This window comes from Antarctobacter sediminis (genome assembly GCF_019218285.1).
Classification (GTDB): domain Bacteria; phylum Pseudomonadota; class Alphaproteobacteria; order Rhodobacterales; family Rhodobacteraceae; genus Antarctobacter; species Antarctobacter sediminis.
On sequence record NZ_JAHUZG010000001.1, the window covers coordinates 1465037 to 1522253 of the forward strand.

Annotated in this window: 48 protein-coding genes, 1 tRNA gene and 1 riboswitch (2 of these 50 cut by a window edge); of the genes, 20 read left to right on the forward strand and 29 right to left on the reverse strand. The window is 65.8% G+C overall.

Annotated elements, in window-relative coordinates; all coding sequences use genetic code 11:
- The 4 genes from KJP30_RS07115 to KJP30_RS07130 all read left to right on the forward strand — a co-directional run.
- Positions 1-135 carry the 3' end of a sugar ABC transporter substrate-binding protein gene (locus tag KJP30_RS07115; RefSeq protein WP_218448272.1) on the forward strand. The gene continues 777 nt to the left of window position 1, outside the view, so 135 of the gene's 912 nt are visible here — the last part of the coding sequence; the start codon falls outside the window, past its left edge; the stop codon is at positions 133-135.
- 84 nt (positions 136-219) lie between these two features.
- Positions 220-1332: an ABC transporter permease gene (locus KJP30_RS07120; protein WP_218448273.1), complete on the forward strand. Its 1113-nt coding sequence runs from the start codon at positions 220-222 to the stop codon at positions 1330-1332.
- 94 nt (positions 1333-1426) lie between these two features.
- Entirely contained in the window at positions 1427-2200 is a 774-nt protein-coding gene (locus tag KJP30_RS07125; protein ID WP_218448274.1) for an ATP-binding cassette domain-containing protein, read from the forward strand.
- Between the two features lie 136 nt (positions 2201-2336).
- Positions 2337-3032, forward strand: a complete 696-nt coding sequence (locus KJP30_RS07130; protein ID WP_218448275.1) for a DUF4336 domain-containing protein — start codon at positions 2337-2339, stop codon at positions 3030-3032.
- Positions 3033-3384: 352 nt separating this feature from the next.
- Here KJP30_RS07130 and KJP30_RS07135 read toward each other — a convergent pair whose 3' ends face one another.
- From KJP30_RS07135 to KJP30_RS25045, 10 genes are all read right to left on the reverse strand, one after another.
- Positions 3385-7446 (reverse strand): translocation/assembly module TamB domain-containing protein, encoded by a 4062-nt coding sequence (locus tag KJP30_RS07135; protein WP_218448276.1) that lies wholly within the window; start codon positions 7444-7446, stop codon positions 3385-3387.
- On the reverse strand, positions 7446-9317 hold the full coding sequence (locus KJP30_RS07140; RefSeq protein WP_218448277.1) for an autotransporter assembly complex protein TamA: 1872 nt from the start codon (positions 9315-9317) through the stop codon (positions 7446-7448). The genes KJP30_RS07135 and KJP30_RS07140 overlap by 1 nt, the downstream gene beginning before the upstream one ends.
- Positions 9318-9437: 120 nt before the next feature.
- Entirely contained in the window at positions 9438-9968 is a 531-nt protein-coding gene (locus KJP30_RS07145; protein ID WP_218448278.1) for a hypothetical protein, read from the reverse strand.
- Entirely contained in the window at positions 9958-12771 is a 2814-nt protein-coding gene (locus KJP30_RS07150) for a 2Fe-2S iron-sulfur cluster-binding protein (protein ID WP_218448279.1), read from the reverse strand. Before KJP30_RS07150 ends, KJP30_RS07145 begins: the two co-directional genes overlap by 11 nt.
- Positions 12768-13043 (reverse strand): sarcosine oxidase subunit delta, encoded by a 276-nt coding sequence (locus tag KJP30_RS07155; RefSeq protein WP_218448280.1) that lies wholly within the window; start codon positions 13041-13043, stop codon positions 12768-12770. Before KJP30_RS07155 ends, KJP30_RS07150 begins: the two co-directional genes overlap by 4 nt.
- Before the next feature lie 138 nt (positions 13044-13181).
- Positions 13182-14432 carry a sarcosine oxidase subunit beta family protein gene (locus KJP30_RS07160; protein ID WP_218448281.1) on the reverse strand — a complete coding sequence of 417 codons (1251 nt, stop codon included), beginning with the start codon at positions 14430-14432 and terminating at the stop codon, positions 13182-13184.
- On the reverse strand, positions 14429-15070 hold the full coding sequence (locus KJP30_RS07165) for a TetR/AcrR family transcriptional regulator (RefSeq protein ID WP_218448282.1): 642 nt from the start codon (positions 15068-15070) through the stop codon (positions 14429-14431). The genes KJP30_RS07160 and KJP30_RS07165 overlap by 4 nt, the downstream gene beginning before the upstream one ends.
- Positions 15071-15131: 61 nt before the next feature.
- Positions 15132-16682, reverse strand: a complete 1551-nt coding sequence (locus tag KJP30_RS07170) for a trimethylamine methyltransferase family protein (RefSeq protein WP_218448283.1) — start codon at positions 16680-16682, stop codon at positions 15132-15134.
- A complete protein-coding gene (locus tag KJP30_RS07175; protein ID WP_218448284.1) occupies positions 16682-19096 on the reverse strand; it encodes a GcvT family protein in 2415 nt (804 codons plus the stop codon). Before KJP30_RS07175 ends, KJP30_RS07170 begins: the two co-directional genes overlap by 1 nt.
- A gap of 186 nt (positions 19097-19282) precedes the next feature.
- Positions 19283-20902, reverse strand: a complete 1620-nt coding sequence (locus tag KJP30_RS25045; RefSeq protein WP_218448285.1) for a PIG-L family deacetylase — start codon at positions 20900-20902, stop codon at positions 19283-19285.
- Between the two features lie 279 nt (positions 20903-21181).
- Between KJP30_RS25045 and KJP30_RS07185 the strand changes: the two genes are divergently transcribed.
- Positions 21182-23503 (forward strand): mechanosensitive ion channel family protein, encoded by a 2322-nt coding sequence (locus KJP30_RS07185; protein ID WP_218448286.1) that lies wholly within the window; start codon positions 21182-21184, stop codon positions 23501-23503.
- 26 nt (positions 23504-23529) lie between these two features.
- Here KJP30_RS07185 and KJP30_RS07190 read toward each other — a convergent pair whose 3' ends face one another.
- Entirely contained in the window at positions 23530-23832 is a 303-nt protein-coding gene (locus KJP30_RS07190) for a hypothetical protein (RefSeq protein WP_218448287.1), read from the reverse strand.
- 119 nt (positions 23833-23951) lie between these two features.
- Positions 23952-24156, reverse strand: a riboswitch (cobalamin riboswitch).
- A gap of 108 nt (positions 24157-24264) precedes the next feature.
- Here KJP30_RS07190 and KJP30_RS07195 point away from each other — a divergent pair.
- The 5 genes from KJP30_RS07195 to KJP30_RS07215 all read left to right on the forward strand — a co-directional run bounded on the left by KJP30_RS07195 (position 24265) and on the right by KJP30_RS07215 (position 31146).
- Positions 24265-25176, forward strand: a complete 912-nt coding sequence (locus KJP30_RS07195; protein ID WP_218448288.1) for a LysR family transcriptional regulator — start codon at positions 24265-24267, stop codon at positions 25174-25176.
- Positions 25177-25266: 90 nt separating this feature from the next.
- Complete coding sequence (locus KJP30_RS07200) at positions 25267-27381, forward strand: hydantoinase/oxoprolinase family protein (protein ID WP_218448289.1); 2115 nt, start codon at positions 25267-25269, stop codon at positions 27379-27381.
- Positions 27374-29071, forward strand: a complete 1698-nt coding sequence (locus KJP30_RS07205) for a hydantoinase B/oxoprolinase family protein (RefSeq protein WP_218448290.1) — start codon at positions 27374-27376, stop codon at positions 29069-29071. Before KJP30_RS07200 ends, KJP30_RS07205 begins: the two co-directional genes overlap by 8 nt.
- Complete coding sequence (locus KJP30_RS07210) at positions 29071-30285, forward strand: NAD(P)/FAD-dependent oxidoreductase (RefSeq protein WP_218448291.1); 1215 nt, start codon at positions 29071-29073, stop codon at positions 30283-30285. The genes KJP30_RS07205 and KJP30_RS07210 overlap by 1 nt, the downstream gene beginning before the upstream one ends.
- Positions 30286-30309: 24 nt before the next feature.
- The gene (locus KJP30_RS07215) at positions 30310-31146 is read left to right on the forward strand and encodes an NAD-dependent epimerase/dehydratase family protein (protein ID WP_218448292.1); all 837 of its coding nucleotides are present in this window, start codon (positions 30310-30312) and stop codon (positions 31144-31146) included.
- A gap of 23 nt (positions 31147-31169) precedes the next feature.
- Here KJP30_RS07215 and KJP30_RS07220 read toward each other — a convergent pair whose 3' ends face one another.
- On the reverse strand, positions 31170-31646 hold the full coding sequence (locus tag KJP30_RS07220; protein WP_218448293.1) for a MarR family winged helix-turn-helix transcriptional regulator: 477 nt from the start codon (positions 31644-31646) through the stop codon (positions 31170-31172).
- A gap of 272 nt (positions 31647-31918) precedes the next feature.
- On the opposite strand from KJP30_RS07220, the gene KJP30_RS07225 reads away from it, so the two are divergent.
- A complete protein-coding gene (locus tag KJP30_RS07225) occupies positions 31919-33505 on the forward strand; it encodes an acyl-CoA dehydrogenase family protein (protein ID WP_218448294.1) in 1587 nt (528 codons plus the stop codon).
- A 309-nt stretch (positions 33506-33814) separates the two neighbouring features.
- Here KJP30_RS07225 and KJP30_RS07230 read toward each other — a convergent pair.
- The 6 genes from KJP30_RS07230 to KJP30_RS07255 form a co-directional block, all read right to left on the reverse strand.
- Positions 33815-33889, reverse strand: a tRNA-Glu gene (locus KJP30_RS07230).
- A gap of 136 nt (positions 33890-34025) precedes the next feature.
- Complete coding sequence (gene recJ / locus KJP30_RS07235) at positions 34026-35780, reverse strand: single-stranded-DNA-specific exonuclease RecJ (RefSeq protein WP_218448295.1); 1755 nt, start codon at positions 35778-35780, stop codon at positions 34026-34028.
- 87 nt (positions 35781-35867) lie between these two features.
- Positions 35868-36842: a class II fructose-bisphosphatase gene (glpX, locus tag KJP30_RS07240; protein ID WP_218448296.1), complete on the reverse strand. Its 975-nt coding sequence runs from the start codon at positions 36840-36842 to the stop codon at positions 35868-35870.
- 118 nt (positions 36843-36960) lie between these two features.
- Positions 36961-38808, reverse strand: coding sequence for a VCBS domain-containing protein (locus tag KJP30_RS07245; RefSeq protein ID WP_218448297.1), 1848 nt, complete (start codon positions 38806-38808; stop codon positions 36961-36963).
- 204 nt (positions 38809-39012) lie between these two features.
- On the reverse strand, positions 39013-40299 hold the full coding sequence (locus KJP30_RS07250; protein WP_218448298.1) for a homoserine dehydrogenase: 1287 nt from the start codon (positions 40297-40299) through the stop codon (positions 39013-39015).
- 106 nt (positions 40300-40405) lie between these two features.
- Positions 40406-40726, reverse strand: a complete 321-nt coding sequence (locus KJP30_RS07255; RefSeq protein ID WP_218448299.1) for a hypothetical protein — start codon at positions 40724-40726, stop codon at positions 40406-40408.
- A gap of 80 nt (positions 40727-40806) precedes the next feature.
- Between KJP30_RS07255 and KJP30_RS07260 the strand changes: the two genes are divergently transcribed.
- Positions 40807-41394 (forward strand): TetR/AcrR family transcriptional regulator, encoded by a 588-nt coding sequence (locus KJP30_RS07260; RefSeq protein WP_218448300.1) that lies wholly within the window; start codon positions 40807-40809, stop codon positions 41392-41394.
- A gap of 373 nt (positions 41395-41767) precedes the next feature.
- On the opposite strand, the gene KJP30_RS07265 is transcribed toward KJP30_RS07260, so the two are convergent.
- Positions 41768-42169 (reverse strand): c-type cytochrome, encoded by a 402-nt coding sequence (locus KJP30_RS07265; RefSeq protein ID WP_224874423.1) that lies wholly within the window; start codon positions 42167-42169, stop codon positions 41768-41770.
- Positions 42170-42254: 85 nt separating this feature from the next.
- Positions 42255-42716, reverse strand: coding sequence for a c-type cytochrome (locus KJP30_RS07270; protein ID WP_218448302.1), 462 nt, complete (start codon positions 42714-42716; stop codon positions 42255-42257).
- Between the two features lie 126 nt (positions 42717-42842).
- Between KJP30_RS07270 and KJP30_RS07275 the strand changes: the two genes are divergently transcribed.
- Both KJP30_RS07275 and KJP30_RS07280 read left to right on the forward strand, forming a co-directional pair.
- Positions 42843-43253, forward strand: coding sequence for a PaaI family thioesterase (locus KJP30_RS07275; protein ID WP_218448303.1), 411 nt, complete (start codon positions 42843-42845; stop codon positions 43251-43253).
- A gap of 11 nt (positions 43254-43264) precedes the next feature.
- Complete coding sequence (locus tag KJP30_RS07280) at positions 43265-43699, forward strand: DMT family transporter (protein ID WP_218448304.1); 435 nt, start codon at positions 43265-43267, stop codon at positions 43697-43699.
- Positions 43700-43783: 84 nt separating this feature from the next.
- On the opposite strand, the gene KJP30_RS07285 is transcribed toward KJP30_RS07280, so the two are convergent.
- The 4 genes from KJP30_RS07285 to KJP30_RS07300 all read right to left on the reverse strand — a co-directional run bounded on the left by KJP30_RS07285 (position 43784) and on the right by KJP30_RS07300 (position 46730).
- Positions 43784-44764, reverse strand: coding sequence for an Ldh family oxidoreductase (locus KJP30_RS07285; protein WP_218448305.1), 981 nt, complete (start codon positions 44762-44764; stop codon positions 43784-43786).
- A 66-nt stretch (positions 44765-44830) separates the two neighbouring features.
- Positions 44831-45037, reverse strand: a complete 207-nt coding sequence (locus tag KJP30_RS07290; RefSeq protein WP_218448306.1) for a histidinol phosphate aminotransferase — start codon at positions 45035-45037, stop codon at positions 44831-44833.
- Positions 45038-45151: 114 nt separating this feature from the next.
- On the reverse strand, positions 45152-46270 hold the full coding sequence (locus KJP30_RS07295; RefSeq protein ID WP_218448307.1) for a pyridoxal phosphate-dependent aminotransferase: 1119 nt from the start codon (positions 46268-46270) through the stop codon (positions 45152-45154).
- Positions 46271-46400: 130 nt separating this feature from the next.
- A complete protein-coding gene (locus tag KJP30_RS07300) occupies positions 46401-46730 on the reverse strand; it encodes a DnaJ family domain-containing protein (RefSeq protein WP_218448308.1) in 330 nt (109 codons plus the stop codon).
- 148 nt (positions 46731-46878) lie between these two features.
- Between KJP30_RS07300 and KJP30_RS07305 the strand changes: the two genes are divergently transcribed.
- A complete protein-coding gene (locus tag KJP30_RS07305; RefSeq protein WP_218448309.1) occupies positions 46879-48165 on the forward strand; it encodes a lipoprotein-releasing ABC transporter permease subunit in 1287 nt (428 codons plus the stop codon).
- On the forward strand, positions 48158-48841 hold the full coding sequence (locus tag KJP30_RS07310; RefSeq protein WP_218448310.1) for an ABC transporter ATP-binding protein: 684 nt from the start codon (positions 48158-48160) through the stop codon (positions 48839-48841). The genes KJP30_RS07305 and KJP30_RS07310 overlap by 8 nt, the downstream gene beginning before the upstream one ends.
- Positions 48842-49135: 294 nt before the next feature.
- Here the strand turns inward: KJP30_RS07310 and KJP30_RS07315 are convergent, their stop codons facing one another.
- Positions 49136-50329 (reverse strand): pyridoxal-phosphate-dependent aminotransferase family protein, encoded by a 1194-nt coding sequence (locus tag KJP30_RS07315; protein WP_218448311.1) that lies wholly within the window; start codon positions 50327-50329, stop codon positions 49136-49138.
- 127 nt (positions 50330-50456) lie between these two features.
- On the opposite strand from KJP30_RS07315, the gene KJP30_RS07320 reads away from it, so the two are divergent.
- Both KJP30_RS07320 and KJP30_RS07325 read left to right on the forward strand, forming a co-directional pair.
- Positions 50457-51170 carry a phosphatase domain-containing protein gene (locus KJP30_RS07320; RefSeq protein WP_218448312.1) on the forward strand — a complete coding sequence of 238 codons (714 nt, stop codon included), beginning with the start codon at positions 50457-50459 and terminating at the stop codon, positions 51168-51170.
- A gap of 79 nt (positions 51171-51249) precedes the next feature.
- Complete coding sequence (locus KJP30_RS07325) at positions 51250-52920, forward strand: ABC transporter ATP-binding protein (RefSeq protein WP_218448461.1); 1671 nt, start codon at positions 51250-51252, stop codon at positions 52918-52920.
- Between the two features lie 13 nt (positions 52921-52933).
- On the opposite strand, the gene KJP30_RS07330 is transcribed toward KJP30_RS07325, so the two are convergent.
- Positions 52934-53611: a TIGR04283 family arsenosugar biosynthesis glycosyltransferase gene (locus KJP30_RS07330; protein ID WP_218448313.1), complete on the reverse strand. Its 678-nt coding sequence runs from the start codon at positions 53609-53611 to the stop codon at positions 52934-52936.
- A 60-nt stretch (positions 53612-53671) separates the two neighbouring features.
- Between KJP30_RS07330 and ygfZ the strand changes: the two genes are divergently transcribed.
- Positions 53672-54409 (forward strand): CAF17-like 4Fe-4S cluster assembly/insertion protein YgfZ, encoded by a 738-nt coding sequence (gene ygfZ, locus KJP30_RS07335; RefSeq protein ID WP_218448314.1) that lies wholly within the window; start codon positions 53672-53674, stop codon positions 54407-54409.
- A gap of 50 nt (positions 54410-54459) precedes the next feature.
- Here ygfZ and KJP30_RS07340 read toward each other — a convergent pair whose 3' ends face one another.
- Entirely contained in the window at positions 54460-54924 is a 465-nt protein-coding gene (locus tag KJP30_RS07340) for a GNAT family N-acetyltransferase (RefSeq protein WP_218448315.1), read from the reverse strand.
- Positions 54925-55018: 94 nt separating this feature from the next.
- Positions 55019-55582, reverse strand: a complete 564-nt coding sequence (gene efp / locus KJP30_RS07345) for an elongation factor P (protein ID WP_218448316.1) — start codon at positions 55580-55582, stop codon at positions 55019-55021.
- A 215-nt stretch (positions 55583-55797) separates the two neighbouring features.
- Between efp and KJP30_RS07350 the strand changes: the two genes are divergently transcribed.
- Complete coding sequence (locus tag KJP30_RS07350) at positions 55798-56118, forward strand: DUF6280 family protein (RefSeq protein ID WP_218448317.1); 321 nt, start codon at positions 55798-55800, stop codon at positions 56116-56118.
- 109 nt (positions 56119-56227) lie between these two features.
- On the opposite strand, the gene KJP30_RS07355 is transcribed toward KJP30_RS07350, so the two are convergent.
- On the reverse strand, positions 56228-57217 hold the 3' portion of the coding sequence (locus KJP30_RS07355; protein ID WP_218448318.1) for a hypothetical protein. The gene runs 300 nt beyond the window's last position; the window shows 990 of its 1290 coding nt (coding positions 301-1290); its start codon lies beyond the right edge, outside the window — the gene reads right to left on this strand; its stop codon occupies positions 56228-56230.

Genomic DNA, 57217 nt, shown 5'->3' on the forward strand with positions numbered 1-57217 from the left:
ATGCCGGTCATCGTCCTGCACCTGTACAACACCAACGCAGGCATGTTGCCGGGCGCAAACGTGACCTCGGGCCCCGGTTTTGTCGATGCTTCGAACGCGGGCGCCGTCAAATCTCAGGCTGGCGTGAACCGCTGATCGCGGATCTCACCGGACCACATCGGGGACAGGCGGAAACACCTGTCCCCTTTTTTGATACATCCACACATATTGGGGGGTCTCATGTCTGACCGCAGCGAAGCGGACCGACTGGTAAAGGAATCCGCCTTCATGCGCCTTGTGCGCCGCCCCGAGGCCGGGGCCTTCATCGTCATGATCGTTGTCGTGACGCTGATCACCTTTGCTTCGGATTTCAAGGCGTTCAACGCGCTTGGTCTCAAGAACAACATCGCCATCATCGCCCAGTTCGGCATCATCGCCACCGGCGCCGCCGTGCTGATGATCGCGGGAGAATTCGACCTGTCCATCGGGTCGATGATCGGTTTTGCCGGCATGTCCATGGCCATGATGCTGAAATGGGGCCTGCCCTTCGGGATGGGCGAGGCAACACCTTTCACCGCCTTTGCCCTGACCATGGTCATGACCCTTGGGCTGGGCTGGCTGATCGGCACTATCGTGGTGCGCTCGGGCCTGTCCAGCTTTATCGTGACACTGGCCTTCCTGTTTTTCCTGCGTGGCATGACAGAGGTCTGTTTCCGCCTCATCAACCAGTCGACGCAGATCTCGGGTTTGCCGGATTTCAAGGAAGAAAGCTGGTTCGCCAATATCCTCGGCGGCGAGGTCTTTGGCTGGTTCTATGATCTGTGGTTTCAGCTGGGCGGCAATATCAACCGCCGCGGCGAACAATGGGTCGACGGTTTCGACGCCCGTTTCCTGTGGTGGCTGCTGATTGCCGGGTTTGCCTATTTCGTGTTGTCGCGCACCCAGCTTGGCAACTGGATCTACGCCACCGGCGACAACAAGGACAGCGCCCGCGCCAACGGCGTTCCGGTCAACCGGGTCAAGATCGGCCTGTTCATGTTCACCGCCTTTTGCGCCACCATGTTCGCCGCCTGTCAGGTCTTTGACACCAACACCGCCGACGCGGCCAAGGGCAACCTGATGGAACTGAACGCCATCGCCATCGCCGTCGTGGGCGGCACGCTGATGACCGGCGGCTTCGGCTCGGTGATCGGGGTGGCCTTTGGCGCCGTGACCTTTGGCCTTGTGGCCAACGCGGTCTTTTACATCCCATGGCTTGACGGGTCGTTCTACCGGGTCTTCGTCGGGGTCGTCCTGCTGGCCGCGGTCTTTGCCAACGAACGCATTCGCAAGCGCATCACGGGGGGGATCTAATGACCTCCCATGTCAGTCGAAAGAATGCATCGGGTTTCGCGTTCGAGGCGAAGCCCGGAGGCAGCGAAAACCGATCCGGAATTTATGGGAGGGCATGATGGCTGAACCGTATCTTCGCGTTGAAAACGTGGTCAAGAAATTCGGCCCCTTCACGGCGCTGAACGGCGTCAACCTGGAGGTCCACCCGGGCGAAGTGCATGCCCTGCTGGGCGACAACGGTGCCGGGAAATCGACCCTGATCAAAACGCTGGCAGGGGTGCATCAACCCACCTCCGGCCAACTCTACATCGAAGGCAAACCGGTCAATTTCCGCTCGCCCCGCGATGCTTCGGACGCCGGGATCGGCACGGTCTATCAGGACCTTGCCGTGAACCAGCTGATGAGCGTCACGCGCAATTTCTTCATGGGGCGCGAACTGAAAGGCCCCCTTGGCACGCTCCGCATGAAGGAAATGGACCAGATCGCCCATGACGAGATGCTCAAGATCGGCATCGACTTCCGCGATCCGACGCAGGCGGTGGGCACCATGTCCGGCGGCCAGCGCCAGACCCTTGCCATCGCCCGCGCCATCTATTTCGGTGCCAAGGTGCTGATCCTTGACGAACCAACCTCGGCTCTGGGTCAGAAACAGCAGATGGAAGTGCTCAAGACCATCAAGCGGGTCAAGAAACGCGGCGACATCGCGATCATCTTTATCACCCATAACGAGATCCACTCGCGCCTCGTGGGCGATCGCTTTACCTTCCTCGCGCTTGGGCAGGTCATCGGCGCGGGCCGGTCCGAAGAGATCAGCGACTCGGAAATGCGCCGCCTGATGTCGGGCGGCACCGAAATGGGCGACCTCGAAGGCGAACTGGCCGCCATCTGATCCGCTCCGCACCACGGAACAGGGGCCGCCGACAATGGCGGCCCTTTGCATTTGCGGACAAGCCGTTGGAATGCCCCGTTGAACTGCCGGCACCGGCGGCCTAGGCTTGGCACAGCCCCGGTCTGCACAGGTTGCCATGCCCCGCCTCATTCCGCTTGGACAGGATCTCTGGACCGTCGAAGGCCCCCCGGTGCAGGGTGCTGCCGGTTTTGCCTTTCCCACACGCATGTGCGTCGCGCGGTTGTCGGACGGCGGGCTGTGGCTGCATTCCCCGATCGAACGAGAGGCCGAGCTGGCCCGCGAACTGGACGCGCTTGGTCCCGTCCGGCACATCGTCGCGCCCAACGACCTGCATCATCTTTATCTCTCTGACTGGTCCTCTGCCCATCCGACCGCACAGGTCCATGCCGCGCCCGGCGTGGCGATGAAATGCCCCGGCGTCGTGGTGGATTTCGAGCTGGAGCCGGCCCCCGCCCCCGATTGGCAGGACTGCATCGAACAACAGGTCTTTTCCGGCAACCGCCTCACGACGGAAACCGTGTTCTTTCACCGCCCCAGCGGCACGGTGATCTTCACCGACATCGTGCAGCAACTGCCCAGCACGATGAATCGCGGCTGGCGCGCGGCGGTGGCCCGGGCCGACCGGATGACAGGGGCCACCCCATCCGTGCCGCGCAAGTTCCGCATCGCCTTTCGGGACCGTCGCGCCCTGCGCGCCGCCATCGCTCGGGTGCGCGGCTGGCCGGTTCGGCAACTTGTCATGGCCCATGGTCCCGTGATCCGCGAAAACGCGGACCGGGTGCTGACACAGGCCTTTTATTGGGCGCGTTGATCCCGGCCCCGCCTTATTCTCCCCCACCGCACGCTGCGCTTATCTTTCGTCAACCCACGGGCGGCATCTTTCCCCGCGCTAGCACTGAAAACCGGATCATCACCCCGTTCGGGGGCCCTTTGATCTGCGCAGACCATGGGGGCGACGCCCCTTGCGGGCCGGGAATGGCACCCCGGCACAGCGATCCGTCCGGCGGCCGCCGTTTTCAGCCTTTACACCAGAAAAGACAGCGCAGACCCGCCCGGCCCAAGGCCATTGGCGGGCGCAGCTGCTGGCGCGCGGTCCCCGCGGGTTGGCGGGCGGGCGCATGTTGCGGCGCAGCCGCAACCAGTCCCGTCCCGACAGCCGCGGTTCAGTAATCGCGTTCAAAAAAGACGCCGATGCCGCTGGACCCGTCCGATCCCAGCCGTCCCCGCACCGTCACGTCCGAGGTCACGTTGAGGTTCAGGTTGATCTCGGTCTTACCCTTCGCATCCACGCTGACATCGCTGTAGATGTTCTTGCCGATATAGGCCCCGACGCGCGCCTGCGCCGTGCCGTCATCTGCCGTGCCGATGTCCAGTTCCGACACGCCCAGCCCGCTGCGCAGGCTTTCGGTCAGGCCCAGACCGCCCTTGCCCGACAACGTCCGGATCGCCGAGGCCAGTTGCACCGCCTGCAAGGCCGACAGGTTCGTCACCGACTTGCCGAACAGGAAAAAGGACAGCGCCTCGTCCTGCGGCAGGTCCGGCACCGATCCCACGGTCAGTTCCGGGGACGAAGCCGGCCCCTCGATGGTGATGGTGATGTCGGTATCCTCCACCCGTGTCGTCGCGACAAAGCGCACCACCGGGTCAAAGCTGCCGCGCAGAAACACGGCGCCCTCGGTCAGGTCCAGCCGCCGGCCCAGCAGGTCCAGCCGCCCCCGGATCAGGTCGAACTGCCCCACCGGTACGATGTCCGAGGTCGACCCGCGCAGCCGCAGGCTGCCGCCCAGTTCCGCGTCCAGCCCCCGACCACGCACAAAGATCCGGTTCGTCGCCCGCACCGTCAGGTCCAGCGGATAGGGCGAGGCCGTCCCGCCGCCCGCATCCGCCGCCTTGTCCATACCCGCATAGGCCAGCGTCAGGGCCACGTCCTGCGGCATCCCCTGATGGCGCAGCCCGTCCAGCGCCGAATAACTGGCACCGATGTTGGGGATGCGCGCCTCGACCGTGCCCAGATCGACGGTGCCGCCGATCCGCGCCCCACCCGCCAGCGGACCGTCGATTCTGATTTCGCCGTTGGCGGTGGTCTCGAACAGGTCAGGTTGGCGCACCACCGTGTTGCGCAGGCGCAGCACCAGATTGCCATTGTAAGGTGCCGACAGCGTCACCGGACCATCCAGCGCGACCGAACCGCCACTGTCCAGCTGGCCGGACATAGACACATCGGCGCGCCCGCCCGACAGGCGAATCTGTCCGCCCAGCCCGCCCAGCACGATGTTTTGCGCCGGTGCGGCAAAGCGGGCACCATTGGTCGACACCACCCCCGACAGCGAGGACAGCGCCGGCGGGCCGCTCAGCCCAAGGTCAAAGGTCACAACCCCGTTGATCACCTGCGGCGCAAGCCGTCGGTTCGCCAACGACAGCGGGGCCGATCCGTTCAGCGCAAGATCGAACCGGCTGAAATCCGCAGCGGCCGAGCCGCGCACCCGCGCCCCGATGCCCGCCGGGCCACTGCCGTCCAGAGACAGTTGCCACGGTCCGCCATCCCGCCGCGCGGTGCCGGTCACCTGCGCCGGTCCGGCCACCTCGGGGACAAGGCTGCCAATATTCGCCAAGGCGACCACCAGGTTCAGATCGGCGGCCTCCGCCGGGCCGTAACTGCCGGTGATCCTTGCGTCGATGCCGCTGGAATCCAGCTTGGCCTCCCCGATCCGGTAGGCCCCGTCGTCCAGCCGCGTCACGTTCAGGTCCAGCCGCGTGCTGCCCGCGATCAGCGGGTCGACACTGGCCTGCCCGATGCCCAGCCCCTGCCCGCGCAGCACCGCTGTCAGGCTCAACGGCCCTTGCAGCACACCGCCGCGCGCCTCGGCCTCGATCTGTGCAGCGCCGCGCAGCGCCTGCCCGCTCAGCCGCGACAGCGGCGTAAGCGAGGCCATGTCCGCCGTCAGCCGTCCGTCCACCTGCGGCCCGTTCACACCGCCCGGGTCCACCGTGCCGGTGAACCGCGCGTCCAGCACCCCGTCCAGCAACAGCGGATCAAAGCGGATCGGCCCGTTGCCGCTGCGCGAGGCGGTGACGCTCAACGCCGTGCGCCCGACCAGAAGCGGGTCGATCTCGGCCATGTCCAGCCGCAGATCGGTGACGCGCCCCTCGGCGCTCAGGCTGAAATCCGCCCCGTCGATCCCCGCCTCGCCGTTCAGGACCAGTTCCGCCGAACCGCCCAGCCGCCGCCCGGCCACGCCGGAAAAGGCCGAAAGCCGGCCCAAGGTCGCCTCCAGCCGCCCGGCCGCAACCGGCACATCGGGGCCAAGATCGACCGTGCCCGCGTAGATCAGCCGCCCGGCTTCGGCCAGCGTGCCATCTGCGTTCAATGTCCAAAGGTCGCCCGCCTGATCCGCGCGCAAGGTCAATGCGGTCGGCCCCGACAGATCCGGCAGCACAAGGGCGGTTTCGCGAATGCGCGCCTCGGCCCGCAGGCTGCTGGCGCCGGTCGCCAGCGTACCGCCGCCTTCGATCCGCGCCTCGGGTGTGACCAGCAAGAGCTTTTCCGCCCGCAGGCCGTTTTCGTCGCGCACCGCCTCGAGTTGCAGGCTGCCCGCGCCCGCAATCAGCGGGTCAAGCTGGGCAATCCCGGTGGCCAGACCGCGCGTCGTGCCATCAAGGACAAGATCGAATCCGCCTGTCACAGGCAGAACCGCGCCGCTGACCGACAGGTCGGCGGCGCCCCGTAGCGCCACGCCCGACAGGGCTGCAAAACGCGACAGATCCTCTGCCGCAAGGCGGATGTCAGGGGTGATGCGCGGGTTCAGATCTTCGGCCCCGGTCACGGTCACCGCACCGGTCAGCCCATAGTCGCTGCCCGACAGGTCCAAACCGCTCAGCGACAGCGGCGCGCCCGGTTGCCAATCCACCGACAGGGCGCCGCGCAACGCGGTGCCTACCGCCTCGGCCAGCGCCGGATCAGCCAGCGCCAGCCCGCCTGCCGCCAGCATCAGGTCGCCTGTCACGCGGGTGCGGTCGCGGTCGATCTCGCCCACGCCGCTCAGGATCAGCCGGTCGGCGCGGCCCGCCTCTGTTGCGATCCCCTGCCCTTGCAGGCTCAACGCCCAGCCATTGCCCTCGGCTGCGTCGAACTTACCCTCCAGCGTCGCGCCTGAAACATAGATTTTTTGCCCCGGCAGCGGCAGCAGCACCTCATTGCCTTCGGGCGGGGTGATCTGCCCTTCCAGCGCCAGCCGCTGCGGCCAGCCATCGCCGCCGATCGCCGCCGACCCGGTCAGCAGCAGCGCCTCGGCGCTGAGCCGCAGGTCCTGCAAGGTCAGCGCCCCGTCCGCTGCGCGCGTCGCTTCGGCCTTAAGCGCGATGTCATCGCCAAGGAACTCGCGGTAGGCGGGGGCCAGCAGCGGCGCAAGATCGCCGCCGATGTCCAGCGAAACGCGCTGTGTCTCGGTATCGCCATCGGCGCGCAGCACCACCTGACCCGCCAACCGCTCGCGCCCGTCGGACGACAGCCGCAGGTCGGCTGCGAAATCATCGACCGGCGCATTGCCTGTCAGGGTCAGCGCCACCGACGGTTCCCCCGGCAGGCCCAGCTTGCGCACGATCAGCCCGCCCGCCGGTTCCTCGAAACTGCTGTCCAGCACCAGCACGCGCGAGGTGTTGCTGTAAGAGCCCGCAAGTTTCAGATCACCGCCCGCATCCAGCCGCTGCACCCGCAGTTCGGCGTTGCCCTCCCCCCCTGACAGTTGCGCATTGCCCGTAACCCGCAGGACCAGGTCCTCGGTCGCAACCGGCGCGCCCAGCGCCACTTCGCGCAGGTCCAGATCCGCCAGCCGCAGCGACACCGGCAATTCCGGCAGCTTGAACGGGCTGCGCGCCTCGGGTGCGGGCGGCGTATCCGAGGCCAGCGGCACCGGCAGGCGCGGCATCTCGATCCGCCCGACCGAGATCTCGTCGATTTCGACCGCGCCGCGCACCAGCGCCGTGCGGGTCCATGTCATCGCGATATCCGATGCGGTCAGCCAGACGCCGTCCTCATCGGCGATGGTGATGCGCTGGATCGTGGCGCGAGAGCTGAGCGCCCCGGCAAAGCCTTCGATCCGCACCTCGCGCCCCGCGTCTGACAGCGCATCCTCCAGCAGACCCTGGATATACCCCCGGTCGTCATCCTGTGCCAAAGCCGCCAGCGGCCAAAGCACCAGCACCACGAAGAACCTGAAAAACCGCATCAGAATGCCTGCCCGATCCCGATATAGATCTGTATGCCGTCGCCGGTGTCACCTGCCACCGGTCCGGCCACGTCAAAGCGGATCGGCCCGACCGGCGTGTCATAGCGCAGGCCGATCCCCGCGCCCGCGTGCCAGTCCCCGGATCCGTCCACGAAGCTTTCCGCGCCGACATAACCCGCGTCGGCAAACCCCACGACACCGATGGTGTCGGTCACATTATAGCGCAGCTCTGTCGAAAGCCCCATGAAGCTGCGCCCGCCAAGGCGGGTGCCGGAATAATCCACGTCCAGCGATTGATAAGGCTGGCCGCGCACGGTGCCGCCGCCGCCGGAATACAGCAGGAAATCAGGCGGCGCATCCGCCGCCCCCGGGCCGAACAGCCCGGCCAGTTGCAACCGCCCCGCCAGAACCAGCGACTCATCCGCGCCAAAGGCCCGATAGCCGCGCAGGTCAAAGGCATACCGCGCCCCGCCATCGCCGCCGCTGATCAGCGTAAAGGGTTCCAGTTCGGCGCGCAGGTACAGCCCTTCGGTCGCGTTCAGCGGATCGTCGCGCCGGTCGATGGTGACCGCCGTCGGCAGCGACAACAGTGTCAGCGTCCGGGTCGGATCGCCCGGCAGATACAGATCGGTGATCTTGGACCGGCTGAAAGCGATGCCGAGTTCGCCGGAGACCTGCTTGGAAAACTCACGGTTGATGCCGATCCCGAACGAGAATTTCTGGTCGATGTAATCGGGTTCGTCGTCGTAGCTCAGCCCGGTGGTGGCATAAAACATCGTGTCCGCGCCATAGACCGCCGATTTCTCGAACCGCGCGTTGATGCCGTAATCGGGTTTCATCCCCGCGCCGCCCAGTTGCGTGGCCTCGCCTTCGATCCGCAGCCGTTCGGCCCCGCCAAACAGGTTGCGATGCAGCCAGAAGCCCGACAGCGTCACCCCATCCGAGGAGGACAGTTCGGCACCAAAGCCAAAACGGCGTGGCTTGCGGTCGGTGACTTCGATCAGAACGTCCAGCGTATCGTCCGGCCCGCCCTCTTCGGCCTCGGTCACGGTCACCGAGCGAAAGGTGCCAGTGGCGCGCAACCGCTGCGCCGCGTCCTCGACCTCGACCGGGTCAAAGACCGCGCCCCGAGGGATACCGGCAATCTGGCGGATGCGCGCGTCGCGCACCGCGCTGTCGGTGGTCACCCGCACGTCGCCAAAACGGAACTGGCGGCCCTTGGCCACGGCCAGCGCCACGTCCAGTTCCGCCGCCGTGTGGCGGGCGGTGATGGATTGGTCGGCAATCGTCGCCTTGGCATAGCCTGCCTCGCGCCAGCCCTGTATCGCCGCCTGTGCCGTGTCACGCACCACGGTGGCGCGCGCCGGTTGACCGGGGGCAAAGCCTTCGGGCACCGCGGTGCGTTTGTTCAGCGGCGCGACATCGGTCCTGCCAAAGCGAAAGACCCGCCCGGGTTCGACACGGACCATGACCTTGTCGATGCGGTCAGGGGCGGAAAACGGCGGAATGGTCGCCGCCTCGCGCCCGTCGATGGTGATGCGCACCACCGCCGAATAATAGCCCTGCGCATAAAGCGCCTCGACGATGCGGGCATAATCGCCCTGCGCGGCGGCAAGGATGTCCTGCGGGAGCTGATCCTGTTCGCCTTCCAGCTGGGCAAGGATCGACACCGAACGCAGCGTTTTCTTCAGCTCGTCCTCCTTGGGACCGGCAATGCTGAAATTGACGCTGTCAAAGCTCTTGGCCGGGAACGGCATGGCCAGAAAGATGCCGGTCAGCGCGGTGAAAGCCACTCCGCGCAGCAGGCCACGGCCCCGTGCCGTGCCCCTGCAAGCGCCCGGTTCGGATCGGCGGTGCCAATTGGCCCGCATTGGAAGATCTAGCCTTTGCCCCATGCCTCTACCCTATAACATGTGACTCTGGCGCAAAGAGGCAAATTGCGCCCCCGAGTCACTTTCACGCGGGGTCGGCAGGGAATTGCGCGTCGGGGGTCAGGACCCGGCGGCGATCAACCGTGACAGGCACAACCAAAGCGCCGCCGCCTCGGGGCGCGGCACCCAGACATCGGCCCCGGTTTCGCGGGCCAGCACCAGACAGGCGTGCCCTCCAAACGGGACCGCCGCCGAAGGGCTGCCGCCAGAGGCAGACAGACAGGCCGACAAAAGCTGCGCGCTGCGCGCCCCTTCGATGGCAAGACAGAGATAGAGATCATCCGCCGGGCTGAGCGCATAGCGCTCATGCCATCCCGGCGCGGCATCCAGCACATCAGGCGTGATCAGCAGCGCCCGGTCACGGGCGATGCGCAGGGCAAAAGGCGCCACCGGGCGCGGTGCCAGCAGACCCAGCAGCGGCGCGCCGGGGGCCAGCGCCGTGATCGCCGCGTCAAGATCCCCCGAAATCAGCGTCGCCCCGGTTGGCGGCAGGCAGGTGATCAACAGACCCTCACCCTCGATCGTGCGCCCCGGCAAAGGCGTGGGTGTCGTCCAGAGATCGCTGTCATCGGGCGGCAGATCAGTCGGCAAGGCGGGTTCCCTCCGGGTCGAAGGCACAAGGCCCGGCGATCCGCGCGCTGCGGGTTTCGCCAAGATGGAAGACGCCCAGCGCCTCGCCCATGAGCGCCTGCCCGCCCTCGACGAGCGCCAACGCCACGGGCCGGTTCAGCACCGGGCTGTGATAGGACGAGGTGACAAAGCCCAGCGACCGGCGCGGCCCTTCCAGCGGCACCAGATGCGCGCCTGTGGGCAGCGGCGGGCCCTCGACCTCCAGCCCGACAAGCTGGCGACGGTCCGGGCGGCTTGCCTCGGGGGTGAACAGCGACCGGCGACCATAATATTCGTCCTGTCGCTTGTTGCGCGGCCCGGCCCAGCCCAGATCCTGCGGCAGGGTGATGCCGTCGGTATCCTTTCCCACGAGGATATAGCCTTTCTCGGCGCGCAGGATCATGACCGCCTCCAGCCCGATCCAATGCCCGCCTGCCCCGGCGCGCGCAGCATCGACCGCCGCCATCAAGGCCGCGCCATGGCGCGCGGGCACCGATAGCTCCCAGCTGGCATCGCCGGTAAAGCTGACCCGCGCGGCGCGCAGAGGCACGCCCTGCCAGCGGGTTTCGACCACCCGCATATGCCCAAGGCCGGTGACCTCTTGGGGAAAATCCGCGGCGGCCAGCGCCTTGCGCGCGGCGGGGCCGGTCACCGACAAGGTCACCCAATGCGCGGTCGTGTCATGCAGATAAACCTGCGAGGGGTCGAAAATATCCTGCCGCGCCTCTTCGAGGATCATCCGCGCGTGGTCCACATGACCGGACGAGGCCGAGAGGATATAGCGGGTTTCGTCCAGCCGCAGCACCACGCCGTCATCGGCCACCACGCCGGTTTCCCCCAGCATGAACCCATAGCGCGCGCGCCCCGGTTGCAGCGTCGACATGCGCATGTAGCCACAGAAATCCAGCAGCGCCGCCGCCCCCGGTCCGGTGACCTCGATCTTGCCCAGCGGCGAGGCATCGTAGATGCCCAGCGTCTCGCGCGCGCCTTTGGCCTCGGCCTGCACGTCGCTGTAAACCGCCGGACGCCGCCAGCCGCCGTAATCTCCGAACCGCGCGCCCAGTGCCGCGTGTTCCGGTTCCAGCGCCAGACGCTTTACCGGGTTGAACAACGCGCCGCGCCGCAGTCCGCCCAGCGCCGTCAGCGGCACCGGGGTAAAGGGCGGGCGATAGGTGGTTGTGCCGGTTTCGGGTATGCTGCGCCCGGTCAGTTCCGACATGGCCGCCAGACCGGCAAAGTTCGACGACCGCCCCTGATCGGTGGCCATGCCCAGCGTGGTATAGCGTTTGAGGTGTTCGACGCTGCGATAGCCCTCTTGCGCGGCGATGCGCACATCCTTGAGCGTGACATCGTTTTGCGGGTCGATCCAGACGCGGCCCTTGCCCTTGGGATCGGGGCGCATGGGCGCCAGCGACCAGACCGCCCCCGCCGCATTGGGTGCCGCCCCCGTGCCGCCGCCCGCCGCATGGCCCTGCGCCAGCGCCTGGGCCAGACCAAAGGCACCGTTGGCCGCCCCTGCCGGAACCAGCGCCGAGCTGCCCGGGCGCGGCAGCAAGGCATCGCGCCGCGCGTCCCAGTCCAGCTTGCCGCCCGCCTGACAATGCAGGTGAACGCTGGGCGTGTAACCGCCCGAGACCAGCGCCGTATCGGCATCGATATGCTGGCCACCGGCCACCACCGCCCCCAGCGATCCAGCCCCCCGGGCCGCTTCGATGGCCACGCCGCGGCGCAGTTCGACCCCTTCGGGCGCGTCCGGGCCTTCGTTCCGGGCGTCCAGAAGGATCACCCGGCAGCCCGCCTGCGCCAATGCCCCGGCCACCGGGTAACTGCCGTCATTGGCGGTGCCCAGAACGATCCGCCGCCCCGCCACCGCGCCATAAAGCATAAGGTGATGCAGCGCCGCCTCGGCTGAGAGGATGCCGGGCAAATCGTTGTTGGCAAACCACAAGGGCCGTTCCAGCGCGCCCGCCGCCAGCACGACCGACTTGGCCCGGATGCGCCAGTGGGTGTCATGAGAGCCGCGTTGCCAAGCGGCGAACATTCCGTGATCGAAGGCGCCCCAAAGCGTCGTGTCGGTCAGTACGCGGCCCCCGGCGGCCTCGATCCGCCGAAGGGTGTCGGCCTGAAACTCCTGCCATGGTCCGCCGTCGATCTGCCCCCCGCGCCAGCGCAGGCTGCCGCCCGGTCGGGCCGCTTCGTCCACCAGCCAGACGGCGCGCCCCTGTGACGCCGCCGCGCGCGCCGCCGCCAGCCCGGCTGGCCCCGCGCCGATCACCAGCAGGTCACAGTCCGCCGTGCGCTGGACCGTCGCTGCGGCGGGCCGGTTGCCCGGATCCAGACGCCCAAGCCCGGCCATGCGCCGGATCATCGGTTCGTAGCGCATCCAGCCGCCGGCGATGAAGGTCTTGTAATAAAACCCCGCAGGCAGGAACCGCTGGGCAAGGTCCAGCAGGCGCAGCGGATCGCGCGCCGCCCCGCCCGGCGCATTGACCGACGCCAGCGCCATGCCGTCGCGCAGGGGCGTCAGCGTCGCGCGGGCATTGGGCGTGGTGACGCCGTCCAGCGTGACATCGAACAGCGCATTGGGTTCTTCGCCCCCCATCCCCCACAGACCGCGCGGGCGGTGGTACTTGAAACTGCGCCCGATCACCCGCCGCCCCGAGGCCAGCAGCGCCGAGGCCAGTGTATCGCCCGCGTAGCCCCCGACCGTCGCGCCATCAAAGCGGAACGAGAGCGGCTGTGCCCGGTCGATCTGTCCCAGTTCAGGATGCCGCCAACCGCTCATGCCACGCCCTCCCCGCGTCCCGGCAGGGCCGCGCTGTCCAGCACTTCGCGCGTGACCGTGTCGCGCGTCATCACGAAAAATTCGCCACAGGTCAGGTGGACCCAGACCTCCCGCGAGGGGCCCTTGGGTGCATCGGCGGCATAGAGGTAATCCGCCCAGCTTGCGTCATCGACCCCGGGCGCCGGTTCGGGGCGGTGCTTGCCCGCCTCGGCGGCAAAGTGAAACTCGGTCTCGTCGCGAAGACCGCAGAAGGGACAGGGGAAGCGTTGCATCGGTTCACTCCTTTGGACGGCGACGGTCCGAGGCGGACCGCCGGGGGCTCTGCCCCCGGACCCCCGGAGGTATTTGCGCCAAGAAGAAACAGGGGCGTTTTACCGGACTTCCGTCGGCGGGTATCGGCGCGGGTCCGGTCAATGTGCGATCCCCGAGCCGGCGGCCTCGTCGATCAGGCGCCCGGTTTCGAACCGGTCCAGATCGAAGGGGCGCGAGATTTCATGGTGGTCGCCGGTGGCCAGCATATGTGCCATCAGCCAGCCGCCGGCCGGGATCGCCTTGAAACCGCCGGTGCCCCAGCCACAGTTGACGAACAGCCCCTCGGGGCCGACCGGGCCGAGGATCGGCGAACTGTCGGGCACCACGTCCACCACGCCGCCCCATTGCCGCAAGAGTTTGAGCTGCCCGAAGGCCGGGAACATTTCGAGCAGGCCCGAAACGATGCTTTCCTGCACCGGCAGGTTGCCTTTCTGGCCATGGGTCGGAACCCGGTCCAGCCCGCCGCCAAAGACCAGTTCGCCCTTGTCGGACTGGCTGACATAGGTTCCGGTGCCCAGATACAGCAGCACCGTGTCCAGAACCGGTTTTACCGGTTCGGACACAAAGGCCTGCAAGGCATAGTCATGGATCGGCAGGCGCACGCCCAGCGGTGCGACAAGCCCCGGCGTGGCCCCCGCCGCCGCGACGCCCAACCGGTCGCAGGCGATGGCGCCGCGGTCGGTTTCGACGCCGGTGACGCGCCCGCCCTGCGTGGTGATCCCGGTGACGGTGATGCCTTCGATGATGTCGACGCCCAGCGCGCTGGCGGCGCGGGCATAGCCCCATGCCACCGCATCGTGGCGCGCGATCCCGGCGCGCCCCTGCCAGACGCCGCCAAGGCAGTGATACCGCGCATCCGGCGCGTGGTTGAGCAAGGGCAGCCGGGCGCGGGCCTCTTCGGGCCCCATCAGGTCACCGTCCACGCCGTTCAGTTTCATGGCATTTGCTATCCGGGCGCAGATTTCCATCTGCATCGGCGTATGCGCTGCGATCAGCATGCCGCGCTGTGACAGCATGACGTTGTAATTCAGCTCTTTGGACAGCCCCTCGTAGAGCCGCAGAGCAAGATCATAAAGCGCCACGCTTTCGGGGTAGAAATAGTTGGACCGGATCACGGTGGTGTTGCGGCCGGTGTTGCCGCCGCCGATCCAGCCCTTTTCCAGCACGGCAACCCGTTTCACGCCATGCATCCGGGCAAGGTAATAGGCGGTGGCCAGCCCGTGACCGCCGCCGCCGATCACCACCGCGTCATAGGCCGCCTGCGGCTGGGCTTTGGGCCAGGCCGGACGCCAGCCGCGGTGGCCGCGCAGCCCTTCGCGGGCCAGTCCAAGGGCGGTGTATCGGGTCATCTGGCAAGGCTCCGTGCGATGCGGGCAAAGGCCTCGACCTCATCCGGGGACGGGTGAACGCCGGTAAAGCAGTAAAGATAGCCCTCGACCCGCGACAGCCGGTCCTCCAGCGTTTCGGCCAGTTCGAGCGCGTAATAGCCGATCTGCTGGTAATAGAGGACACGGGCGCGGATGTCGGCTTCGGCCGGGGCATAGCCGTGGCGCTGGAACATGCGGGCGATGGCCTCTTGCCGGGCGCGGTCCGACCGGTCGACCGCCTGCCGGACGGTGTCATCGCGGCGCGCCCATTCGCGCACCGCGAAATCCAGCCGGTGATTGAAGCCCGCCGGGTCGATCACGCAGCGAAAGAAGTTGTTGAGCGCCGCGGTGATCGTCGGCGCCGCCATTTCGGAATGGCGGATCATCACCCCGGTGTTGGTCTTTTCCCATTCCGTCAGCAGTTGATCCAGCAGGTCCTGACGGCTTTGGAAATACCAGTAGAACGAGGACCGCGACACGCCCAGCCGCGCTCCGACGGTCAGCACCTTGACCGATTGCACGCCATCGCTGATGAGCAGATCCATCGCGGTGTTCAGCCAATCCTCGCGCGTGACCTTGGTGTTTCCGGGCAGGTCGGAAGAGGCCGCATCCGTGGTCATGCTGCCTCTCCCCCTGCGGCGCGCCCCGCTGCCGGGGCCAAGTGGTTGCCCGAACGCCGCATCAGTCGGCCGGCGCGGCGCCACCTTGGGCGGTGCGCTTGTCGATGAAGGCATCCAGCGCGGCCAGCCTGTCGCCGGTGACATTGGCGGGCGCCTTGTGGTCTGCAAGGATCTGCTGCCACAGTTTCTGCGCCCGGTCGTTGGCATCCAGCCCGCCGCGTTCCGTCCATGTGCCAAAGTTCGACCAGTCCGCCACGATCGGTTCGTAAAAGGCGGTAGAATAGCGGTCCATCGTGTGGGCACAGCCGAAGAAATGCCCGCCCGGCTGCACCTCGGCCAAGGCGTCAAAGGCGATTTCCGTGTCTTCCGAAGGGGTTTCGGCGCACAGTTCGGCCATGACCTGAACCATTTCCATGTCGGTGATGAACTTTTCATAGTTCACCGTCAGACCACCTTCGATCCAGCCCGCGGCATGGATAATAATGGTCGCCCCCGACATCAGCGCGCCCCATGTGCTGATCTCGGTCTCATGTGCGGCCTGCGCATCATTGGTATTGGCGGCACAGCCGGCGGCGTTGCGCCACGGCAGACCGACCAGCCGCGCCAACTGGCCCGAGGCAAGGCTGGCCTTGACCTGTTCCGGCGTGCCAAAGGCCGGTGCGCCGCTTTTCATGTCCACGTTCGAGGCAAAGGCCCCGTAACAGACCGGCGCGCCGGGTTTGGTCAACTGGGTCAGCGTGATGCCCGCCATCGCCTCGGCATGAGAGAGCGTCACCGCCCCCGCCACCGTCACCGGCGCCATGGCCCCCATCAGGCAGAAGGGCGTGACCACCGACGGCTGTCCGTTGCGGGCAAAGTCGATCAGCCCCTGCGCCATGGGAATGTCGATCTGGCGCGGCGAGTTGGTGTTGATGATCGTGTAGCAATGCGGGTTCTGGAGGAACTGCTCGTCCGAGAGGCCGCGAAAGCCCGCGATCATCTCGAAGGCGTCCATGACCTGCGGCGTGCCGCGGGAAAAGACAAAGGGCACCTTGTCCGATACCGCCAGTTGCATGCGGGTAAAGGCGTAGTGGCGCAGGTGGACGGGAATGTCCTGCGGTTCGACCCCGGGCGAGAGCATCTGGATGGCGTCGAAATTCTGCACCAGCTTGGTCAGCTCCTCGACGTCGCGCAGGCTGCCGGGGCGGCGTCCGCGCAGCATGTCGGAACAGTTGGGCGCACCCGCGCCCGACTGGAACGCAAGCGTGCCCAGTTGCATGTCCAGCGCCCGTTCCGGCGCACCGCCGTTCAGCGTGAACCGGCGCGGCGCCGTGGTCAGCGCCGCCGCGACGATGTCGCGCCCGATGCGAACCATCTGGCTGTCTTCGTCGACGATACAGCCCGCCTGTTCATAGATGCGCCGCGCCTCGGGCAGCAGCACCTTGATGCCCAGTTCCTCCAGCACGCGCAGGGCGGTTTCATGGATCGCGGCGATGCGGTCCTCGGAGAAAACCACCTGCGGGGTGAAAGGGTTGGTCAACTGGCGATAGTTGACCTGCCGCCTGGAGGTCGGCGCCTCGCCGCCGCGCTTGCCGCGACGGCGGCGGCCGGTGTTCTCGGTCAGGGTGGCCATCACGCGGTCACCTGCTTGCCGCGCATGGCATTGCCCTGCGGATCATAGGGCGAGGCTGCGATCACACGGGCCGGGCGTTCGACGCCGACCACATGCACCGACAGGTCGGTGCCTTCGGCGCAGGCATCGGCGTTGAGCATGGCCAGCGCATAGCTTTTGCCCATGGTGTGCCCATAGCCCCCCGAGGTGATAAAGCCGACCTTTTCGCCGTCCTTCCAGACCGGTTCATAGCCGCTGGCATCCGCATCGGCGGCCTCGACTTCCAGCGTCACGATGCGGCGCTTGGCCCCCGCTTCCTTTTCGGCCAGCGCGGCCTCTTTGCCGATGAAATCCCCCTTGTCCCATGCAATCCAGCGATCCATGCCGGTTTCGCCGGGCGTGTAGCCCTGGGTAAATTCCGCCGACCAGATGCCAAAGCTCTTTTCCAGCCGCAGCGACAGCATGGCGTTGAAACCGTATTCGCGGATCTCCTGATCGGCGCCCGCCTCCAGCAGCAGGTCACGCAGCTTGATGTGGTCGCCGTAGCGCACGTTGATCTCGTACCCCAGCTCACCGGCCACCGACATACGCGCGACCCGTGCCCGGAACAGGCCCACGTCCAGTTGCGCGCAGCCCATGAACGGCAGATCCGCAGCGGCTGGGCAGAGCTTTTCGATCACCGCCTTCGAACGCGGACCGGTCAGGGCAAAGCCGCAGATCTCTTCGCCCATGTCGCGGATCGTCACGCCGTCGTCCATGTGATCCTCGAACCAGCGCATGTGCCATTCGCGCAGGTAGTAGCTGCCCATGATCCACCATGTGCCGTCGCCCCAGTTGAACACGGTCAGGTCGCCCTTGAGCCGCCCGCCCGGTTCCAGCATGGGGGCCAGTCTGGCGCGGCCCGGTGCCGGCAGTTTCGAAGCCATGATACGGTCAAGCCAAGCTTCGGCGTTGGGGCCGGACACTTCGAACCGCGAAAAGCCCGAGATATCGACCATGCCGACCTTGGAACGCACGTGGCGGCATTCTTCGCCCACGATGTCAAAGGCGTTGGAACGTTTGAGCGTCGGCGTTTCCTCGAACCCCTTCGGCGCGAAATACAGCGGCACTTCGAGATCCCAGCTGACCCCCCATTTGCAGCCTGCCTCACTCATGGCGGTATAGGCGGGCGGGGTTTTCAGCTCGCGGCCCGCGGGCAGTTGTTCGTTCGGGTAGGTCATCACGAAACGGCGCGAATAGAACTGGCCGGTGGTTTCCTGAATGTAGCGCTTGTTCTGGGCGTAGTCGCCATAGCGCGCCACATCCATCGACCATGCGTCGGCTTCGGGTTCGCCGTGGATCATCCATTCCGCCAGCGTCTTGCCGACGCCGCCGCCCTGAAGGAAGCCCGCCATGACCGCGCAGGCCGACCAGTAGCCGCGCTTGCCGCGCACCGGCCCCACCAGCGGGTTGCCATCGGGCGAGAAGGTGAAAGCCCCGTTGACCCATGTCTTGATGCCCGCATCCTGCAAGACAGGGTAGCGTTCAAAGCCGCAGATCAGCTCTTTTTCGATCCGGTCGGTCTGTTCCTGGAACAGTTCCATCCCGTAATCCCATGGCGCGCCATCCATGGCCCAATGTTCGTGCTCGATCTCGTAGATGCCCAGCAGAACGCCCTTCTGGTCCTGCCGCAGATAGGTAAAGCCCTCGAGGTCGACGGTCATCGGCACTTCGAAATCCAGTTGTTCGATGGCCGGGATGTTCTCGGTGATCAGATAGTGGTGTTTCAGCGGCGAAACCGGCAGTTCGATGCCCGCCATGCGACCCACCTGCTTTGCCCAGAGACCGGCGGCATTGACCACATGTTCGCAGGTGATGGTGCCCTTGTCGGTGATGACTTTCCAGCCATCCGCGGTCTGTTCCAGACTTTCGACCTTGGTGTGTTCGAAATAGCTGGCACCGCGTTTCTTGGCGGCCTTGGCATAGGCGTGCACGGTGCCGGTGGTGTCAAGATAGCCCTCGCGGTCGGCCCACATGCCGCCAAGGATGCCCTCGGTCGACATGATCGGGCAGCGGCGCTGTGCCTCTTCGGGGGTGACCAGTTCGCAATCCTCGATGCCGATGGACTGGAAGGTGCGATAGGCCGATTGCAGCCATTCCCAGCGGTCGGGCGTGCCTGCCAGCGTCAGACCGCCGGTCATGTGCAACCCGATGTCCTGACCGCTTTCTTCCTGGATCTCGGTCAGGAGGTCGATGGTATAGGCCTGAAGCGCGGCCATGTTCGGATCGGCGTTCAGCGCGTGGAAACCGCCTGCCGCGTGCCATGACGATCCCGCCGTCAGCACCGACCGTTCCAGCAGGCAGACATCTGTCCAGCCGAACTTGGCAAGGTGGTAGAGCACGGAGGTGCCGACCACGCCCCCACCAATGACGACAACGCGATAATGAGTGTTCATGACGGGCTCCCCTGGATTCGTTTTCACCAAGCCTAGGCAGAGCGGGCGCGCGTTTCTAGACAGTATTGTCCAGAGTTTGTCCCGAAAGCGACATCCACGGCCCTGTTGACGGGGCGCAGGTCGGACTTTTTGCGCCATTCGGGCGCGGTCAGCGGCGGGATTTTCGGCGCGGCGCGCGGGGCGCGATCAGATCAGCGCGCTGTCGGAAACGTCATCTTCTTCGGCCTCGTCCAGCGGCTCTGTGCTGTCCCACTTGGTCTGGTTCGACAACATGAACTGTTCATAAAAGCCGCCACCCGCAAAGGGATCGCCGGAAGGCACGGGCGTGGGTGTGGGGGTTGGCTCCGGGGCCGGTGTTGGTGTCGGCGTTGGGGTCGGGCTGGGTGCGGCCGGCTGCCAAGCGCCGGTCAGCCCACCCAGAAGCTGATCATAAAGCCCGCCCGAGCCGAAAGCATCGGCCGCCGTCGCCGGGGGCGGCGCGGGGTCCTCGGGCGGGTCCTCGGGCGGGTCCTCGGGCGGGTCGACCGGTTCGGGATCGACCGGCCCCGGATCAAGCGGTCCGCCGGTGTCCGGCGGTGGCCCATCCACCCGCCCCCCCCCGACGATGCTGTATTGCTCGGTCACATATTCCCGCAGGACCCAATCGGTATAGGGTTCGCGCAAGGCCCCGCTGTCATCGGTCACCAGCGGATCGAAGGCGGCATAGGTTTCAAAGACACTGGTCACCAATGCCGTTTCCGCCGCGGTCAGGTTCTCTTCGCTGCCCCAGCTGTCGTAGCCCGCGAAATGCGTGACATGAACGTCCTGCCCGTAGAGATCCAGCGCCGTCTCGGCAAATTCGGTGGTATGCACGTGGTCGCTGTGTTCGATGGCGCTGCTGTCGTCCTGTAGCATCACCTCGTCCGGGGCGTGGCGATCCATGACCGCCGCCAGCACCTGCGTCAGGTCTTGGGCTGTATAGGTCAGCGCGCCGTCAACGGTGGTCACCTGCGCCACCTCGCCTTCGGCCAGTTGTTCGAGACTGCCAAAACCATAGGGTTCCGTCCCCGCGCCGTCGATCCCGTCGGGGGTACGCAGGAAATACAGCCGCACCTGCGGCGCATCGGCCAGATAACTGCTTTGCACCTCCCAAGCGCTGCCGTCGATGTTCAGCGTCACGGTCTCGTCGATCCAGTTCGCCGGATCGGATCCGGCCATCTGGGCATAGGCCGCCTTGGCCCCGGCTTCGCGCGCTTCCCAATAGGCGGCATCGCGGCCCGCATCCCCTGCCGTCAGATAGACCGTGGTCATCGGGTCGCCCGCTGCGATGGTTTCGGCAATCGACGGGTTCATGAACAGCAGGTCGTCGTCCGTATGGGCGACGATCGCCATGTCGCCGCCCTGCGGTGCCGGGCTGAGCGGTTCGATGGTCAGGTCCAGCACCGCCGCATCATAGGGCGTGGCCGCGCCGGTCAAATCGGTCAGCGGCAGCGCCACCGGCACCTCGGCCTGCATCTGCGCCAGCGGCTGATCCTCTTTCGACAGGGTCATGACCCCGTTGGCATCGATCTCGGCGGTGAAGCTGGCTGTTTCTCCGGGCACCAGCGAATCTTCGGCCACCAGCCGGTAGCTCTGTCCGCCCTGCACCAGTGCAAAGAGCAAATCGTCGCCGGCCCCCAACTGGCCAAAGATCAGCCGCGCGCCGCCCGCCGCATCCCCAAGCGCCACGAAAGGCTGTGCGTTTCCGCCGCCCAGCGCGTCAAAACGCAAGGCGATGTCGATGCGAAGCGGGCCGGTAAAGACGCCGTCGATGGCAGGCAGGGGCATGACCATGGCCTTTCGCTTGCGTGCAGGCCAAACGCACCGGGGGCCTGCATACCCGGCCCGGACAGGTTTCTGCCCGGAGATCGCCACAAAAACGCCACACTCTGAAACGCGGCCAGACTACACGGACTGACGCCAAGTCGCGACAGTTATGTGGAAACAGACTGTTCTCACGCTGGCGATGACTTCGGGCAACGCCAGCGGTGGCAGGAATGACGCGGCGCTTGATGGGGCACCGGTTGAACCTATGCTGTTCCAGACCCTTCCGAAAGGAACAGCCCGATGCCCCTGCCCCGCATCATACTGGCCCTGCTGACCCTCTGCATGCTGAGCCTGCTGCCCCGTATGCTGGCCGCCCAGCCCGACGGGCGCGGTTGGCCCGGCGACTGGCAGACCTATTGGTCCACGGGCGAGGCCTTTGTCCTGCTGCAACAGCGCGGCGGCACGGTCAGCGGCACCTATCAGCCCGGCGACGGGCGGCTGACCGGCACCACGGACAACGGCGTGCTGCGCGGCACATGGACCGAGGGCAACAAAAGCGGCGGATTCATCTTTGTCCTGTCGCAGGACGGACAGAGCTTTGCCGGGCGGTTCGGGACCGGCGACTGGTGGAACGGGCACCGCGCCGAAATCGCACAGTTGCAACGCCCCGACTGGTTCAGCGGCGAAACCCCTCAGGCCACGCTGCGCAGCATCCTGACCGCCGCAAATGACGCCCAGTACCACGGGCGCGAGGGGCAGGTTCGCTGGATTGCGCCCCTGCTGACCTATGAGGCCCCCGAGGGCGACAGTTCCGACCGGGACCGGCGGCGGCGGGCGCTGTGGCATATCCTCGACATCTCGACCTTTCGCCTGTGGGATGCGCCGATCCCGGACCCGGATGCGCAGCCCGGTGCCGAACTGGCGTTCGACATCGGCCCCGAAGGCACCGGCGCCAGCTATCGGTTGCTCTTTCAACTGGCCGAGGATGGCACATGGCAGTTGCTGGTGCCGCCCGCGGCGGTGCTTCAGGCCGATCTGGCGCGGCTGGTGGCGGCGCGCGGGCATGAAACGCTGGAAGAACTGGAAAAGGCCCGCGCTGGCAGTCCGCGCATGGTCATGATGGATTTCCTGCTGGGCACCCGGGACTGGGACGGCGCGGGCGGCGCGCGGGCGATGCGGGCGCTGGATCTGGACCATGTGCCAAGGCAATTGCGCCGCGCCGAAGGTGCGCTGATGGCGGATTACCTGCGCCAGAGCCTTGACCGCATCGGCTTTGTCACGTGGCAGGAACTCCCCGACGATCCGGAACGCCCCCTGCCCTACACCTATTACAGGCACCCGCTGGGCAGCATCACCATCGCCCCGACCGACATCCTTGACGAGGACGGGCGGCTGATCGAACGGCGCTGGCGCTTTTCGCGTGAGACGATGGAGATGCTGCCAGCGCTGTACACCGCGCTGGAGAGGATGCCGCTGGCGCCGGGCCTGCGCGCGCCGGAACCGCTGTCGCAGTTCTTTGCCACCCGCAAGGCGGTGCTGGCCAAAGGCGCATGGCTGCAACAGCGACTGTTCGGTCTGGAACTGTGGCAATGGGCGGGGCTGGCGGGATACCTCGTGCTGATGGGCGGGGCCCTGACGCTGGGCTGGCGGCTGTCGCGGCGTCTGGACGGGGCCACAGGGGCACTGGGCCACGTGGCTGGCCAATTGGCCGGGCCGCTGGGCCTGATGGCCGCGGCCCTTCTGTTTCTTGACGCCAGCGAACGGCTGGGCCTGACACTCAGCGCCTTCGGTCCGGTGTCGGCGCTGTCGGCGGTGCTGCTGATCTTTGCGCTGGCGGCGCTGGCCTATCGCGTGATCTCGGTGGTTTTTGCGGCGTTGATGGCGCGGGCGACGCAGACGCAGGCCTATACGGATGAAATCGTGCTGTCGCTGGCGCAGGGGCTGCTCAAGCTGCTGATTGTCGTGGGGGCGGTGATCGCCTGCGCCGATGTGGCGGGCCTGCCTTACGAAGGCGTGCTGACCGGGCTGGGGATCGGCGGCGTCGCGCTGGCCTTTGCGGCACGGGAAACCGTGTCGAACATCATCGGCGGCGCGATCCTTCTGTCTGACCGCCCGTTCCGCAAGGGCGACCTTGTCGAGGCGGCGGGCACGCTGGCGGTGATCGAAACGGTGGGCCTGCGGTCGACGCGGCTGCGGACGCTGGATGACACCTTGATGATTGTGCCCAATGCGCAACTGTCGGATCAGGTGATTTCCAACTGGGGCAGCCGCCGGAAACGGCGGGTGCTGATGCAGATCGGACTGACCTACCAGACCCCGCGCGACCGGTTGCAGGGGTTTGTCGAACGCCTGCGCGAAGTCTATGCCGCCCAGCCCGAGGCTGACACCGACAGCGTGACCATCGGCGTCAAGACCCTTGGACCCCATAGCATCGACATCGAGCTATGGGGCCATTTCCGCGTCTTCAGTTACGAGGCGCAGATCGCCGCGCAACAGGCGCTGATCCTCGACATCCTCGCCCTTGCCGAAGAGCTTGGCGTCGCGTTCGCCTATCCCACCCAGACCGTCCACCTTGGCAACAACGGGTCGGACGTTCCGGCCGCGCCGGTCGACGGGGTGTAGGCTGCGCATTCACTGCGCAACGTCCTTCAGATCGACAGCCGCCGCTGCCGCGCGCCGCCGCGCCGCTGCGGGCGCGGCAAAGGCAGGTCCAGCGGCTGGCCGGGGCGTTGCAGCGATTGCCGCAACAGCGCGCAAAAGGCCGCCACCGCCGGATCGGTTTGGACGAAAGGCTGCGCCCGCAGCCATGCCCGCACGGCCTGCGACTCGTAACTGCTGTGGCCCGGCAGGCTGCCCAGCCATTGCATATAGGCCATGCTGGCCAGTTCCCGCGCCCGTTCCGGGGTTTCGGTCTGTGCCTGCAATTGAGTCAGCACTTTTTCGATCGTCATCGCGCCCTCCGCGCAAGATGGGGGACGGACACCGGGATCAGCCATCGGGAAGGTGCAGCGCACCCGAAAGATCGACGCCGACACCGGGGCACCCCGCCCGGGTTGAGTGACTTCGGCGCCAAGTGGCACCGGCGATGGCAGGTCTCCTGACTCGCGGGTCAAGGCACGCTCCCGAACCTTCCCGGGCCGATCGGCCCAGTGGTCTTTTCGGGATGGCTCGCCGCTTACAGTTGCGGGGGCAGTCGCGGGATTGGGGCCTTGCCCCGCACCGCGTTCCCTATTCGACCGCGGGCATCCGCGGTCACCATCGACGGGCAGAGTGGCGCAGCACCGCGATCCGGTCAAGCGGTCCCTGCGGTTCCCCGGCGGCATCGGCTTGCGCCGGGATGCCGCAGCAGGGACACTGGCGCATCTATCACCGGAGCCCGCCCCGTGACCCAGATCACGCTCAAGCAACTCGAAGCCTTTGTTCAGGTGGCCGACCTGTCCAGCTTTCGCCGTGCGGCAGAGCGGCTGAACACCACGCAACCCAATATCTCGACCCGGATTTCAGCGCTGGAGTCGCTGCTGCGCCAGCGCCTGTTCGACCGCGATGCCGGGTCGGTGCGGCTGACACCGGCGGGGCGGACGCTGTTGCCGCGCGCCCGCGCAGTGCTGGGGGCGCTGGACGGTTTCCTGGCCGCCGCCGGCGAAGAACAGCTGTACGAAGGCGTGCTGCGGCTGGGCGTGACCGAAATGATCGTGCACAGCTGGCTTGGGCCGTTCCTGCGCGCGCTCAAGGCGCGGCTGCCCGCCATCGAGGTCGAACTGACCGTGGATCTGTCGGCCAACCTGTCCCCGGCGCTGTTCAGCCGCGGGTTGGACCTGACGTTGCAAAGCGGCCCTTTCGGGCGGCAGATTTCCGGCGGCGCGGACCTTGGGGCCTTTCCGTTGATCTGGGTCGCCGCCCCAGGTCTGAAAATGCATGGCCGCCCGCTGACGCTGGACCAGATTGCCCGGCACCCGGTTCTGGCTCATGCCAAGGGCACCCTGCCGCACGAACAACTGCGCGACCATTTCGCCTCGCACCCCGATGTGGACGTGCGGCTGGTGCCTTCGACCAACCTTGCCGCCTGTTTGCAGATGACGCTTGATGGGCTGGGCGTGGCCTGCCTGCCCGAAGTCATGCTGCGCGGCGCGCTGGCCGAGGGCAAACTGATGTCGCTGCGCTATCTATGGGTGCCCGACCCGTTGCGCTTTCGCGCCCGCTATGACGCCGCGACCGCGCCGGGCTTTGTGGTGCTGGCCGCCGATATTGCGCGACAGGTGTCGCAGGACAGCCTGATGCCCGCAGAGGATCAATAATTCTTATCCTCTGGATGTAATCAAATAATTGGATCGCATCGATCCCGCTCGCTAGGCTTCCCGGCATCACCGACAGGAGCACAGTGACAGATGACCGGGATGCCTTGCCGCCTTGGGGTCGATATCGGCGGAACCTTTACCGATGTCGTGCTGGAAACGCCCGCCGGGATGGTATCGACCAAGGTTCTGACCACCTATGCCGCGCCCGAGGATGCCATCGCCCTTGGCATGGCCCGCGTCTGCGCCCAGGCGGGTATCGGGCCGGATGAGATCGCGCAGGTGATCCATGGCACGACGCTGGCCACCAATGCGCTGATTGAACGGCGCGGCGCGCGCACCGCTTTGGTGACCACCGAGGGTTTTCGCGACGTGATCGAAATGCGCACCGAAAGCCGGTTCGAACAATACGACCTGAACCTGACGCTGCCGGAACCGCTGTTGCCGCGCAACCGCCGCTATACGCTGCGCGAACGGCTGGACGCGGATGGCGGTGTGCTGATCCCGCTGGACCGGGCCGAGATCGAGTCGCTGGCGGACACGCTGCGCGCCGGTCGCTATGAAAGCGTCGCGGTGGGCCTGCTGCACGCCTATGCAAATGACGCGCATGAACGCCTTGTGGCCGAGGTGCTGGCCGAGAAACTGCCGGGCGTGGATGTCTCGCTGTCCTCCGAGGTCTCGCCCCAGATGCGGGAATACGAGCGTTTCAACACCACCATCGCCAATGCCTATATCCGCCCTCTGATGGCCTCGTACCTTGGACGGCTCAGGGACCGGCTGGCCGCCGAGGGCGCCGATTGCCCGGTTTTCCTGATGCATTCCGGCGGAGGCATCCTGTCGCTGGACATGGCCGCGCGCTTTCCGGTGCGGCTGGTCGAAAGCGGCCCGGCGGGCGGCGCGATCTTTGCCGCCGAAATCGCCGCACGGCACGGGCTGGACCGGGTGCTGAGTTTCGACATGGGCGGCACCACGGCCAAGATCTGCCTGATCAAGAACCGCGCCCCGCGCACGGCACGGGTGTTCGAGGTGGCGCGCAGCTACCGGTTCAAGAAAGGATCGGGCATGCCGATTTCGATCCCGGTCATCGACATGGTGGAAATCGGCGCGGGCGGCGGATCGCTGGCGCATGTGGACGGCATGAACCAGATCCGCGTCGGCCCCGAAAGCGCCGGGTCCGAACCCGGTCCCGCCTGCTATGGGCGCGGCGGCGAAAGACCTGCCGTGACCGATGCGGACCTTGTGCTGGGCAAGCTGGACCCGGAAAATTTCGCCGGTGGGTCGATCCCCCTGTCGCCCGACCGCGCGCAGGCGGCATTGGCCGCGCATCTGGGCGCCCCCCTGGACATGGGGGCCGAAGAGGCCGCCTATGGACTGGCCGAGGTGGTCGATGAAAACATGGCAAACGCGGCACGGGTTCACGCGGTGGAAAACGGCGAGGACCTGTCGCACTACACCATGATCGCCTTTGGCGGGGCTGCCCCCCTGCATGCCGCGCGCCTGTGCGAAAAGCTGGGCGTGGCGCGGTGCCTTGTGCCGCAGGGGGCGGGTGTCGGCTCGGCCATCGGGTTCCTGCGCGCCCCCTTCAGCTTCGAGGCGACGCGGTCGGTCTTTACCCGGATGCGCGCCTTTGCCCCGGATGAGGTGCGGGCGCTGTTCCGCGACCTGCGCGCCGAGGCGGAAAGTTTTGTCCGCAGCTGTGATGCCAAAGCCCCGATCGCGGCAGAGGCCAAGGTTTTCATGCGCTATGCGGGTCAGGGTTGGGAAATCCCGGTGCCAGTCCCGCCCGAGGATATGGAAGCGCCCGATGCCGCCCGGCTGCAAGCGCGGTTCGAAGCGGAATACACCGCCCTGTTCGGGCGCACCGTCGAAGGGCTGGAGGCCGAGATCACCGTCTGGTCCGTCAATGCCTTCACCACCCGCCCCACCCCGGCCGAGCTGACGCCGCCCGAAACGCTGACCGAGGTCGAGACCAGCGCCACCCGACCGCTGTTCGACCCCGCGCAGGGCCAGCGCCTGACCGCGCGCGTGGTGGCCCGGGCGGAGATGGGCGTGGGCGCTCGGCTGACCGGTCCGGCATTGGTGACAGAGGATGAAACCACGGTGATCGTCCCCGCCAGCCGCGAGGTTGCCGTTCTGGCAGATGGCACGCTGGACGTGCGGCTGCCGCAAACCGCCCCTGCCGAAACAAGGGAGAAGGCTCATGTCTGAACCGTCGCAAGTGGCCTATCAGGTGATGTGGACGCGGCTGATCTCGGTCGTCGAGGAACAGGCGCAGGCGCTGGTGCGCACGGCCTTTTCGCCCTCGGTCCGCGAGGCGGGCGACCTGTCTGCCGGGGTCTATGACGATGCCGGGCAGATGCTGGCGCAGGCGGTGACCGGCACACCCGGCCATGTCAACGCCATGGCCGACGCCGTGGGCCATTTCATCCGCCGCATCGGGCGGCAAAACATGTTTCCCGGCGATGTTTACCTGACCAACGACCCTTGGGAGGGCACCGGCCACAAGCATGACATCACCGTGGTCACGCCGGTCTTTCGCAACGAGACGCTGATCGGCTTTTTCGCCTGCACCGCCCATGTGACCGATATTGGCGGGCGCGGCTTTGGCGCGGATGCCAATGACGTCCACGAAGAGGGCCTGTACCTGCCGGTGATGAAATTTGCCGAACGGGGCGCGGTAGACCGCACGCTGCTGGCGATCATTCGGGGCAACGTGCGCGAACCGGACCAGTTGGTCGGCGACATCCACGCGCTGGCGGCCTGCAACGAGATCGGCATGCGGCGCCTGCTGGAGATGATGGCGGAATTCGCCCTGACCGACCTGTCGGGGATTTCGGACTTCATCCTGACCAACTCGCGCAGCGCAACGCTGGAACGGATCAATGCGCTGGCACCGGGCAAGGCCGAGGGCCACATGAGGATCGACGGCTATGCCACGCCGATCGACCTGCATGTGCATCTGAGCATCGAACGGGACCGCATCCTGTGTGACTGGACCGGCACCAGCGGCGTCGACCCCAAGGGAATCAACGTGCCCATGGTCTATACCAAGGCCTATGCCTGCTACGCGCTGAAATGCGCCGTTGCGCCGGACATTCCGAACAATGCCGCCTCGCTGGCCCCGTTCGAGGTGACAGCCCCCGAGGGCACCATCGTCAACGCCCCCTTTCCCGCGCCGGTGGCGCTGCGCCACGTGATCGGCCACATGGTGCCCGACACGGTTTACGACGCGCTGGACAAGCTGTTGCCCGGCACGGTGCCCGCCGAGGGCGCGGGCTGTCTGTGCAATTTTCAGCTGTCGGTCCGCCCGGCCCCCGGCGCAAAGGGCGCGCGGCGGGCCGAGGTCTTGACCTTCAATTCGGGCGGGTCGGGCGCGCGGCCCGCGCTGGACGGGATGAGCGCCACGGCCTTCCCTTCGGGCGTGATGACCATGCCGGTGGAGGCCACCGAACAGGCCGGGCCTGTCATCATCTGGCGCAAGGAACTGCGCCCCGACAGTGGCGGCGCGGGTCAGCACCGCGGCGGGCTGGGTCAATACATGGAGGTCGGCGCGCGCGATGGCCATGCCTTTGACTTCTCTGCCATGCTGGACCGCCTGGATCATCCGGCGCGCGGGCGGCGCGGCGGCACGTCCGGCGGTGCCACGGTGATCGAACGGTCGGACGGCACCGCCATGCGCGGCAAGGGCCGTCAGGCCGTGCCCGAAGGCCAGCGCGTGCGCATGGCCTTTCCCGGCGGCGGTGGCTATGGCAACCCGGCAGACCGCGACCGGGACCGGCTGATCCGCGACATTGCGCTTGGCTATGTCACGCCGGACCATGCCGCGCGCCGCTATGGCTTTGACCGCGACGAGGCCGAGGCGATCCTCGCCCGTGCCCGGCTGGGAGAGATCCTCTGATGGCAACACCCGGTTTCCCGAAGAACCCCGCCAAATCCAGCTATGACGTGGTCATCGTCGGCGGCGCAATCATGGGGTCGGCCACCGCATGGTTCCTGTCGGACAACCCCGATTTCAACGGCACGGTGCTGGTGGTGGAACGCGACCCCAGCTACGAAAAGTGTTCGACCGCGCATACGAATTCATGCATGCGGCAGCAGTTTTCCGACCCGTTGAACGTGCGGATTTCGCAATACGCCGCCGCGTTCATCAAGGAGTTGCCAGAGCGGATCGGGGATGCCCGCGCGCCCCGTCTGTCCGTGCAGAATTTCGGCTATCTCTACCTTGCCGACGATCCGGGCTTTGCCGATCACCTGCGCAGCATCGTGGACATGCAGCGCGCGGAGGGCGCGGAAACAGAACTGCTGACACCGGCGGACATCGCGGCGCGTTATCCCTTTTACCAGTTGGACGACATCCTGCTGGGGTCGATCAACACCCGGGACGAAGGCTATTGGGACGGCGGCATCCTGTTCGACTGGTTCCGCCGGGCCGCCCGTAACCGGGGCGTGGAATACGTGGCCAACGAGGTCACGGGCATGACGCGCGAAGGCGACCGGATCACCCATGTGACGCTGGCCTCGGGCGAGCAGATCGCCTGCGGCACCGTGGTCAATGCATCCGGCCCGCGCGCGGCCCGCACCGCCGCGATGGCGGGAATCGAAATCCCGGTGGAACCGCGCAAACGCTTTACCTGGGTCTTTTCGGCGGAAACCGCGCTGGACCGGGACCTGCCGCTGACCATCGACCCCTCAGGGGTCCATGTGCGGCAGGACGGGCCGGCCACCTATCTTGCGGGCGCCGCGCCAGAGCTGGACCTGCCGGTGGCGCCGGATGATTTCACCATGGATCACAACCGTTGGCAGGATCACGTCTGGCCGATCCTTGCCACCCGTATCCCGGCCTTTGAATCGATCCGTATCGTCACGGAATGGGCCGGGCATTACGCCTATAACACGCTGGATCAAAACGCGATCCTTGGCCCGCACCCGGCAATCGGCAACCTGCTGTTCCAGAACGGATTTTCCGGCCACGGGTTGCAACAGAGCCCGGCCATGGGCCGCGGCATGTCGGAATGGATCACCTATGGCGGCTACCGCAGTCTTGACCTGACCCCCTTCGGGTTCGAGCGCATCGCGCAGAACCGTCCGATGATCGAACGCGCCGTGATCTGAGGCGCAGACAGAAAGGCTTGTGACATGAAGAAACTGGTACTGACCGGGGCCGCCGGGCGGCTTGGCTCTTACCTGCGCGAACCGCTGTCGCGCATGGCCGGGGAACTGGTCTCGACCGATCTTGCCGAAGGGATCGGCACGCTTTACCCCGGCGAACGCTACATGCGCGCGGATCTTGCCGATCTGGACGCCATGATGGAGGTGCTGGAGGGGGCCGACATGGTGGTGCATTTCGGCGCCATCGGGGACGAGGCCCCGTTCGAGCAGATCCTTGGCCCCAATATCATCGGCGCCTACAACGTCTGGGAGGCCGCGCACCGGCTGGGTCTGCGCCGCGTGGTCTATGCCAGTTCGATCCACGCGGTCGGCATGTACCCCCGGCAGGAAAGGATCGGCACCGACGTGCCGCATCGGCCCGATACGTTCTACGGCCTCGCCAAATGTTTCGCCGAGGATCTGGGCCGGATGTACTGGGAAAAACGCGGGTTGGAATCGGTCTGCCTGCGCATCCTGTCCTGCGCCCAGGTGACCAGCGCGCGCGCCCTTGGCACCTGGCTCAGCTATGATGACCTTGTGCAACTGGTGACGCGCGCCATCGACACGCCGACCACGGGCTTTGCGGTAGTCTATGGCGTTTCGGACAATGACCGTGCGCCGGTAGACAATTCAGCGGCGCGTTTCCTGGGCTACCGCCCCAAGGACAACGCCGAGGTCTTTGCGACCGAGATCCTTGCCGCCGAGGGGCCGGGCGACCCGACCGACCCGGCACAGATGCGCCATGGCGGCGCTTTTGCCGCCGTCGACCTTGGCCAGAGCGGTCAGGCACAAATGAACATTGTCGACGACCGCAAGGAAACCTGACCGTCGGGCGACCGGTGGCGCGGTCAATCCGCGCCGCTTTCCCCGATCGCCAGCATCTTGCGCAAAAGCCGTTTGAGCTCGGCGGTTTCCGCGTCAGTCAAGCCCGAGGCGGCACGCGATTCATGATCCGAGAGGATCGGCCCCAGAACGGCCACCCGCGCCCGCCCGGCCTCTGTCAGGTTCAGTTCCATGGCACGCTTGTCGTCTTCGGGCACGCGGCGGTGGATCAGCCCGTCCTCTTCCATCTGGCGGACCATCTTGGTCATATGCGCGCGCTTGATCGACAGCGCCCGCGCCAGCATACCCTGCCGGATGCCGGGATTTTCGTGCAGCACCATAAGGACGGTCAGCTCTCCGGGGCGAATGTCCTGCCCCTCGAACGACCGGAAGAAATCGGCAAAGCTGCGCAATTGCGCCAGCCGCAGCAGAAAGCCCAGCGCCCCGGCCAACGGGCCATAGCGGACGGTTGTGTCCTCGCTTTCGGGTTTGAGATCATCCAAGGGGGCACCCCCCGCCGGTTTGCGCGGTGCGGACACCGGTCCCGTCACGGCCCATGACCATGCAAATCCTCCCTAGTCTGTCGCTGTTTGCGATATCGTTATTGTTTCCCAGTAGACAATATAATCGATTCGAGTCAACATCGCCACCGGAACTGCGGGGGTGTCCGGCGCCATGAGGGAGGAAACATGGCCGCCCCCAGCCCCCTCCGCCCCGGGCGGAGGGGGCGAACGGGCTGACCGGATGACCTGCCTCCCGTCAGGAAAGTGACCGAATGACCCCAGAGCTTCTTGCCCAGATCCTTGCCCGCACGCCCGGTTGGGCCGAACAGGCCGCCGACAGCGGATTGGACGACACAGCCATAACCCAGATCCTTGGCGAGGCGGCAAAGCTGGCCGAGGACACGCTGTCCCCGTTGGCGGCCCGCGCTGATGAAACCGGTTGCCGGGTGGAAAACGGTCGCGTGCGCACGCCAGACGGATATGCCGCGGCCTATCGCGCCCTTGGCGAAGGCGGCTGGCTGGCTGCCGACCTGCCCGAGGATCTGGGCGGCATGGGCCTGCCTCTGGCGCTGCACGTGGCCGCCGCGCTGCCGATGGAGGGCGCCGCCCTGCCCTTCATGATGCTTCCCGGTTCCAGCCGGGCCGCCGCCTTTTGCCTTGCCGCCAATGCGCCAAAGCTGGCCGCCGAATGGTGCCCGATGCTGGCCACAGGGCAATGGGCCGCAACGATTTGTATCTCGGAACCTGATGCTGGCTCTGACGTGGGACGCATTCGCACAAAGGCCGAAGCGGTCCACGGCACCTGGCGGATCAGCGGCACGAAGTGCTGGATCAGCTTTGGCGATCACGACATGACGGACCGGATCGGCCACCTGCTGCTGGCGCGCACCGGCGCGCCACAGGAGGGCACGCGCGGTCTGTCGCTGTTTCTTGTCCCCGACATCACCGAAGACGGCGCACCAAACGGCATTCATGTCGAACGGATCGAGGAGAAACTGGGCCTGCACGGCTCGCCGACCTGCGTTTTGCGTTTCGAAAATGCGCAGGGCGTGATGATCGGCACGCCGGGTCGCGGCTTGCCTGCCCTTTTCCACATGATCGAACGGATGCGGTTGCAGGTGGGCACACAGGGCGCGGGCGTGGCGGCCACCTGCGCCGAACTGGCGCACCGCTATGCCGAGGACCGGCGTCAGGGCGGCGCACCCGACGCCCCGCCGCTGCCGCTGACCGCGCATCCGGACGTGCAGCGCATGTTGCTGACCATGCGGGCGCGGGCGCTGTTGCTGGCTGCACTGGTGCTGGAAACCGCCTGCACGCTGGACATGGCCCGTGCTGGCGATGCGCAGGCCGAAGCGCTTGCGCCTTGCCTTTTGCCACTGGCCAAGACCTTTGGCGGCGAACTGGGACAGGCCAATGCCAGCGACGCAATCCAACTGCTGGGCGGCGCGGGATACACGCGCGAATGGCCCGCCGAGCGGCATTTCCGCGATGTTCGGATCACCACCATTTACGAAGGCACCACCGGCATGCAGGCGCAGGACCTCGTGTTGCGCCGGTTGCTGAAAGACGAAACCGCGCTGGCCGCCTTTACGGCGCGCGCGGATGCCTGTCCCGAAGTCGCCGACAGGTTCACTGCCGTGGTCGACCGGGTGAAAGCCGCCCCACCGACTGCGCGGCTGATGGCGGCGGACGCCGTCATGCGCGCCGCATGGGTGGCACAAGGCTGCATTCTGGCCCATCGGCTTGCCGGTATGGACGCGCACAGTGACCGCGCGCTGGACCTCTGGCTTGCGCTGGCCCCCGCCCGCATGGCCGAGGCCGAAGCCGCCATAGACTGGGCGCTGACACAACAGGACTGAGCGATCCCGCCCGGCATTCCGATGGATTCGGCCTGCTTTTTCCCAGTGGGACGCGAAATGGTCTGCCAGGCGATTCCGTGCCATTGGTCCCGGTCGCCGCAGGCGCTTTTGGCAACGAAGACCGAAAACGCGGGATGCGCCTTAGACCCGGCGTCGCGATTGCTCTCACCGGCGCGCCAATGCGCAACGACACCGGATTTGCGCCCGCCACTCCGGTTTCAACGCCACCACACCCCGCGAATACAAGCATACAGTCGCAGCCCGCTGAGCGGCATATTTCCTGTCTTATCAGGTATTTATGAGAAGAAGTGGCAGCCCGTAGGGGAATCGAACCCCTCTTTCCAGGTTGAAAACCTGGCGTCCTAACCGATAGACGAACGGGCCACTCTGTTCCGCCGTGGCGCTGTCTGTGTGACCATCGCTGCGGCGTGAGGCGGGTTCTATGGAAAGCGCGCGAAGCTTGCAAGCAGAAAATTCAGTTTTTTTGGCCTTCCGTAGCGGAGCCTTCAAAAACCGGTTTTCAGGCGCTCTCGGCCGCCGGGGCGGCATCGTCCAGACGCAGTTGAACCGTCGACCGGCCCTGCCAGAAGTTGATGTCCAGCTTGCCCGCAAGATGGAATCGCGCGCCCTGATGATCCTCAAGCGCGGGCCCAAGCGGCCCCTCGAAGGCGGAAAAGGCGATCACATCCAGCGTGGTGCCCAACCCGTCGGACACCGACAGCTTGAGGTGCCCCTGCCCGACCCGGCGGACAAAACGGATCTGCATGTCAGGCAGCGCGAAACGCGGCCCGGGGACGGCAGCCCCAAAGGGGCCCGCCCGCTCCAGTTGCTCGACAAGATCCACCGTCGCTGCGGCAGGCATCAGAACGCCATCCACTCGCAGATCCGCAGCCCCCCCCTGCCCTGCGCCCTGACGCGCCAAAAGCTCGGACAGACGCGCCATGGCCGGTTCCAGCTGGTCTCGCATCACGGTCAGACCGGCAGCCATCTTGTGTCCGCCCCCCTTGACCAGCAACCCTTCCGAAGCCAGCCGCTGGATCGCCGCCCCAAGGTCCACGCCCTGCACCGACCGGCCCGAGCCTTTGCCCTCATCCCCATCGAACCCGATCACCACCGAAGGACGATTCGTCTGCTCCTTGAGGCGCGAGGCCACGATACCCACCACGCCGGGATGCCAGCCATCCTCCGCCGCCCAGACCAAGGGCGCATCCAGACCACGAGCCTCGGCCTGCGCCAGCGCCGCCGCCCGCACCGAGGCCTCGATCTCACGCCGTTCGGTGTTCAACTGGTCCAGTCGTTCCGCCATGGCCTGCGCCTCGGCCGGCTGGTCACAGGCCAGAAGGCGCGCGCCAAGATCGGCCTTGCCAATCCGCCCGCCGGCATTGATCCGCGGCCCCATGACATACCCCAGGTGATAGGCCGCCGGCGCCCGCTCCAGCCGCGCCACATCCGACAACGCCACCAGCCCCGGGCGGGCCCGGCCGGCCATGACCTTCAACCCCTGGTGTACAAAAGCCCGGTTCACACCTTTCAGCGGCGCCACATCCGCCACCGTGGCCAAGGCCACCAGATCCAGCGCCGCCATCAGGTCCGGCCCCCGGGCACCTGCCTCGCGCAACTGTCGCCCCGCCTCGACCAGCATCAGAAACACCACCGCCGCCGCACATAGATGCGCAAGCGCTCCATCCTCATCCTGCCGGTTGGGGTTCACAACGGCCACGCAATCAGGCAGCGTCTCGCCGCCCAGATGGTGGTCCAGCACCACCACCTCGGCCATGCCCCTGGTGGCGGCAATCGGTTCATGCGAAAGCGTGCCGCAATCGACACAGATGATCAGGTCATGATCAGCAGCCAGCGCCGTCATGGCGGGCACATTGGGGCCATAGCCCTCGTCGATTCGGTCCGGAACGTATAATGTCGCAGACCGCCCCATCTGGCGCAGCCAGTCGATCAACAGCGCCGCCGACGCGCCCCCATCAACGTCATAATCGGCAAAGACCGCAATCCGCTGTCGTTCCCGCACCGCCCGCAAGAAACGCGCCGCGGCGGTCTCCATATCCTTCAAAGACCGCGGATCCGGCAAAAGCGCCCGCATGGTTGGCGTGAGAAAGCTCTCGGCCTCCTCGGCGGAAACGCCCAGCCGTGCAAGGATGCTGCACAACGGATGGCTCAGCGTCGTCCGCTGCACCAGATGTTCCGCCTGCCGCGTCACCTCCGGGTCGGGACCGACCCAGCGACGCCCGGTCAGGCTGTTCTCGACCCCAAGATAGGACAAACGCTCTCCCGGCTTCTTCTTGGCAAAAATACTCCGGGGGGAGTCGCCGTGGCGACGGGGGGCAGCGCCCCCCTCCCCGGGATCCGGTCAGGCGGTGTGCTTGAACGGGTTGCGATAGGTCATGCGCCGGACCGAACCGGTCTTCGACCGCATCAGCAGCGTCTCGGTGGTGATCCAGCCCACCTCGCGCTTGATCCCCGGAAGCAGCGAACCGCCGGTCACGCCGGTGGCGGCAAAGATCACATCCGCGGTCACCATCTCGTCGCGAGAATAGATCTTGTCCAGATCGGTGATCCCCGCCTTGGCGGCACGGCCACGTTCATCGTCGTTGCGGAACAGCAGGCGACCAAAGATCTGCCCGCCCATGCATTTCAGCGCCGCGGCGGCCAGCACACCTTCGGGGGCGCCACCCGATCCCATGTACATGTCGATGCCGGTCACCTGCGGCTCGGCACAATGCATCACACCTGCAACGTCCCCGTCGGTGATCAACCGGATCGACGCGCCCGTCGCGCGAACCTCGGCAATCATCTCTTCGTGGCGCGGACGTTCGAGGATACAGACGGTGATATCGCTGGGGCCACAGCCCTTCTCGGTGGCCAGAGCCGACACGCGGGTTGCGGGCGGCATGTCCAGCGTGACGATCCCTTCCGGATAGCCCGGACCGATGGCCAGCTTTTCCATGTAGACGTCAGGCGCATGCAGCATCGAGCCACGCGGCCCCATTGCGATCACGGTCAGCGCGTTGGGCATGTCCTTGGCGGTCAGCGTGGTGCCTTCCAGCGGGTCCAGCGCGATGTCCACACCGGGGCCGTCGCCATTGCCGACCTCTTCACCGATGTACAGCATCGGCGCTTCGTCGCGTTCGCCTTCGCCGATGACGACGACACCCTTGATGTCCAGCTTGTTCAGCTGTTCGCGCATGGCGTTGACGGCGGCCTGATCGGCGGCCTTTTCGTCGCCGCGTCCGATCCAGTCTGCGCTGGCGATGGCGGCCTGCTCGGCCACGCGGGCCAGGCCCAGGGACAACATACGGTCATTGAAATCAATGGGGGTGGACATCGCCGGTAATCCTTCGTGAGTGCCGCGTCGTCTCGTGACTACCCCGCCACCGGCAAGGGCCGCAAGGGGATAGCGGCCAAAGCTCCGGAAGCTGTGGCAATTCGCGATATCCGGCCGCTCAACCGACGATCAACAGGTCATCCATGGCAAAGAACTGCCCCGCAGCCTCGAAACGCACCTCGTCCACGTTGTCAAAGATCGTGTCGTCGAATTCGACGAAACTGGTGGCGCCCCGCGTCAGGGTCAGGGTTTGCGTGCCAATCAGAACATCGTCATCATAGCCTGACACCAGCAGCGTCATGGTCGGCGCGAAGGGCGAGGTGAAATAGGCGCTTTCGAGATCGAAATTCGTTTCGCGCGCGATCGCAACCTCGCCCGCGCTGTTGGTCGCCACGAACATTCCCGATTGCAGGGCTGGGTTATAGGGGTTGGTGTCGCGCCCAAGGCTGAAGATCTCCATGCCGTTGACCGTGCGCCACGGTCCGACAAAGCTCAGTTGCCCGGGGCCACCGCTGACACCGTCCTCAAAGGTCTGCAACAGCGGGTTGATCACGTTCTCGCCGTCGTCGAGCCCGAAAATGCTGATGGTCACCGTCTGCGTTGCGCGCCCGCCTTCGCCGTCCTCCAGCGCAAACAGGAACTCGTCGAACAGGGTTTCACCAAGATCGAGGTTCTGAACGTCGGGATCAGTGTTGTTCAGTTGATAGGTCCAGCCGCCGAACAAATCGACCGAGATATTGCCATGCTCGCCGATCCCGTCGTTTTCCACCGACCACGTCAGATTTTCCGTCTCGAAATCCACGTCCGACCCGAACAACCGGCCAAAGGCGGTCAGGATCGTATCCTCTGTCACCCGGCCCACGGTGTCGCCGGTGATCTCGGGGTCGTCGTTGACGCCGGCTATGGTGACAGTCACCGTTTCCGTTGCCGTGCTGCCATTTCCGTCCGACAAGGTAACGTCATAGGTAAATGTCAGCACATCCCCGAGGCCAAGGTACTGGAACTCATCGTTCTGCACTGCAAAGGTCCATGTCGCCGTGCCCAGCGCCACGCCCGACGTGTCCGAGACGACAACGCCCAGAAAGCCCAGCGCATCCTCTTCGGTGAACCCCTGCACCGGTCCGTCCAAGCCGGTCAGGACGACCGTGACATCATGGGTGTCGGAAAGATCGACATCGGAAAAGGCGATGTCGCCGGTGTCCTCAAGAAGCGGCGCACTGTCGTCCTCTGTGACTGCACCCACGAAATCCGACGCCCCGGCATCAATCACCACCGGGTCGTTCACCCCTTCGACGATGATGTTACGGCTGACCACCGTCACGCCGCCCTGACCGTCCGAAACCTGCACCGTGATCGACTGGACCGAACTCTCTTGCTGGGCCAGATACTGGAACGCGGTGCCCGGATCGAACGTGACCTGATAGGTCGCGCCGATGTAGTTGCCCTGTGGCGCTGGCACGGGCGCTGCCACCGATACGCTGCCCCCCGTGACACTCAGGTCATCCAGCACCAGGGTCCCGCCGTCGAAATCGAAGACGTCAAAGCTGAAATCCAGCGGCGTGTCCTCGTCCGTCACCTGATCGGTCAACAGCACCAGAGGCGCGTTGTTCGCCCCAACGGAATAGGTGAAATCCGCGAACTCCAGCGTGCCGACATGTTTCAGCGTATCGGTGCCTTCGTCGCCATCGCCGGCGTTCGTGTCCTCGACCACCGTGGCATTGCCCTGCCCGTCATAGATCAGGAAGTCGAAAATCGAGCCCAGATAAACCGCCGTATCGTCGCCGTCATTGCCACGGATCAGATCGTCGCCGCCCCCCCCCTGTACCGTGTCATTGCCATCACCGGCATTGATCTCGTCGCCCGCGTTCGACCCGGTGATACGGTCATTGCCGTCGCCACCGTTGAATTTCGTGGGTGCGGTCCGGTCCGGAGCCGCAAGGACATCGTCCCCGTCGGTTCCGTTCACCGGTTTTCCAAAGTTTTGTTGCGGCATGACAGTCCCCCCGACAGGGCGTCCGTCATGCCTTTTCAGCCTTGGCTATGCCGCCGAAGCCACGCCCCGGTGGCACCCGACAGGCGCCCGTTTGATCGTCCCGAAAAAGGTTAACCGAAAACCGCGCCTGCGCAAAACAATTTGATTACGCAACGTCATCCGGGGCGATCCCGGCCGTCAGACCTCTTCGATGCGCAGCGCCACGGGCGTGCTCATGACCACGCCTGTCGCATCCATCCCGGACAAAGCCTGATCCAGCGCGGCGCGCGTGGTCTTGTGTGTCACGATCAGGACCGGTGCGCTGTCGTCGGTATGGTCATACTGGCGCATGCGGTGGATCGAAACGCCGGCCTCGCCCAGCACGGTGGCCACCTTGGCCAATGCCCCCGGCTTGTCCGCCAGCATCACCCGCAGGTAATAGGGCGCCGGGGTCGAGGCCTTGGCCGGAACCGCCTTGACCAGTGCCCCCGCAGGACGGCCAAAAGTCGACACGCGCAGGCCGCGAGCCACATCCATCACATCACCCATGACGGCGCTGGCGGTCGGACCTTCCCCGGCACCGGCACCGCGCATCACGATCTGGCCCACCTGATCGCCTTCGATCACGACCATGTTGGTGCCGCCCTGAAGCTGCCCCAGCGGCGAAGCCGCCGGCACCAGACAGGGCGCCATGCTCTGTTCCAGTCCCCGGCCGGTCATCCGTGCGACCCCCAGCAGTTTGATGCGGAACCCCATGTCGGCAGCTTGACGGATGTCCTCGATGGTGACCGAGCCGATCCCCTCCAGTTCCACGCCGTCGAAATGCACCTGTGTGCCAAAGGCGATGGACGACAGCAGCGACAGCTTGTGGCCTGCGTCGATCCCGCCAACGTCAAGCTGCGGATCGGCCTCGAGATAGCCCAGCCCGTCGGCCTCGGCAAAGGCTTCGTCGTAGGTCAGGCCGCCGTCTTCCATCCGCGTCAGGATGTAGTTGCAGGTGCCGTTCATGACCCCCATGACGCGCTCGATATCATTGCCGGCCAGCCCTTCGGTCAGCGCCTTGATGACCGGGATACCGCCGGCAACCGCCGCCTCGAACCGCAAGACCGCGCCGTGTTCCTCGGCCAGTGTCGCCAGCGCCTGCCCGTGGTGGGCCAGCATCGCCTTGTTGGCCGTGACCACATCCTTGCCCGCCTTCAGGGCCGCTTCGACGGCGGCCTTCGCCGGTCCGTCACTGCCGCCCATGAGTTCGACAAAGACATCCACATCGTCGCGGGTCGCCAGCACCACCGGATCGTCCTCCCACGCGTAGGACGACAGGTTCACGCCACGATCCTTGTCGCGGGTGCGGGCGGACACGGCGGTGATCTCGATGCTGCGGCCCGAACGGTCGGCCAACAGCGCCGCCTTCTGGCGGACGATCTTGACGACGCCGGTGCCCACGGTCCCCAGACCGGCAATACCAAGACGCAGTGGCTGGGACATGAAAGGGCTCCTTCTTCGCCGGAAAACTTCGCGCCCGGGTTAGCGCCAAGCCTCGCCGGGGACAAGGGCACGCGGTACCGCAAGTCAATGCAGCCGCCGCATCCCGTCAATACGACCGGAGATCCGCCGCTTTTCGACGCAAACGCGCCATCCGGCCATCAACGTCACCGGGGTCGCCCTGAACACGCTGCAACCGAGCGGCCCGGGCCCGCAATGCCGATACCCGCCCCTGAACAGAGGCAATCGCCGCCGCATCCGCCTGCGGCACCGGACCGTTCAACAGATCCTCGATCGGCAAAAGGTCGGGATAGGCCGCCGTGGCCACGCCCGGGGTCTGAACCGCATCCAGTTCCGGAAACTGGGTACAGGCACCCAGCCCCCCAAGGAGGATTGCGCAGGTCAGACTGTGGCGCAGATGCATGAACATGTGTCAGTCATGCCCCAGCCCGCGAAGACTGGCAAGCACCCGGGTTGATCTGAACGGTTGTTCAGATAATCATGCCGCCCATGGCACGCACTCAGGGAAGTCACGCCGGGACAACACGCCCCCGCATCCGAGACGCCGCTTTGCGGCTTTTCGCGGAACATGGCTACGCGGCGGTCTCGATGCGCCAGATCGCCTCACAGGTCGGGCTTCAGGTGGGGGCACTCTATAATTACACGCCGGACAAACAGGCACTGCTGTTTTCCCTGATGCAGGATCACATGGACGAACTGCTGGCCGAGTGGCGCACCCGTCCGGAACCAGACAACCCACTGGCGCGGCTTGAGGATTTCGTTCGCTTCCACATCGAATTTCACCTTGAACGACCGCAACTGGTCTTCATCGCCTACATGGAACTGCGCAACCTCACGCCCGAGAATTTCGCGGTGATCGAAGGCCTGCGGCGCGACTATGAGGATGCGCTGGAATCGATCCTTGGCGCCGGCGTCGCCGCGGGCTGTTTCGACGTGACGGATACGAAACTGGCCACTCTGGCGGTGATTGCCATGCTGACGGGGGTGACCACATGGTACCGCCCCGGAGGCCGCCTGAGCGTCCCCGAAGTGCAGGATCTCTACTGGGACATGGTCCGCAAATCGGTCAGCCGCTGACGGCCACCCCCCCTTCGCACCTCTTGGGCTCCGCCCGTTCCCCGCTCAATCTGTCCCCCGGACAGATTGCCACCTTCGGTGGACCGGTGCTCAGCCATGTTCCCCGGAGCCATCTCTCGCTTGAGGCCGATCAGGGCCGGACCGGGGCGCGATGCAAGGAGGCGCAGCCCCACGCAAAGCGTGGCTTGTCCTTGCATCGGGGCACGGTCTGGCCCAGGCCCTCAGAAAAGCGAGGGATGCGTCCGGGGATCATGGCGCGCCTGTTCCCTGGTGAATCCCGAAGCGGCAACCGGCGCCCAAGGCGCCGCGCAAAGGGCCGGCGGGCGGGCGCCTTTGCGGCAAAGCCGCAAACAGTCCCGTCCCGCCGGGCCGCTCAGCGGCTCGCCTGAATCGATTCGAGGTATTCCGCCAATGCCACCAGCTTGCGCGGGGTCGGGGTCGGCTTGCCGTCGCCGCTGTCGTAAGGCACCAGATCGCCCTCCAGCAACTCGCCGAACTCCGGCATCCACGAAGCTGACCGGTCCGACCGGGCATAGCCATCGATGATCGACATCACCTTTGCGCGGGGAAAGACATCGCCGTTCCGCACCTTGATCAATGTCAGGTTCTGCGGCGGCGGTGTCATGGCGCGCGCCATCTGGCCGTTGCCCTTGCCATCTGCCCCGTGGCAGATCGCGCAATTTTCCATGAAAAGCCCGCGCCCGTCGCTGGCACCCGGCATCGCCGTATCTTCGACGCAGCCCGCCAGTGTCAGCGCCGCTGCCATTCCGATCATTCCCCTGAACATGTCGTTCCTGCCCTCATTCTGTTGCCACGCTCCTGCCAAAGCAACGCGGCCTCGGCAAGCCCCCTCGCGGTGCTCAACCGTCACCTGTCTCTTGCAGAGCTTCCACGTAGGTCAGGACGTCCAGCAACCCTTTGGGTGTCATGATGACCTCTCCCGAGGGGGCGCGCCATTCCACCACGGGGCTGCTCAACTCGTCCCGGAACTCGGGCATGGAGCCGCGGTGGAACTTGCCCGGATACCCGTGTATCGTTTCCAGCACCCGTTCGGCGGGAAAGATGCCACCGTTGGCGCTGGACAACCGCGTCAGATCCGGCGGGGGAACCGGAAGATCCGCCCCCAGCGCCCCGTCGCCCTGCCCGGACGCCCCGTGGCAGTAGGCGCAGTTGGCAGCGTAGATTCGCGCGCCCGGCTCCGGTTCGACAGCCTCGGCAGAGGGGCTGAACCAGCTGCGGCTGGCACCGGTTCGCGCGTCCCAGAAGGGCGTGCAGGCTGTGGCCGCGATCAGCGCCACACTGGCAAGGGCCTTGAAATACATGTCCCGCTCCGTTCCTGGTCTTTTGTCAGGGGCGGCCTGTCGCCCCGGGATCTGTGCCGCAGCCAGAGATGGGTGACACTGCCCGCGCCTCCGGTCATAGTTGCGCCGGAAAGACAGGAGATCCACATGCTCGATCCTGCCACCGCGCAGCAGTTGTTGGAAGAGAATTTCGCAGCATGGGTGCAGGCGCTGCATCCGCGCATCACCCGGATCGACCCAGAGGCGGCGGTGCTGGAAATCCCGATCCGGCCGGACATCGCGCGCGTTGGCGGCATCGTCTGCGGGCAAGCGCTGGCCACGCTGGCGGATACCGCGATGGTCTTTGCCTGTGCCGGACATCTGGGCGGGTTCAAACCCGTGGCGACCACCAATCTTGAAACCCGATTCCTCAGCGCCGCCAAGGGTGACTCCGTTCGCTGCACTGCGCGGGTGATCAAGGGCGGGCGGGCGATGATCTTTGCCGAGGCCCTGCTGGAGCGCCTGCCCGACGGTGTACCCGTCGCGGCGGCCAGCGCCACCTTCTACTTGCCGTCATGAAAGACCCACGAATGACTCATTATGCCATCATCATGCTGCTGGCCGGGATCGGCATTCCCACACTTGCGGCGCTGAACGCCGCGCTTGGCCAGCGCCTTGGCTCTCCGGCGGCGGCAGCCGTGGTGCTGTTCTGCGTCGCGATGCTGACCACGCTGGCGGTCTGGGCCGCGACCGGAGGGCGCGGTATGAGCGGTTTGCTGACCGCCCCGCGCCACCTGTTTCTGGGCGGTTGTCTCGTGGCCTTTTACGTCCTGTCGGTGACGTTCATCGCGCCGCATTTCGGCGTTGGCAACGCGATCTTCTTTGTGCTTGTGGGCCAGTTGATCAGCGCGGCGGCAATCGACCATTTCGGGCTGTTCGGAGCGCGGGTCTCACCTCTCAGCCTGACCCGCGCAACGGGGATCGGCGTGATGATGCTGGGCGTCTGGATCACCCAGAGGGCCTGAGCCTGCCCACCTGCGGACGGTTCTGCACGTCCTGCGCCGCCTGTGACCGGTCCCAGAGGTCCCGGGGCAAGCCCGGGACAGGTTTCACCCCGCGCCGGCCAAGTCCTGCAACTGCTGCCACAGCGGTTCGGGCAGATCGGCGCTGTCCGAGGGCACCCGGCCCGCCCCCGGCATCCGGGCGCCCTCGTCCTGTGTGACCACCTGCGCCAATGCCGCCAACCGATCAAAGAAATCGCCCTGCCCCGGGTCGATCAACAGGAAGTACTGGCCAAGGTCATGCGGCGCCCCCTGCGGCGCCTTGAGCGGTTTCACATCCGCGCTGAGCACCCCGCCCCCAAGGCAGGCCGCGAGGATTTCGGCCATCAGGCCAAAGCCCCAGCCCTTGTAGCCTCCTGCCGAGGTCAGTGATCCGGCCAGCGCGGCTTCCGGGTCGGTCGTGGGGTGGCCTTCGGCGTCAACGGCCCAGCCTTCGGGGATCGCCTCGCCCGCCGCCTTGGCCATGGTGATCCGGCCCAGCGCCACGGTGGTCGTGCTTTGATCGAAGATCATCGCCACACCGCCCTGCCCGTCCGGCACCGCGAAGGAAATCGGGTTGGTGCCGATGACCCGCGTCTTGCCGCCGGGCGCGGCAACAATGGGCGAAGCATTTGTCAGCCCCAACCCAAGCGCGCCGCCCCGGGCAATCTGTTCACAGAAATAGCCCAGCGCGGTGCAGGTATGAGCGTGGTGCAGCGCCAGCGTGACCACCCCGGTTTCACGCGCGGCCCCGAGCGCGGCAGGCAGCGCCGCCGCAAACGCCGGTTGGGCAAAGCCATGCGCCGCGTCCACGCGGATTTCGGAGCTGCGGGGCCGCGTCACGACCGGCACCGCCTGCCCGTCAACGCGGCCCGACTGTAATTGCTGGCAATAGCTTTCGAGGTAGTAAAGCCCGCAGATCCGATTGCCGCGCGCCTCGGCCCAACCGATGGCGCGGGCCATTTCGGCGGCGATTTCGGCGCTGGCCCCGTGTCGCGCCAAGGCAGTTTCGGAAAGGCGAGTGATCTCGGCGATTTCGATCCGGGGCATGAAGTGGCTCCTGCGTCGTCAGTCCTGCCAGCCTAATGCCCCCGGCCCAGGTGCGGCAAGCCGTGGTCAGACCTTGTCGAACCGCGCATCCCGACGGCGGCGCGTGGTTTCCAGCCGCGTGATCAGGTGGTTCAGCAGCAAGGCAAGCAACAGGACCGTCCCCAGCCCCCAGTAAGACCAGATCGCGATGAAAACCCATAACAGGTTCACGAAAATCAGGATCATGTTGGCCGTCGTGTAATCCTCGACCGATTGCGGGTGACGGTTGTCCATCACTGTGCCTCCTGCGCTTGGGTGCCTCCCTGCGACAGGATAGCGCAGCGACGTGCCAAGTCAGGTCAGGATTTCGCGATTTGGCCAAAAAATGCCGTGTAGCCGGTCGAATCCCTAGCTGCCGGTGCTTTCGCGGGCAGCTTGCAGCGCTTCGGGCAGAGCCTGTTCAAGAACGGCCAGATCCTCGGCCCGGCCCGCGCTGATGCGGATACAACGGTCCTGCGGCGCGACAAAGGGCATACGGACAAAGACACCGCGTTCGATCAGACCGGCCAGAACCGCCCGGGCGAAATCGCCATCCTGCCCGCAATCAACGGCCACGAAATTGGTGGCCGAGGGCAAGGGCATCAACCCGTTGGCCAGCGCGATGCGGCCAATCTCGTCGCGTGCCTCTGCGGTCAGGCGGATCACCTCGTCCAGCCATTCGCGGTCTTCCAGAGCGGCCAGCGCCCCGGCCAGCGCCATACGGTTCATGCCGAAATGGTTGCGGATCTTGTCAAAGGCACGGATCACCGGCGCCGCCGAGATGGCATAGCCAATCCTTGCGCCCGCCATGCCGTAGGCCTTGGAAAAGGTGCGCAGACGCACAACGCGCGGATCGTCAAAGGCGATGGCGGGCGCGGTGCCTTCGGGGGCAAATTCGATATAAGCCTCGTCCAGCGCCAGAACGCAGCCCTTTGGCAGGTTGTCCAGCGCGGCCTCGATCGCGGCGGCACTGTGCCAGCTTCCCATCGGGTTGTCCGGATTGGCGAGGTAAACCAGCTTGGCATCCACCTCGGCGGCCTTGGAAATCAGCCCGCCCAGATCCTCGTGATCGCCGGCATAGGGGATCTTGTGCAGCACGCCGCCAAAGCCCGCGACATGGTAGTTGAACGTGGGATATGCCCCGTCAGAGGTGACAACCGCATCCCCCTCGGCCACCAGCAGGCGCACGAGATAGCCCAGCAGCCCGTCGATGCCCTCGCCGATCAGGATGTTGTCCGGGGCACAGCCCATATGGGCGGCAATCGCGCCTTTCAGGTCCAGATGCGACGGATCGGCGTATTTCCATATCTCGGCTGCCTCGTCCTGAATCGCGGCGATGGCAAAGGGCGACGGGCCAAAGACGCTTTCATTCGCGCCAAGACGGGCCTTGAAGGCGACGCCACGGGCGCGTTCCTGCACCTCGGGGCCGACAAAAGGCACGGTTTCAGGCAGGGCGGCGATAAGATCAGGGTAACGAGGTCCGGTCATGGGGCATTTATGAAACGCCCGGCCCCGGCGTCAACGCATGAATTTGCGCCTCGCGTCACCTCATGAATTTGCGCCTTGCGTCACTTCATGAATTTGCGTCTTGCGTCACTTCATGAATTTGCGTCTTGCGTCACTTCATGAATTTGCGTCTTGCGTCGCGGGCAATCTCGTAGCGCATCTGAAGATCGGCAATCCGCGCCATCAACCGCTTCTTGTCCGCCGGATCGCTGGCGGCCTGCCAGTCGGCGCGGGCGGCCTCCAGTTGCGCCTTGAGCCCGACCTCTTCGGGCAGGGCCCCGGCCTCGGCCATGATGCGGAATCCGACGGCCTCGCCCGGGTCGATCAGCGCATCCCCCGGACGTTGGGGCAACGGCTTGCCCTCACCTTCGAGGTTGCTGAGCTTGCCCTCGGCCTCGGCCTTGCGGATCTGGGCCTCGGTCAGGCGGCTGAGGTCGGGCATGGCGTGTTCCCCTATGTTTGCGGGCAGGATAAGATCGTGAGGGACAGGCCACAACCGGCGACTGCCCGCTGAGCCGCATCCGGCGCTGCTTGACCCCGACCGGGCAAAAGGCCAGTTTCCGCCGCGAGCAGGACAAGAAAGATCACCGATGACGCGCCAGCCGCCCCCTTTCGCCCCTTTCGAGTGGATGATCGCATGGCGCTATCTGCGCGCCAAACGCGCCGAAGGCGGCGTATCGGTGATGACATGGATTTCGCTGATCGGGATCATGCTGGCGGTCTTTGCGCTGATCGCGACGCTGGCGGTGCGCTCGGGCTTTCGGGCCGAGTTCGTGGATACGATCGTCGGCGCAAATGCGCATGCGACCGTCTACCACATCCAGCGCACGGACGAGAACGGCGTGCCGACACGCACCCTGCCCGACTATGCCGCCATGGCGGACAAGGTGCGCACGGTCGACGGCGTGACGCGGGTGGCCCCGCTGGTCAAGGGGCAGGTCATGGCCTCGGGTCAGGGGCGCAACGCGGGCGTCGAGGTCTTTGGCATCGCCAAGGACGACCTGATCGAGATCCCGCGCATCGCCGACATGGAAACCGGCATCGGCAATATCGTCGATTTCGACATGGGCATCGCAATCGGGTCCGGCGTGGCACAGATGCTGGGGGTCGGACTGGGGGACAAGATCGACCTGATCTCGCCCAACGGGGTCAAGACCGCCTTCGGCGTCAGCCCGCGCGTCAAAAGCTATCAGATCACCTATATCTTTACGGCCGGGCGCTATGACATCGACCGCACGCGGGTCTACATGCCTTTCGAAGAGGCCCAGTTGTATTTCAACCGCGAAGGCGTGGCGGACGAGTTGGAAATCACCGTAACCGACCCGGAAAACGTCGAACGGTTCAGCCGCGCCATCGGACAGGCCGCCGGTCCCGGCGCGCTGGTCTGGACGTGGCAGGACGCCAGCAGCGGCTTCCTGCGGGCGCTGGACATCGAGGACAACGTGATGTTCGTGATCCTGTCGGTGCTGGTCCTGATCGCGACGATGAACATCGTCTCGGGGCTGATCATGCTGGTCAAGAACAAGGGCCGCGACATCGGCATCCTGCGCACCATGGGCCTGACCGAAGGTTCGGTCATGCGGGTCTTTTTCATCTGTGGCTCCTTCACCGGTCTGCTCGGCACCGCCATGGGCGTTGTGCTGGGCTGCCTCTTTGCCATCTACATCGACCCGATCTTTGCCGCCGTGAATTATCTCTCCGGCGGCGGGGTCTGGGATCCCTCGATCCGGGGCATCTATGCCCTTCCCGCCGAACTGCACCTCAAGGACGTCCTGTCGGCTGTGGGCCTGTCGTTGGGGCTGAGTTTCATCGTCACGATCTTTCCGGCGCGCCGCGCCGCCCGGATGAACCCGGTAGAGGCGCTGCGCTATGAATGACACCGTGTTGCGCCTCTCGGGCATCGAGAAAAGCTACAACAAGGGCCAGCCGAACGAGGTGCAGGTCCTGCGCGGCATCGACCTGAGCGTCGGCCGGGGCGAGGTCGTGGCGCTGGTGGCCCCCTCCGGGGCCGGCAAATCGACGCTTCTGCATATCGCCGGGCTGCTGGACACGCCCGACAGCGGCGCGGTCGAGATCGGCGGCGAGGCCATGCAGGGCCGCAGCGACCGGCGGCGCACGGCGGTACGGCGCGCGGATGTGGGCTTTGTCTACCAGTTCCACCACCTGCTGCCCGAGTTCACCGCGCTTGAAAACATCGTGCTGCCGCAACTGGCCAATGGCGCCGGACGCCAAGCCGCCAAAACCCGCGCGCTGGACCTGCTGGACAGCGTCGGCATCAGGGACCGCGCCGCGCACCGCCCCGCCGCCCTGTCCGGCGGCGAACAACAGCGGGTCGCCTTCTGCCGCGCCATGGCCAACCAGCCGCGCCTGCTGCTGGCGGATGAACCCACCGGCAACCTCGACCCATCGACCTCGGACCGGGTGTTCGGCGCGCTGATGACGCTGGTGCGCGAAACCGGCCTCTCGGCGCTGATCGCCACGCATAACCTCGACCTTGCCGCCCAGATGGACCGCCGCCTGCGGCTCGACGGCGGCACCCTGCAAGAGATCTGACAAGGGGCCGCAAGGGCCTGTTCTCCGGAGCCATCCTGTCGCTGAGGCCGATCGGAACCAAAGCGTCTGGCTCTGCAAGGGGGCGCAGCCCCGAGCGCAGCTCGGCTTGCCCTTGCAGCGCCAGAGGGTCTGGTTCAGGCCTCAATCAGCGACAGGATGGATCCGGGGCACCGGCCCGGGGCTTGTTCTTTGGTGAGTTCAAGAAGCAACAAGGCGTTTCCCCGGAAACGCCCTTTCGCGCGCCCGAAGGGCGCGCGCCGGTCGCCTCGCCGCAGGCGAGGCGAAACCCGTCCCTCACGCCGTCAGACTGCGGACGGCGGCCTCTGGCGCCCCCACCCCGTGCGGGATCTCCAGCGCGGTCAAACCGGCCTCGACGACGCCGATCAGGCCAAGGATGCCATGCGCATTGACATGGCCCATGTGACCAAACCGGAAATAGCCCGACCCGGTCGGATCCTCGGGGTCGCCCACGCGCAAGCCGACGCCCAGGGCAACCCCCGCCTCGTCGCGGCACCAGGCGCGCAACCGGTCGCCCAGCGGCGCCCCCAGTTCCGCCGCCGTCACCGCATGGGAACGATGCGCCGGATCGGCCACGTTCAACCGGAACGGCCCCTCCTGCGCCCAGACCTCGCCCGCCGCCCAGACAGCCCGTGCAAGCCGGGCATGGCGCGCCCAGATCGCCTCCATCCCCTCGTCGCGGACCATGTCCAGAGCCGCGCGCAGTCCATAAAGGTGGTGCGTGGGCGCGGTACCGCCGAAATACTGGTAGAACATCTCCGGTTCGGCGCGCGGCCCCCAATCCCAGTACCGCGAGACCCGCGGCATGGCGCGGCGCACCTCGGCGGCGCGGGCGTTGAAAAAGACAAACCCCATGCCCGGCGGCACCATCAGTCCCTTCTGCGACCCGGTGACCATTACGTCGACGCCCCAGGCGTCCATGCGGAATTCGTCACAACCAAGCGAGGCGATGCAATCCGCCATCAACAGCGCCGGGTGCCCGACCTCGTCCAACACCGCCCGCAACGCGGCAATGTCGGACCTCACCGAAGACGAGGTATCCACATGAACGGCCAGCACCGCCTTGATCCGCTGATCCTTATCCGCCAGCAAGGCGGCACGCAGGCGTTCGGGATCAATCGGGGTGGTGCGGCCGTGATCGATGATCTGCACCTCGGCACCGATGCCCTGCGCCATTTCAGCCCAGCCATGGCCGAAGGCCCCGGTCGTGGGCACGAGCACCGCCTCACCCGGGGCGATGCAATTGGACAACGCCGCCTCCCACGTGCCGTGCCCATTGCAGATGTACATGGCCACGTTGCCCTCGGTCTGAGCCACGTAGCGCAGGTCCGGGACCAGCCCGGCCACCATCTGGTGCAATTCGGGCGCATAGATGTCAGGGGCCGGGCGATGCATCGCCTGAAGCACCCGGTCGGGCATCATCGACGGGCCGGGCAAAGCCATATGGGGGCGACCGTGGGACAGTGACATTGGCGACTCCTGCAAAATTCCGCGCGACGTTAGCGGGCGCCGTCCTGCCGTCAATACGTGCCCTCGCTGGACAGGCCGGAGAATGCCGCGTAAACCGCGCGACTGAACGCTGGAGACCCTTTCGCGCATGCTGGCAAAACTCTGGAACAGGCTGGACCACGCGGAGCGCAAGCTGCGCCGCTCTTTCGGCACGGATATCTCGACCCCTGCGGCGCGGCGTCGGGCCAAGCTGCATTACCACCTGTTCGACCACGCCTTTCTGCGCGTGTTCTGGACCAATTTCTTTCAGATCGCCCCCGGCGTCTATCGGTCGAACCAGCCAACGCACCGCCGGTTCGAACGCTATGCGGCCATGGGCATCAAGACCGTGGTGAACCTGCGCGGCGAAGACCGTTTCGCGCACTACCTCTTTGAGAAAGAAAGCGTCGAGGCGCTTGGCATGACATTGGTCAATGCCAAGCTCTGGGCGCGCGAAGCGGCCCCGCGCAAACGGATCGTCGCGGTGATCGACGCCCTGCGCGCGGCGGAAAAGCCGATGATGTTCCACTGCAAGTCCGGTGCGGACCGGGCCGGATTCGTCGCGGCCATGTACCTGCTGGTCTTCGAGGGCGCCTCGATCGAAGCGGCCAAGAAACAGCTGAGCCTTCGCTATATCCACCTCGATTTCACCAAAACCGGCGTTCAGGACTACATCCTGCGGGTCTTTGAGGCGCGCCAGCAACTGGGTGAGATCGGCTTTGAACACTGGATCCGCACCGAATATCACGCCAAGACGATCCAGCCCGCATGGGAGGCCCGCCGTCCCGAGATCGACTGCGCGCGGGAGCTGATGGGTGGCTGATCAACCGGCCCAGCCCCCGCAGACCAAACGCCTGTTCCTCTGGCTGTGGCAGCGTTACCTGAAACGCTACGCCGGGCTGATGGCTCTGGCGATGATCTTCATGTCGGTCGAAGGCAGCATGTTCGGACTGCTCAGCTACATGATGAAACCGATGTTCGACGATGTCTTTGTCGGAGGAAACGCGGATGCCCTGGTCTGGGTCGGTCTGGCGGTGCTTGCGATCTTTGCCGTGAGGGCGGTGGCCAGCGTGGTGCAGAAAGTGCTGCTGACGCGGGTTTCGCAAATGTCGATGGGCGACATTCGGCAGGACATGCTGGAACACCTGATGCGGCTGGACCCCGGGTTTCACCATGACCATGGTCCCGGATACCTGATCCAGCGGATCGAGGGGGACGTGGGTTCGATCGCCAAGGTCTGGAGCACGCTGATCACCGGCGCGGGGCGCGACGTGGTGGCGCTTTTCTCGCTGTTCGGGGTGGCCCTGCTGATCGACTGGCGCTGGACACTGGTCGCGCTTATCGGTGTGCCGCTGCTGATCTTCCCCTCGGTTCTGCTGCAACGCTTTGTGCGGGGCAATGCGCGCGAGGTCCGTGACATCGCCGCGCGCCTGTCCTCACGCCTGAACGAGGTCTTTCACGGCATCACCCCGGTCAAGCTGAACCGGCTCGAACGCTGGATGGCCGGAAAATACCGCGCCCTGACCCGCAAACGTATTCGCGCAGAAACGCGCTCGGCAGCGGGGCAGGCCTCGCTGCCCGGTTTGATCGACATCATGTCCGGCATCGGCTTTGTCGGCGTTCTGTATTTCGGCGGCGGAGAGATCCTCGCCGGGGAAAAGACCGTTGGCGATTTCATGGCCTTCTTCACCGCCATCGGGCTGGCCTTTGAACCGCTGCGCCGTCTGGGCGCGGTATCGGGTGTCTGGCAGGTGGCCGCGGCCTCGATCGAGCGGATCATCGAACTGCTCAGCACCGAACCGGCCCTGCGCGACCCTGAAAACCCCCTGCCCGCCCCCAAGGGCGTGCCCGGCATCCGGCTGGACAAGGTCAACCTGCGCTTTGGCGATACGCAGGTTCTGCGTGGGCTGAGCTTTGAGGCCGCACCGGGGCAGACAACCGCCCTGGTGGGGGCCTCGGGGGCGGGGAAATCCACGGTCTTCAACCTCTTGACCCGCATGGCGGATGCGCAATCCGGGACGGTTGACATCGGTGGCACCGCCGTGACCGCGCTGCGGCTGACGGATCTGCGCGGCATGATTTCCGTCGTCAGCCAAGAGGCACTGCTGTTCGACGAAACCCTGCGCGACAATATCGTTCTGGATCGCGAAGTGTCAGAGACCGACCTGACCGCCGCGTTGGAGGCAGCGCATGTCTCGGACTTTCTGCCGCGTCTCGACGCCGGTCTGGACACGCAGGTAGGGCCGCGCGGGTCGCGCTTGTCGGGTGGCCAGAGACAGCGTGTGGCCATCGCACGCGCCCTGCTGCGCGACACGCCCGTCCTGCTGCTGGACGAGGCCACAAGCGCGCTGGACGCCCAGTCCGAGGCCGTCGTTCAGGCCGCGCTGGAAAAACTGTCCGAAGGGCGCACGACTCTGGTGATCGCGCACCGCCTGTCCACCGTACGCAACGCCGACAAGATCGTGGTGATGGATGCCGGGCGCGTGGTCGAGGAAGGCACTCATGACGCGCTGATCGCGCAGGACGGCGCCTATGCGGCGCTGTACCGGCTGCAATTCGACAGCGCGGGCTGACACCCCTGCCCGGCTAGCGGCGATAGCTGCGTGCCAGCGCCTGCGGATCTGCCCCCGCAAGATAGCGGGCCAGCGTGGTCAGGTTACGTGCCCCGCGCCACAGCCAGCCCTGCCTCTGGTATTTCTCTGCCGATGTCACGGCCAGCGCGGGCAAGGCGCGCAGGTCGCGCCCCAGCGCACGCGCCAGCGCCACATCCTCCATCAAGGGCAGATCGGGAAAGCCGCCTGCCGCCTCCAGCGTTCCGCGGTCGATCAACAGGCCCTGATCGCCGTAAGGCAAGTGAAACAGGCGCGAGCGCAGATTAGCCCAGCCTGCTACCCATGCGGGCAACAGGCCCGAGGCATCAAAAGCCAGACGGAAATGCCACGCCCCCGGGTCGATCAGCACCGGAAAGACCGCCTGCGTCCATCCTTCGGCCAGCCGGGTGTCGGCGTGCAGGATCAGAAACCAGTCGCCCTCGGCCGCTGCGATTCCACGCCGGATCTGCGCCCCGCGCGACGGTGTCCCGCTGACGATCCGCGCCCCTGCCTGTTCAGCGATGCGCAGGGTATCATCCGTAGAGCCGCCATCGCTGATCACAAGTTCGCGGATCAGCCCCTCTTGCAGCCCTTCGCCAAGGCTCCCCAGACAGGTGGGCAGACCCGAGGCCGCGTTGAACGTGGGTATGACAATGGAAATCGGTGCGCGCATGGGCCTGTTCGCAAGTTGCCTAGACGCCTATATGCCCTCGTGAAGGAAAAGGAAAAGCAAATGGCTGATGAAATGCGTAAGGTTCTGCGGGTGCGCGGCGCCGGGGCGCGCGACTTCCTGCAAGGGTTGGTGACCAATGACGTGGCCGGGCTGGACAAGGGATTGGTCTATGCCGCGCTGCTGACGCCGCAGGGCAAGTATCTTGCCGATTTCTTCCTCGTGCCTGACGGGCAGGACGTGTTGATTGACCTGCCAGCGGCGCTGGCACCGTCGATCAAGCAGCGTCTGACCATGTACAAGCTGCGATCGCCGATCGAGATCCAAGACACAGACCTGACGGTCAGCCGGGGCACGGGCACGCCGCCCGAGGGCGCGCATGCCGATCCCCGCGATCCGTCGCTGGGCTGGCGCGGCTATGCCGGACAACCGGACCAACCCACGGACTGGGACGCACTGCGCGTCGCCGCCTGTGTGCCCGAGGCTGGCGTGGAACTGACCCCGGACAGCTTTATCCTCGAGGCCGGGTTCGACCGGCTGAACGGCGTGGATTTCCGCAAGGGTTGCTATGTCGGGCAGGAAGTCACCGCGCGGATGAAACACAAGACGGAACTGCGTAAGGGACTGGCCTTGGTCGAGGTTGACGGGACTGCCCCCGTCGGGACCGAGATCATGGCCGGAGAGAAACCGGCCGGCACGCTATACACCCAATCTGGCGGGCGGGGCATTGCCTACCTCCGGTTCGACCGCGCCAAGGGCGAGATGACAGCCGGGGATGCCGTGGTGCGCTATAACGGCTGATCTGGCAGCGCGGCCGGGCACGCCGCCCCCGGCCGTCCCCCTGCCCCGTCCTAAAGCCGCTTTTCAAAGGTCTGCACGGACAGCTGCGCGCCTGCCCCCTGCATCATCGCCGCGCTGGCCGTATTGAAGGCATGAACGCGGGTGAGCCACCCCTCACAGCCCTCTTCGCGGATGTCGTTTTCAAAACGCGCGATCAGCCGCCGTGCCAGCCCGCGATGCCGCCAGATCGGCGCCACGTAGATATGGTCCAGAAGTGCCATGCGCGCCGGGTGCTCCAGTGCCGAGGCCGGTCGTTCAAGGATCTGCCACAGCAGGTAGGCACGGGCCACGCCTTCGGTTCTGTAGATCAGAGCACGGGCGCCGCCCGTCAACCTGTCGGACAAGAAGCTTTCCAGTTCGGGCAAGGCGCCGTCCTTGTGAAAGCGCCCGGGCAGGTCCGTCGCGTGATGCGCATTCAGCGCAAAAAGCAATTCGGCCAGCGCGGGAATATCGCTGTGACTTGCGGTGTCGATCATGAAAAAGGCCTCCTGGCGTTGCGCCGGAGGCCTTCGATCTGTCTATAGTGTCACCCCCGGCAAGTTCCGGGGTATGTGCGCGCGGGCCCCGAGGTCAGGCGCGCTCCGAATACTCCATGGTTTCGGTGTTCACGACGATCATCTCGTCCTGCGCGATGAAGGGCGGAACGGTGATGCGGACGCCGTTGTCGAGAACGGCGGGCTTGAAGCTGTTGGCAGCGGTCTGACCTTTGACAACCGGCTCGGTCTCGGCGACCTGGCAAGTGACCTTTTGCGGCAGCGTCGCGTTCAGCGCCTCGGCATCGTAGAATTCCACGACGATGGTCATACCGTCCTGAAGGAAGGGGCGGCGTTCGCCAAGGATGTCGGCAGGCAGTTCGACCTGATCGAAAGTCTCGGTGTCCATGAAGGTCAGCATGCCATCGGTTTCATAAAGAAACTGCATGTCCTTCTGTTCCAGACGCACGCGTTCGACCTTGTCGGCGCTGCGGAAACGTTCGTTCAGCTTCGACCCGTTGCGCAGGTTCTTCATCTCGACCTGGGCAAAAGCGCCGCCCTTGCCGGGCTTCACGTGGTCGACCTTGACCGCGACCCAGAGACCGTCGTTATGCTCCAACACGTTGCCGGGGCGGATTTCGTTACCGTTGATCTTGGGCATGGGCAAAACCTTGTCAAAAGGTTGATGATAAGTTGCCGGTTCCTATATCTGGCCTGTTAGCGACTGGCAAGACAACGTATTTCGTGCTGCACTTGCAGAAAGTTATGCGCATCTAGCATAGGAGCTATGCAAGATCGGGGTATCCGAATCGGAACTAATACGCCATAACCCGCGTTACGCCAAAAAACACAAGAGCAATAATCAAAGGTCGACACATGAAGGATTTCGTTGACAGCACCGCTTTCAACGCTGAGCAAGGCAATCGCGCTCGCAAGCTGTTCGCGGCCGTGGTGCTGGCTGCCCTCGACGATGCAATCGCCGACGACAAGAAATATGGCAATGGTCCGGAGCAGATCGCCCGTTGGGCCCGCTCGCGGGATGGCCGTGAAGTGCTGTCCTGCGCCGGGATTGACCCCAATGAGCGTGTCGTTTCCGGTCTGATGGAATTTGTTGCCAAGGGTGTTCGGACCTCCGTCGCGCTGTCGCGCGAGGAAAGCGAACGCCGCCATGCCGCACAGCAGGCCGAAGCGGCCTGACCTGACAGAACGACAACTGTGATTGAACGCGCCCCTTCGCGGGCGCGTTTTTTCATGGGCAAACGATGGGGTGCGGGGGACTGCTAAAACGCGCGCAGCGTCAGGGCCGTCAATCGAAATCCTGGCTCATCAGGACGCGATGAATCTCGCGCCGGACAAGTTTGCGGACATTACGGGTGATCCGTTCACCCAAGGCACCCTGCAACTCGCGCCGGACAATATCAGACACCATGGCCTGCAAGGCCTCTTCGCTGAGCTCGGCCACCGCCGTCGGCTGTTCGGCCTCTGCAACGGGCAAGCGATCGGCTTCTGCACTCTCGGGCGCTGGCGCGTGATCTTCCCAGTCAAGCGATTCAGCAGGGGCGACATGGCGCACAAATGCCGGCTTTGGCTCTGTTTCGGCGTCCGGGGCGGCGTCAGGCTCTGGCGCAACGTCGGGGTCTTGAGCTGTCTCGGAATCCGGACCGATTTGCGGTTCAGGCGCGTCCAGCGGTTCAGATGCGAACTCGGGCTCGGGCTCGGGCAGTTCTGCGTTGGGCAGCGCCTCGATCTCCTGCGCGACCATGTCCACTGCCGCAGCTTCCGCTGCTGCCGAAATCATCTCTTCCAGACCGCTGATCGGGTCGGCATCTTCGTCCGCTAGACCATCGGCCAAAACGGGTTCGTCTGCCTCCGGTGACGGCGACCAGTCTTCGGACTGCCGCTGAAGCATCTGCTCCAGCGTGGCAATCTTTTGTTCCAGCGAGTCGTCCAAGGCCTCGGCCTCGGGCAAAAGATCCAAAGGCTCGCCGTCTTCGGCCCAATCGTCATAATCAGCGGCCAAACCGGGTTGAGGTGCTGTCGCCTCGGCCGGATCGAGGATGTCGTTCAGACTGTCCCGCAATGCGGCAATCTGTTCGGCCTCGGCCAAATCCTCTGGCGTTGGATCCTCTGGCAGGGCCTCCGAGACCTCAGAAGCGCGATCCGCAAGAAACGCCTCCGCGTCCGCGACCTCAGCGGATAGAGGAGCGGCGGGGTCTTCCATCGCGTCCAAAGCGGTTTCCGGGCCTTCGGCATGGTCCGGATCGTGGCCCTCGGCGATTTGCGTCTGTGGCCAATC

Bases quoted from the DNA above. Each gene is read 5' to 3' on its own strand.
- KJP30_RS07135 (WP_218448276.1), bottom strand. From the start codon at position 7,446: ATGCGGTTTTTCAGGTTCTTCGTGGTGCTGGTGCTTTGGCCGCTGGCG.
- glpX (WP_218448296.1), bottom strand. From the start codon at position 36,842: ATGTCCACCCCCATTGATTTCAATGACCGTATGTTGTCCCTGGGCCTG.
- KJP30_RS07285 (WP_218448305.1), bottom strand. From the start codon at position 44,764: ATGCCCCGGATCGAAATCGCCGAGATCACTCGCCTTTCCGAAACTGCC.
- KJP30_RS07325 (WP_218448461.1), top strand. From the start codon at position 51,250: ATGGCTCTGGCGATGATCTTCATGTCGGTCGAAGGCAGCATGTTCGGA.
- KJP30_RS07130 (WP_218448275.1), top strand. From the start codon at position 2,337: ATGCCCCGCCTCATTCCGCTTGGACAGGATCTCTGGACCGTCGAAGGC.
- KJP30_RS07295 (WP_218448307.1), bottom strand. From the start codon at position 46,270: ATGACCGGACCTCGTTACCCTGATCTTATCGCCGCCCTGCCTGAAACC.
- efp (WP_218448316.1), bottom strand. From the start codon at position 55,582: ATGCCCAAGATCAACGGTAACGAAATCCGCCCCGGCAACGTGTTGGAG.
- KJP30_RS07255 (WP_218448299.1), bottom strand. From the start codon at position 40,726: ATGTTCATGCATCTGCGCCACAGTCTGACCTGCGCAATCCTCCTTGGG.
- KJP30_RS07170 (WP_218448283.1), bottom strand. From the start codon at position 16,682: ATGGCCACCCTGACCGAGAACACCGGCCGCCGCCGTCGCGGCAAGCGC.
- KJP30_RS07210 (WP_218448291.1), top strand. From the start codon at position 29,071: ATGGCAACACCCGGTTTCCCGAAGAACCCCGCCAAATCCAGCTATGAC.
- KJP30_RS07175 (WP_218448284.1), bottom strand. From the start codon at position 19,096: ATGAACACTCATTATCGCGTTGTCGTCATTGGTGGGGGCGTGGTCGGC.
- KJP30_RS07265 (WP_224874423.1), bottom strand. From the start codon at position 42,169: ATGATCGGAATGGCAGCGGCGCTGACACTGGCGGGCTGCGTCGAAGAT.
- KJP30_RS07315 (WP_218448311.1), bottom strand. From the start codon at position 50,329: ATGTCACTGTCCCACGGTCGCCCCCATATGGCTTTGCCCGGCCCGTCG.
- KJP30_RS07310 (WP_218448310.1), top strand. From the start codon at position 48,158: ATGAATGACACCGTGTTGCGCCTCTCGGGCATCGAGAAAAGCTACAAC.
- KJP30_RS25045 (WP_218448285.1), bottom strand. From the start codon at position 20,902: ATGCCCCTGCCTGCCATCGACGGCGTCTTTACCGGCCCGCTTCGCATC.
- KJP30_RS07205 (WP_218448290.1), top strand. From the start codon at position 27,374: ATGTCTGAACCGTCGCAAGTGGCCTATCAGGTGATGTGGACGCGGCTG.
- KJP30_RS07120 (WP_218448273.1), top strand. From the start codon at position 220: ATGTCTGACCGCAGCGAAGCGGACCGACTGGTAAAGGAATCCGCCTTC.
- ygfZ (WP_218448314.1), top strand. From the start codon at position 53,672: ATGGCTGATGAAATGCGTAAGGTTCTGCGGGTGCGCGGCGCCGGGGCG.
- KJP30_RS07150 (WP_218448279.1), bottom strand. From the start codon at position 12,771: ATGAGCGGTTGGCGGCATCCTGAACTGGGACAGATCGACCGGGCACAG.
- KJP30_RS07190 (WP_218448287.1), bottom strand. From the start codon at position 23,832: ATGACGATCGAAAAAGTGCTGACTCAATTGCAGGCACAGACCGAAACC.
- KJP30_RS07330 (WP_218448313.1), bottom strand. From the start codon at position 53,611: ATGCGCGCACCGATTTCCATTGTCATACCCACGTTCAACGCGGCCTCG.
- KJP30_RS07200 (WP_218448289.1), top strand. From the start codon at position 25,267: ATGACCGGGATGCCTTGCCGCCTTGGGGTCGATATCGGCGGAACCTTT.
- KJP30_RS07275 (WP_218448303.1), top strand. From the start codon at position 42,843: ATGCTCGATCCTGCCACCGCGCAGCAGTTGTTGGAAGAGAATTTCGCA.
- KJP30_RS07215 (WP_218448292.1), top strand. From the start codon at position 30,310: ATGAAGAAACTGGTACTGACCGGGGCCGCCGGGCGGCTTGGCTCTTAC.
- KJP30_RS07270 (WP_218448302.1), bottom strand. From the start codon at position 42,716: ATGTATTTCAAGGCCCTTGCCAGTGTGGCGCTGATCGCGGCCACAGCC.
- KJP30_RS07185 (WP_218448286.1), top strand. From the start codon at position 21,182: ATGCCCCTGCCCCGCATCATACTGGCCCTGCTGACCCTCTGCATGCTG.
- KJP30_RS07305 (WP_218448309.1), top strand. From the start codon at position 46,879: ATGACGCGCCAGCCGCCCCCTTTCGCCCCTTTCGAGTGGATGATCGCA.
- KJP30_RS07125 (WP_218448274.1), top strand. From the start codon at position 1,427: ATGATGGCTGAACCGTATCTTCGCGTTGAAAACGTGGTCAAGAAATTC.
- KJP30_RS07320 (WP_218448312.1), top strand. From the start codon at position 50,457: ATGCTGGCAAAACTCTGGAACAGGCTGGACCACGCGGAGCGCAAGCTG.
- KJP30_RS07340 (WP_218448315.1), bottom strand. From the start codon at position 54,924: ATGATCGACACCGCAAGTCACAGCGATATTCCCGCGCTGGCCGAATTG.
- KJP30_RS07250 (WP_218448298.1), bottom strand. From the start codon at position 40,299: ATGTCCCAGCCACTGCGTCTTGGTATTGCCGGTCTGGGGACCGTGGGC.
- KJP30_RS07260 (WP_218448300.1), top strand. From the start codon at position 40,807: ATGGCACGCACTCAGGGAAGTCACGCCGGGACAACACGCCCCCGCATC.
- KJP30_RS07300 (WP_218448308.1), bottom strand. From the start codon at position 46,730: ATGCCCGACCTCAGCCGCCTGACCGAGGCCCAGATCCGCAAGGCCGAG.
- KJP30_RS07350 (WP_218448317.1), top strand. From the start codon at position 55,798: ATGAAGGATTTCGTTGACAGCACCGCTTTCAACGCTGAGCAAGGCAAT.
- KJP30_RS07280 (WP_218448304.1), top strand. From the start codon at position 43,265: ATGACTCATTATGCCATCATCATGCTGCTGGCCGGGATCGGCATTCCC.
- KJP30_RS07160 (WP_218448281.1), bottom strand. From the start codon at position 14,432: ATGACCCGATACACCGCCCTTGGACTGGCCCGCGAAGGGCTGCGCGGC.
- KJP30_RS07165 (WP_218448282.1), bottom strand. From the start codon at position 15,070: ATGACCACGGATGCGGCCTCTTCCGACCTGCCCGGAAACACCAAGGTC.
- KJP30_RS07225 (WP_218448294.1), top strand. From the start codon at position 31,919: ATGACCCCAGAGCTTCTTGCCCAGATCCTTGCCCGCACGCCCGGTTGG.
- KJP30_RS07155 (WP_218448280.1), bottom strand. From the start codon at position 13,043: ATGCAACGCTTCCCCTGTCCCTTCTGCGGTCTTCGCGACGAGACCGAG.
- KJP30_RS07290 (WP_218448306.1), bottom strand. From the start codon at position 45,037: ATGGACAACCGTCACCCGCAATCGGTCGAGGATTACACGACGGCCAAC.
- KJP30_RS07140 (WP_218448277.1), bottom strand. From the start codon at position 9,317: ATGCGGGCCAATTGGCACCGCCGATCCGAACCGGGCGCTTGCAGGGGC.